Origin of the sequence: Devosia sp. MC532 (assembly GCF_016461625.1) — a bacterium.
Lineage (GTDB): Bacteria > Pseudomonadota > Alphaproteobacteria > Rhizobiales > Devosiaceae > Devosia.
The window spans coordinates 346,030-403,700 of record NZ_JAEMNZ010000001.1 but is presented as its reverse complement, the minus strand read 5'-3'; the positions used below and the strand labels follow the sequence as shown (position 1 = coordinate 403,700).

Below are 57,671 nucleotides of genomic sequence, written 5' to 3'. Positions count from 1 at the left end.
GGACAGAGATGCTTGTGATCGGCGTGGTTGCGCTGATCTTTATCGGTCCCAAAGACCTGCCCGTCATGATGGGCAAGGTTGGCAAGATCATTGGCCAAATTCAGCGCATGGGACGTGATTTCCAGCGCGAAATCAACAAGACTTCGGGTTTGGATGAGGTGCGGAGCCTCCGCAACTCCATCACATCGCCATTGAAGCAGACCGCCGAAGAAATCCGGCGCGAGTTCAACACGATGTCGGCGGACGGTCCTAAGCCAAGCGGAGTAATCAAACCCGCTGATCCGTCCTCAGAAAGTGTCGTCAACGAAATTCGCGAAAAGGCGGGCATGCCGCCTATTGCGAAATCAAACGACGATCTCGCATCCGAGTATGGCTTCAAGTCGAGCGCTAAGCCTGAGGCTTCATCTGCGCAAAGTGCTGATACCGCCACAGCGCCCGTAGCGCAAAAGGCTGCCGCGCCTGCAGCAGAAAAGCCAACGCCTGTTAAGGCCGCCCGCCCAAGGCCGTCCACGAAGACGGCCGCCGCAATCGACACTGCAGAAAAGCCAGTGAAGAAGCCACGCGCCAAGGCCGTTGTGGCCGACGCGGGTGAAAAGGCTCCGGCCAAGCCTCGTGCGCCTCGCAAAAAGGCCACTAGCACGGGTGAAAAGAGCGAATAATGGCCGATACTCAGGCAAAAATCGAAGATAAGTCGCAAGCTGAGCCGGTTGATGAACTCGCCGGTAGCGAAGCGCCGCTTTTGGAGCATTTGATCGAACTGCGTAAGCGGTTGATCCACTGCGCGATTGCGATCGTTGTCCTCTTGATTGTCTGCTTCCTCTTTGCAGGGCAGATTTTCGATATTCTGCTCAACCCATACCGTTCGATTTATCCAAATCCGGGCGATATGGAGTTGATCTATACAGCGCCGCAGGAATTCTTCTTCACCCAGCTTAATCTGGCATTCTTTGGCTCGATCTTCCTCGGGTTCCCTTATCTGGCAACGCAGATCTACGGCTTTGTCGCGCCCGGGCTGTATAAGCACGAGCGTAAGGCTTTAGTGCCCTACCTCGTGGCCACGCCGGTCTTCTTTGTGGCCGGGGCGGCAATGGTCTATTTCGTCGTTTTGCCAATGGCATTGGGTTTCTTTGCAGGAATGCAGACCGACGAGATCAAGCTTCTGGCGAAGGTGTCGGAATACCTCAGTCTCGCCATGACGCTGATTTTGGCGTTTGGTATCTGCTTTCAGTTGCCTGTCGTGCTGACACTGTTGGCACAGATCGACCTCGTGAGCGTTGAGCAGCTCAAGAAGGGCCGTCGCTACGCTATCGTCGGTATTCTGATCGTGGCCGCGTTCATCACGCCGCCTGATCCGATCTCGCAGATTGGGTTGGCGATACCGATGTATCTCCTTTACGAGCTTTCGATTCTGTCGGTGCGTATGATTGAGCGCCGACGAAAAGCAGCGCTCGCCGCACAAGAGAACGAAACAGCCTAGTTTCAACGCCCCATTCGCAAGATTGGGGCGTTGGTTTTTGGCTTTTCGAGAATGCCCACTTGCGGGCTACAGTCTTCAACTTTAGACAAGCCACACACCAATAAAGAGGCGGGCTTTCGCTCGTAACGTACAATGTTCGATATCAAATGGGTCCGAGACAATCCTGATGCCTTCAACCAGGCCATGGAAAGCCGCGGGTCCTCTCAGCGGGCTGATACCCTGATTGAGATCGACGATCGCCGCCGCGCGATCATTGTGCGTCTCAACGAAGCGCAAGAAAAGCGCAACGCGCTGTCCAAGCAGATCGGCCAGGCCAAGGCCCAGAAGGATGAAGCCAAGGCCCAAGAGCTGATGGCGGAGGTCGCCTCGCTCAAAGAATTCATCCCTTCGGGGGAAGCAGACGAACGCGCCGTCGAGAAAGAACTCCGTGACGCGCTCTCGACCATTCCAAACGCTCCGCTAGCGGATGTGCCGTTCGGCAAGGATGAGAGTGATAACGTCGAGTACTTTGGCCTCAACGGCAATGCTGAGACAGCTGCCACTGTGCGTCCTGTAAAGCCTAGCTTTACGTTTGCACCCAAAGAACACTTTGAAATTGGTGTTTCTGAAAAGAACATGGATTTTGAAGTTGCGGCCAAGCTCGCAGGCAGTCGCTTCGTTGTCCTGAAGGGCCAGATTGCGCGACTGGAGCGAGCGCTTGGCCAGTTCATGCTGGATCTCCATTCGACTGAACACGGCTACCTCGAAGTACAGACACCTGTCCTCGTTCGCGACGACGCGTTGTTTGGTACTGGGCAGCTGCCGAAGTTCGAAGAAGATCTGTTCTTCACCCCGCATGGTGAGAGCCGTCTGGCGCTCATTCCGACGGCAGAAGTTCCGATGACCAATTTCGTGCGCGAATCTATTCTCGCCGAAGACGAATTGCCGATGCGCTTCACGGCGTTGACGCCGTGCTTCCGTTCCGAAGCCGGTTCGGCAGGGCGCGATACCCGTGGCATGCTGCGTCAGCATCAGTTCAACAAAGTTGAACTGGTCGCGATCACGACCGCAGAAGAAGCCGAAAACGAACACGAGCGCATGCTCGCCGCCGCTGAAGCTGTTTTGACCAAGCTTGGTCTGCACTATCGCGTCATGAAACTGTGCACCGGCGACATGGGCTTTGGAGCGCGTCGCACCTATGACCTTGAAGTCTGGCTCCCCGGTCAGAACACCTACCGCGAAATCTCCTCGGTATCGGTCTGCGGTGATTTTCAGGCGCGCCGTATGGAGGCGCGTTACCGCCCATCCGGCGAGAAGCAGGCACTGCGTTACGTGCATACGCTCAATGGTTCGGGCACCGCTGTTGGCCGTTGCTTGATTGCGGTGTTGGAAAACTATCAGCAGGAAGACGGCTCGGTGGTTATCCCTGAAGTGCTGCGTCCCTATATGGGCGGCCTCACCAAAATCGGAGGCTAAGGCCCATGTCCCTGCGCATCTTGCTCACCAATGATGATGGTATTGATGCGCCGGGTCTTGCCGTACTCGCTGATATTGCACGCTCTATCTCCGATGACGTTTGGATCGTGGCTCCAGACGGAAATCAATCGGGGGTAGGGCACCGCTTCTCCTTCGGGCGCGAACTCAGCTTTGACCGCAAGGACGACAAAAGCTTTGCTGTGGTGGGTGGCTCACCTGCCGATTGTGTCGTTGCCGCGATGACTCATCTGCTGGGTGACAGGCCTGCTGATTTGGTCTTGTCCGGCGTCAATGCGGGGCAGAACCTTGGCGATATCGTCAATTGCTCAGGCACGGCCGCTGGCGCCCGTGAAGGCGTTCTGCAAGGTGCTATCGGTATCGCGCTCAGCCAAGCGCTCGATTATGAGCTGACGCTGGAGCCAAACTGGGAAAATGCTCGGGCTTTTGGTGTGAGAACCGTTGAAGCTATTCTGCGAAGCCATGCGGGCCATGACGTCTTTTACAACGTCAATTTCCCATATTGCCCGCCGGAGGCTGTGACTGGGATACGCGCGGCAGCTCAGCAGCGTTTCTCCCGATCGCCAATTCGCTACTATCCCAGCGACAATGAGGGCAAATTCTTTATGGCGATTCCCTCAACGCCCACTCCACTTGATCCGAAAGCGGACTTTGAGGTGATGCGCCGCCAGAGCGCCATCACCGTTACTCCGGTTGCGCTGCAACAAACCCATCAGGATGCTCTAGCGAGCCTTGCCAGCTTGTCACTGTAAGTGTGGCAGGTGGTATTTTAGCACTCGACGGCTCGCTCGGTTTTAACCCTAACCAGTGCTGAATCATGTCGATGTGAATTCGCTCAAATCGCATCGGTCTTAAACTCGTCTTTACCTTACCGGCCTAATCTCGGGTCTAGTTGTTTAGTATCTGCGTACGAGTAAGCCGATGAGTATTCGCGTTCCCCGGCGGACCCATAAAGTCTCTGTCGCTATGGCTGGGCTTATGGTTGCAGCAGTCGCATTGTCCGGCTGCTCTAGTCTTGGTAGCCGTACGTTTGGCGACCAGACCGTCACGGGCTCAACAGCCCAACCAGCCCCGTTCTTTGCAAATCAACCCATGCCGCCGAGCCTCGGTGCAGTTCAGGGTGCGCAGAACACTGCCTTCCTGCCTCCTGCGAACGTAGGTGGTGGTGGCGGCGGGATGTTACCCCCTGCGCCAGCGCAGGGCGGTTTCTGGCAAAACAATGCACCGACATCACCAGGTATGATGGGTTCAACGTCGCCAGTAGTCCAAACTCAAGATTTGCCTGCACTGAACTCGTCTCCAATGGGAAATTCGCAAGCCATGCTCGCTCAGCAGAATCTTGCCCCAATGCCGGCTGCGCCTGCGGCCGTTGCCATGGGCAATCCGAACGCTTCGCTTCCGCTTAACTCAAATGTTCCAGTGCAGGTCACGCCTGCTGCGAACACGAACGGTTACACGCACACCATCGCAAGCGGTGAATCGTTGCACACAATTGCACGCCGCTATGATGTCACGACCCAGTCTCTCGTTCATGCCAATGGCATGAGCTCACCAGACAAGATCATCGTGGGTCAGAAAATTATCATTCCTGGTCGTTCTGATCTGAACCCGGCTCCGGGTTCGGAGCAGATCACGAAGGTTGCGACGATTTCCACCGTTCCAACCACGCCGGCTGCTGCGGCACCACAGCCTGTCTTGGCTGCGGCGCCTGTTGCTCAGACTGCCCCTGTCGCCGCGCCCATCCAGCAGGCTGCACTGCCACAGGCTGAACCAGTCGCTTCGGGCAATGACAAGTTCCGTTGGCCGGTGTCTGGTCGGATCATCACCGATTTTGCCGCATCGCGTGGCACAGGTATCAATATCGATGTTCCAGAAGGCTCAGCCGTTAAGGCTGCCGAGAACGGCACCGTCATTTATGTCGGTTCGGGCGTTGAGGGTTACGGTAATCTGATCCTCGTTCGTCATCCGAACGGCTTCGTTTCGGCCTACGCCCATCTCAAGGGCATGAATGTCGACAAGGGCGCAACTGTTACCCGTGGTGACACCATCGGTACTGTCGGCTCCACTGGTTCTGTTTCCAAGCCGCAGCTGCACTTTGAACTGCGCAAGGGCGCGACGCCGGTTGATCCGGTTCCATTGCTCGCGAGCTAAAGCGCCGCGTCGATTGAATTTCGAGGGCCACGGCTGTTGCTGTGGCCCTTTTTCTTTGGTGGAGCGGGGAGGGGGATTAAACCGCTTTGCCTTCTTCGCCTGCTAAAGTGCGAACGAGCTGGATCGCCACGCGGCCCGAGCGAGCGCCACGTGTTGCGGCCCATTCGATGGCGCGTGCGCGCAAGGCTTCCGTTCCGATGCTGAGCCCGTAGTAGTCAGCATAGCCGGAAACCATGGCGAGATAGTTGTCCTGATCCGAATTGTGGAACCCGAGCCACAAGCCAAAGCGATCCGACAGTGAGACTTTTTCTTCGACTGCTTCGTTTGGATTGATCGCGCTCGATCGTTCATTTTCGATCATGTCGCGCGGCATGAGATGGCGTCGATTTGAGGTCGCGTAGAAGAGGACGTTTTCTGGCCGCCCCTCAAGACCGCCATCAAGAATGGTCTTGAGCGATTTGTAGCTGGTCTCGCCTTTGTCGAAACTCAGGTCGTCGCAGAAAACGATGAAACGAGCTGGTTCCTTAGCGATAAGGCGCATGAGTTGGGGGAGGGTCTCTAGGTCTTCGCGCGCGATCTCAATCAGAATTAACCGATCAAACCCACTGCGAGATTCGATGTCTGCGTGAATCGACTTCACTAAAGAGCTCTTGCCCATGCCGCGCGCGCCCCACAGCAGGGCATTGTTTGCACCGTGTCCACGCGCGAATTGCTCGGTATTGCGCAGCAGAATGTCACGGACTGTGTCGATGCCTCTGAGCATGTCGAGGGGCACTCGGCTGACCTTTTGAACAGCGAGTAGAGTGCCTATCTCGCCCTGCCAATGGTAAGCGTTTTCAGGGCCCAACGCCGTGTTCGGCGTGCTGTTGTCGCTATTTGGTAGTTTCTGAGCAATGGCCTCAAGTGCCGCCGCAATTCTGCTCAGATAATCTTCTGTCATCACCAGTCCCGTCCTTGTGTCAGCCCCAATGTTTGGAGCCCTTGATTGGGCTTTGCAATCAGCCAACCCCAATTGTATAGTCCGGCCGATTTTGGCCTGGGCGCAAGTGCGGTTAAGCCCGATAGCGTCCACAGCGCATTCGATCAGCGCATTGCCACCCAATCCTGAGCGTCACAAGAAAAATTAAATGGAGTTTGCTTGATGTTTGTAACCCCTGCCTTTGCACAGGACGGCGGCGTGGCACCAGGAGGCATGGCTGACATTCTCATCCAGCTTATGCCGATTGCTCTGCTCGTTGTAATCTTCTGGTTGCTGATCTTCCGTCCGCAGCAGAAGCGCCTGAAGGCACAGCAGGCCATGCTTTCCGCGATCCGTCGTGGCGACACCGTTGTGACCACTGGTGGTCTGGTCGGTAAGGTTTCCAAGGCTGTCGACGGTGAAGACCTTGAAGTCGAAATCGCGCAGGGCGTGAAGGTCAAGGTTGTTCGTGGCATGATCGCAGACGTTCGTTCGAAGTCTGAACCGGTCAACGACAACAAGCCGGCTTAATCTAGCCGTATCAGCCGGGGCCATCAGGCTCCGGCTTTATCCTTCTCAGGACGTTATTTATGAATCACTCGCCGTTCCGCGTATTCATTATCCTGTTCGTGGCAATCGCTGGCATTCTCATGGCAGCTCCAAACTTCTTGCCCAAGAATGTGCAGGATGCTTTGCCCGACTGGCTCCCAAAACCCGGTCTTGTCCTTGGTTTGGACTTGCAAGGTGGTTCGCACCTTCTGCTTGAGGTCGACCGAAAAGGGATCGTGGATCAGCGCTTGAGTGATGTTCGCCGCGATGCGCGTAACGTCCTCGCGAACCAGAATGGTATCGGCAACCTCATCACAACGGATGCGGATCGCAACGCGATCTTCATCGAATTGACCGATCCGACCCAGAAGGCGCAGGCCGAAACCGCAATTCGCGGGCTTCAGAATACGCTGAGCAACGCTCTCATCGGCGGTGTTGGTGTTGATGAAATGGCCTTTGGCGAAACGCCAGACGGTCGCTTGTCGATTACTCTAACCCCAGATGGCATCACCCAGCGCATGAGCTCGCTGGTTGCTCAGTCCATGGAAGTTATCCGCAGCCGTATCGACGAGATCGGTACCACGGAACCCACCATTCAGCGCCAGGGTGATACCCGCGTTATGGTGCAGGTGCCTGGCTTCGGCGACTCTACCCGCCTTAAGAACCTCATTTCACAAACGGCGCGCTTGACCTTCCACATGGTCTATCCGGGCCTGTCTGCCGATCAGGCCGAAGTGCAGGGCTTGCCTGCTGGCACCATGATCCTGCCAAGCCAGGATGGTGGTCGTGAGCTGCTTTATGAAGACGTCGCTCTGGGCGGTGAATCGCTCGTTGATGCGCAGCCGTCTTATGACCAGCAGCGCGGCATTCCTGTTGTTTCGTTCAAGTTCGACACCCGCGGCGCGATTTCGTTCGGCGAAATCACCAGCAAGGCAGTCGGTCAGCGCTTCGCTATTGTTCTCGACAATCAGGTCATCACGGCTCCGGTTATCCAGCAGCCGATCACGGGTGGTCAGGGCCAGATCTCGGGCACCTTCACCACGGCAACTGCTAACGATCTCGCAGTTCTGCTGCGCGCGGGCGCTTTGCCTGCAAGCTTGAACGTCATCGAAGAACGTACTGTTGACGCGAGCCTTGGTGCTGACTCGATTCAGGCCGGCTTCACCGCTGGTGTGGTCGCGGCAGTGCTTGTTCTGGCCTTTATGGTCATCGCCTACGGCATCTGGGGCGTGTTTGCGAACGTCTCCCTGATCCTCAACATCATTCTGATCTTTGCCGCGCTCTCTACCCTCGGTGCGACGCTGACGCTGCCCGGTATCGCCGGTATCGTCCTGACCATCGGTATGGCCGTGGACGCGAACGTTCTGATCTATGAACGCATGCGTGAAGAACAGCGTGCCGGCAAGACACCAATTCAGGCGATCAACGCGGGTTTCTCGCGCGCTTGGGGTACTATTATCGACTCGCACCTGACTCAGCTCGTTGCGGCTGTGGTGCTTTACTTCATGGGCTCCGGCCCAATCCAAGGCTTTGCGGTCACGCTTGGTCTCGGCATTATTACTTCGCTCTTCACCTCCTACACCGTGACCTCCTATCAGGTTGGTCTGTGGTTCAAGCTGCGTCGCCCTAAGACGCTCAAGATCCAGCACTTCCGCTTCATTCCGGACGGCACGACCATTCCGTTCATGAAGATATCGAAGTATGTGATTGCCTGCTCGATCATCATGACCGGTGTTTCCATCGGCTCGGCTGTGTTCAAGGGCTTCAACCTCGGCATCGACTTTGTTGGTGGTACTGCGATTGAAATCCAGCACGTCGGAGGCCCAGCAGACGTGGGTCGCGTGCGTGAGTTGACCAGTGACTTGGGACTTGGCGAAATCCAGGTTCAGGGCTTTGGTACGCCGCAGGACGTTCTCGTTCGTGTGCAGGCGCAAGAAGGCGGCCAGTCCGCTGACCAGATCGCTGTTGCCAAGGTCACCGAAGTTCTGGCTGCTGAGAACTATGAGGTACGACGTACTGAGGCAGTGAGTGGTACGGTTTCAGGCGAATTGGCTTGGACCGGAACTATCGCGGTCATCATCGCGCTCGCCTGTATCTTGATCTACATCTGGTTCCGCTTCGAATGGCAATTCGCTATGGCGGCGGTGACCACCACCAGCCACGACTTGATCATGACGATCGGGCTCTTCTCGCTGACCGGATTGGAGTTCAATTTGAGCTCTATCGCGGCGGTGCTGACGCTAGTCGGTCTGTCGCTGAACGAAACTGTGGTGGTCTCGGATCGTATTCGTGAAAACCTCACGAAATACCGCAAGATGCCTCTGCCAGAGCTGATCGACCTGTCGATCAACCAGACCATCGTGCGTACCTCGCTCACCCAGTTCACACTTCTGCTGGCGCTGATTCCGCTGGTTCTCTTTGGCGGTGAATCGCTCCGCAGCTTTGTTATCGCGATGACATTCGGCTCTATCGTCGGCATGTACTCGTCGGTCATCGTTAACGGTCCAATTCTCATCAACTTCGGCTTGAAGCAGAAAACTGATGAGCAGCTGGCCGCAGAAGACGCTGAGAAGAAGCGCAATGCTGATGGTGCTGCCGTTTAATCGGTGCACTGCTTTAAACATCTGAAAAGCTGTGATAGCCCCGACCTATTGGCCGGGGCTATTTTTTGCTCCATTTGGATCGGCGAACTGAAAGCACTCTATGACCAGCTCATCGCCCACAGGTTTCTATCCCCAACGCGTTGGCATTGATGCCTATGGCAATGGTGGATTTCGCTTTGCCGATATGTCCCACAAAGGCTCGCTGCTGTGCTTGCCCAGTGGCATGTACGCATGGGAGATCGCTGAGGCGCAGGAGTTGACGTTAGAGTCTTTGCAGCCGGTCCTTGACCACGCCGACGAGATTGAGGTTCTTCTCATCGGACTGGGTGAAAAGGTTGCCGCCATTGACCTTGCCATTCGGACTGCATTACGGGCGCGTGGCATTATCGTAGAAGCGACGCAGACTGGTGGGGCAGTGCGGACCTATAATGTGTTGCTCGCCGAAGACCGTCAGGTTGCAGGCGCTTTCATTGCTGTCGAGAACGCCCGATGACTGCCACGTCCTTCGATCACGCGGCAGACCTGCTCCGCACAGCCGACCCCGATCGCTACCTCTCCACACTCGTCCTGCCCGCAAAGGCTCGTCCCTATATCGCTGCGCTTTATGCGTTCAATGCCGACGTCGCGGGCATACGGGATCGCGTCTCTGGCCCGGCGCCGGGCGAAGTGCGGCTCCAATGGTGGAGCGACGCTCTCGCGGGCGAAGGGCATGGTGAAGTTCGGCAAAATCCCGTCGCCGATGCGCTTCTGCAGACTATAGAAAAATTCAACCTTCCAGCGGGCACCTTCCTCCGTCTTATTGGCGCGCGTCGGTTCGATCTTTACGACGATCCAATGCCGGATCTCGAGACTTTTGAGGGCTATGCCGGGGAGACCGCATCAACGCTGCTCCAGCTCTCGGCAATGGTGCTCAATGAGGGAAATCCGGTCGAGACAGGGGACGCCGCTGGGCATTTGGGCGTCGCACAAGCTCTGATCGGTCACATGAGGGCTCTCGGATACGTTTCCGCACAAGGCCGGATCATGCTGCCTTGGAGCCTTTTGCAGGCCAATGGCGTACAAGAGACTGAGCTCTTCCGTGGGCAAAACTCTGAAGGCCTCCACGCTGCGCTCAGCCAGCTTGGCGAGATCGCGTCAGAACATTTGGTCAAGGCACGAGACGCTATTGTGCTTCTGCCCGCGTCGCTTCGCCCTGCGTTCGCAATCGTGACTCTCCTCGAGAAGCAATTGGCGCAAGTGATGGAAAATACGAATGCCTTTGCTGTGGCTAGTGATAGCGCAGCGTGGCAGAAGATTGCCAAATTGACCTATTGGTCGTTGCGCAACCGCTCGTAAGTCGTCGCGACGAATTCTCCAACAAAGCGGGCCGCAAGCGTTTCGCCACTGAAAAGCTGCGCGCTGACTGTTATCCGGCCGCGGCCACGCTTGGAGAGCATCGTAGCGGTGCGCACCCACGGGCCATCGTCGATGGCGCTATGCGCCGATATGGCTTCACGCGCAGGCGCGATGTACTCCATTTGCGATGTATGGATGACGAGCTCTGTCTCAAACTGATCGCGCTCTAAGCGCAAATGCACAGCGCTCCATGCGGCGAGGAGACAGAGGGTCGCCCCGCTGCCGCCGAACAATGTGCCATGCATATTGATATTGGGCGACAGCGGGGCCTTTAAAACGACATTTGAAGCGCTGGCACGCACTGCACTCACCTCCATGGCCCGCGACAGCGGGATCGTGGTGTGCAGATATTGCGTCAGCGCCTCGGGCGTCATGCCCAGGACTTGAGGTCTTCCAGCGCGCGGCTGGTGATTGCGCGACGCTTGGCAATGGTTTTGTCCGGACCACGCCAGCGAGCGACGCCTTCAGGCTTCGTGATAGTCACTTCTGGGAACAGACCAAAATTGACGTTCATCGGCTGGAAGCTCCGCGCGCCAGAATAGCTCTCTGCTTCAAGGTGACCACCGGTGATGTGGCCGATCAATGCGCCAAGTGCCGTCGTCGGTGGCGGTGTTGGCATCGAGCCACCCAAAACCTCAGCGGCAGTGAGACGCCCAGTGATCAGGCCGCAAGCGGCGCTTTCCACATAGCCTTCAACGCCGGTGACCTGACCAGCGAAACGAATGCGCGGATCGTTCTTGAGCTTCAGATCACCTTGCAGAACCTTCGGGGAGTTGATGAAGGTGTTGCGGTGCAATCCGCCCAGACGGGCGAACTGCGCGTTCTCAAGGCCCGGGATCATGCGGAAGATTTCCGCTTGAATTCCGTAGCGCATCTTGGTCTGGAAGCCGACCATGTTCCACAGCGAGCCCAAGGCATTGTCCTGCCGCAGCTGCACAATGGCATAAGGCTTGACGGTTGGGTTGCGTGGATTGGTGAGGCCAACTGGCTTCATTGGCCCGTGGCGCAGGGTTTCAACACCGCGCTCTGCCATGACTTCAATCGGCAGACAGCCGTCGAAATATGGGACCTTTTCCCAGTCCTTGAATTCGTGCAGTGGCGCGGTCTTTAGCGCCTCGACGAAGGCAAAGTACTGATCCTTGTCCATTGGCAGGTTCAGATAGTCAGCGCCGGTACCGCCCGGGCCTGCCTTATCGTAACGCGACTGTTTCCACGCGATATCGTGATTGATACTGTCGTAGTGGACGATTGGTGCAATGGCGTCAAAGAACGCGAGTGCGTCTTCGCCGGTCTTTTCCAGAATGGCTTCGGCCATAGCAGGCGAGGTGAGGGGCCCCGTCGCAATAATGACGTGCTCCCAGCTCGGGTCAGGCCATCCGGCAACTTCTTCGCGCGCGATGGTGATGTTCGGATGGTTTTCGATCGCCCGCGTGACTTCGGCGGAGAAGGCGTGGCGGTCAACGGCGAGCGCGCCGCCTGCCGGGAGCTTGTGCAGGTCCGCAGCGCGCATGATCAGCGAGTTGCAGCGACGCATCTCTTCATGCAGCAGGCCAACAGCGTTCTGCTCATGATCGTCCGAGCGGAAGCTGTTCGAGCACACGAGCTCGGCGAAGCTATCTGTGCTGTGAGCGTCGGTTTCTTTGACGCCACGCATTTCGTGGAGAATGACGGTTACGCCAGCTTCGGCTGCCTGCCAGGCAGCTTCAGAACCAGCAAGGCCCCCGCCGATGATGTGGATGGTTTTGTTTGACATGATGAGCCAAATACCAAGCCCGTCATGCCGCTGCAACTCGCCTTATAGCGAGCGCCCCACATGAAGGGCTACTTTAGGCTCTTCGATGATCTTTTGCGAGAAGACTTGGGTGTCATCGCGGGGCGGACGGCCGTTTGCGCCCTAACCGGAGACCGCGGACGCGGATAGAAAATAAGATCCAAATAGAAAACGCCCGCATCTCAGAGAGAGGCGGGCGTTCGGTTTGGGTCGACGTATGCGGCAGGCTTAGAGCGTGTTTGCATGATCGCGAGCTACGCGAGTGATATCGGTACGCGAAATGCCAAGGTCGTTGAGCTGACGGTTGTCGAGCGAAGCGAGTTCACGAACGGTCTGCTGATAAGCGGCCCACTTCTTAAAGGTCTTACGGATGTCCATCGGATATCTCCTGTTGTTTACGTAATCATATTTAGTGCGTGGCGTAAAAATGAGCAGTCTGGATTTACTCAGATTAGCTATGCACTTTTTGCAAGGCGGCGGATGACGAAGGCGGAACTATCAATCCAGAATAACTGTGCAGGTGCAGCTTTAGCGATCGAACAGCGATTTCGTCATTTGCGTGAAGTCGGGTGGACAGGTGCCGATTATGCCTGGTTCGCGACTGATGCGAACAATGCTAGGGAATTGACCAGACTTAGGTTCTAGTGCGCGAACCGAGCGCCAGACTGTGCGGACGAACATGGGCAGTACTCCCAAGGTTTCGTGAACTCGTCATCCTAATACATACGCGATCCAGCGGCACTTGCTCAGGGGCGTGTGGTCAGATGACGCATGCGCTGCATGCATGGCATTTTCATCATCTTGTCACAAAGACAAATTCCTCTCCGGAAATCTCCCTGTTGCGATGTAAAACCTTTTTATTAACCATAATTCCGCTTGCCCCTAGGGAGGCGAACACAGACACTCCGGCCGAGTTCAGCGAGGTAATATCCAGTGCGGCAAGGCGCCCATGTCATTGTTGTCGGTAATGAGAAGGGTGGCTCGGGCAAGTCGACCACAGCTTTTCATATCGCCATACTGCTTCTGCATCAGGGATTTAAGGTTGCGACGCTCGACGTCGACAGCCGACAGCAGACCTTTACGCACTATGTCCGAAACCGCCGTGAATGGGCGCGCTTGAACGAGCAAGTCATTCCGCACCCCACTCACTATCACCTGCCTTTATCCCGGGGCGATTCTCTGCGTGAAAATCATCGGATCGAGTTCGATCTCTTCACGCAGGCAATTGGTGAGGTCGAAGACACGGCAGATTTCATTATTATTGATACGCCAGGCTTCGACACCAACCTGACGCGGCTTGCCCATTCATTGGCCGACACTTTGGTGTCTCCGGTCAATGATAGCCTAATCGACCTAGCTGTTATGGCGCAGGTTGACCCTGTGACCGGGGAGCCGCGTGAGCTCAGCCACTATGCCCGACTGGTTCAGCGTGCGCGCTCTGAACGTCTAGCGATTGATGGGCGCAACATTGATTGGGTGCTGGTTCGAAATCGCATCTCGATGCTCTCCTCGCGCAATATGCGTCAGGTGCAGACAATGCTGGACCGCATTGCCGAGCGTCTGGGGTGCCGCGTTGCCGATGGCATTGCCGAACGTGTGATCTTCCGCTCGCTCTTTGCCAGCGGCATGACAGTTTTTGATCCGCTGAGCGAAGAGTTGTTGGGCGGCATGCCATCTGCTTCACATACGAGTGCTCGGCAGGAATACCGCACGCTGGTCAACGCGTTAAACCTGCCATTGTCTCAGCGCGCGGTGCAGAGGATGGAATTGTTGGCGGCCGAAGCTCCAGTGACGATCCGTTTTGAAGAAACCGTACGAAACGACGCTTAGCCTTGAGCGTAAGCAGCCTTGCGCGGTTCCTGATGCGCTACGACGTTTTCGCGCGCGTCATAGGCGGCGCGCGCGTCAATAATGGCCTCATGGTTTTCAGCCGACCAATCCCATAGCGCGCTGATCGGCCCCTGTAATGTCTTGCCCAATTGCGTGAGGCTATACTCTACGCGTGGGGGGACTTCAGGATAGATAGTGCGTGTCACCAGCCCGTCGCGCTCCAGATTGCGCAGGGTCAGCGTCAACATGCGCTGCGATACGCCGTTGATCATGCGCTTGAGTTCGTTGAACCGCAGAGTGCCATTACGCCCCAGCATGCCGACGACCATGACGCTCCATTTGTCGCCGATGCGATTGAGCACGTCCGACATGGCAGAGCAATTTGAGTGCAGCGATGTGTCTGTGAGCGACATGGGACACCTATATAAGAACTAAGGCACAGAATATATGCGAGGTTACTACTTGTGACTAGCCCCCGTCGCAGATGCGCGCGGTTGGTCAAACTCTCGCCGTTTCCTTGAGATTGCTGCTCCTGCCTGATAGTAGGTGTGCTTCCTAATATCGTGCCGTCGGAGTGTTCCTGACTTGTCTTTCGCTCAGCGCATAGCTTTGATCTTTTTCATGATTGCAGCCAGTATCTTGCCTGTTCAGGCAACACCGCTGTTGGTTGTCGATCGATCCAATTTGTCAGTGCTGTATGCGCAAGATGCCGGTCAGCCTTGGCATCCGGCTTCGCTCACCAAACTCATGACGGCCTACGTGGTTTTCGAAGAGCTAGCGCTTGGAACAATTACTCTTGATACCCCTGTCCGGATATCAAAAGGGGCGGTTGCCCTCGCGCCGAGCAAGTCAGGCCTGGCTGTCGATAGTTCAGTGACGATGCGAGACGCGCTCTACCTGCTGATCGTCCGCTCTGCCAATGACGTTGCCTATTCCATCGCGGAAACAATTGCGGGCACAGAAGCCAATTTCGCGGTCAAAATGAATGACGTTGCACGTCGCATGGGGATGACGGGGACCAATTTCATCAATTCCCACGGTCTGCATGTTGTCGGCCAGGTTTCCACGGCGCGCGACCTAGCAATTCTTTCACTTTACATCGAGCAAGCCTATCCCCAGTACATGCCCATATTCCAGACTGGCACTGTGCGATTGAACAAGGCAGTGTATGAGGCCAACAACGCGCTTTTAAAGGGGTTTTCCGGCACCAACGGCATGAAGACAGGGTACACCTGTGCTGCGGGGCTGAACGTCGTTGCGACTGTCAACAGAAATGGTCGCCGCCTATTAGCTGTTGTTCTCGGTGGTTCTTCAGCACGCGAACGCAATGAGCGAGCCGCCGAGCTCTTCACCAATGCCCTGTCGGGTCGTTATCAAGGGAGTGGCCAGTCGCTGCTCAGCCTCGTGAATTCTGGTGGAGCAGCCCAAGACATGCGGCCATTGGTGTGCGGCGCTGGGGCGCCAGAGTACATCAAGGCGCGCGAAGCTGAGTTCCCGATGGGCCTTAAAGGCCAACCCAGCTATCTCAATGATGAGATTCCATTGCGCGAATATACGGTTGTGGATTTGGGCCGCACACGGTCCGTCGCGTTTCCGCGTCCACGCCCGGCGCATGTTTCGCGTTTCGCGGCGCCAGCGGTAGCCGCCACCTCGACGGCTCCGATTGTAGCGGAACGAGCAGTATCCCTGCCAATACCGCGTCCTGCGGACCTCTAGCTCGCTGAGCCAATGCGGACGGCGAGTGAGATAACCTCGCCGTTCGTTTGCACGTCGCATTGATGCCCATTCTGACGGCAAAACAGCGGGATATCGATTTTCGTCATCGCGTCTGTCGCGAGGATGAGGAGCTGATCGCCCGCATTCGCAGTTGCAGCGGCCTTTTCCAGCTTCAAGACGGGAAGGGGGCATTTCAGTCCCCTTGCATCAATGGTCAGGACCTTAGTTTCCAAGAACAAGCACCCAGTGAATGCCATAGGCAGAGGTCGGGTTGAACGCGACGCCTACACCGGCCTTTGAGGCGTTTGCGGCGAGGGCGACGGCATCCGCCGGATTATTGCGCCAGCCTGAGAAGGTCTCAGCGAATGTCGCATAGCCTGCGCTCAACTTCATTTGCACAAGCCCGCCCGGCATGCTCGGCGCGACGCCGGTCTGCGCGTACTGATTGGCCAGCGCCTGTGCGGACCCGTTGAGACCCGCATCAGCGACCAGTGGAGGCATGTTTTGGTTGGCGCGATAGGCGTTTACGAGCCCAATGGCCTGCTGTGAGTCGAGGCGTGCATTGGGCACGTCCATGCGTGCGGTCAGAGCAGGTTGGAGGCCCGCGGGAGAAGATCCGCCGCCGCCACCAAATGAAACGCACCCGGCTATGAGCAACGTCATCGAGCCCATGAGTGCAATGCGGGCCAAACTTCTGTTATCCGACATATCTTTCCTTCTGGCGCGCCGCGGTCCATAAGAGGAGCGAGACTTCGTCCATATATTTACATTAGCTCAGTTGGTTGGCCGTTAGAAACCGGCACTATGACGATTTTCATTAGATATTGGCCACCTTGGTGTTCCTTGTGCACTGAGAACTGGCAAACAAGGCAGCATTGTGGGGGAGGTTGCACTGACTGTGAGTCTGTCTAAATCCGTACAAGAAGTGCGTGCCACGTCGGTGTCGGTGATTTTCCTCGTGCTGTGCCTAGCCGCTTTCGTTGGGGTCTTCACCTATTTTCTCGCAAATGTTGCTGCGCAAACGAAAAGTCAGCTCGAAGATGATGCAGCATCGACCACGCGGGTCATTGCGGCCAACGGGCTTTGGATGAACCAGTTGGCAATCCAAACTTTGCGCCGGATGGATTCAGTCGTTGGCGATGACATTAGTGCCATAGATGCAGAAGCATTTGCTGATCTCACCGCGGAACGCCCGCCGGAGGTCATCATCAGCCTAATCGATGCCGATGGCACCCTCTTGTTCAGCACGGCGCGGTTTATGTCAGGTGCCAATCTGAGCGAGCGTGAGTATTTTCAGTCGATACGCAGCGGAGCAGCGTTTGCGACTTCAGCCAAGGTCGTGACGCAACCGAGGGGACGCGAAGGCTTTGTATTTGCTAAGAGATTGACGCGCAACAATGTCTTTGTTGGTGCGGTTGCAGTCGCTTACCCGAACAGTGTTCTTGAATCTTTCGTGCGTGACGTTGAGCTGGAGGCTGGGGCGTCCATCAGCCTCTTTCGGCGTGACGGGCGGCTTATGGCGCGCTATCCACATACCAATGTGCCTGATCTCGTGGGCGACGTTCTGTTCACCGAACACCTTGAACGAGGTGACAGCGGGACATTTTTTGCCGATCGCTCACCCTCGGACGGCCAGCCAAAAATTATCGGCTATCGCGCGATACAGGGAACCGACATGGTCGCCGTGGTCGCAATCCCTACGGAAGGCGCGTGGGGACGATATCGGGCGGAACTGATGTCCATCTTGGTCATCGTAGCCCCCATTTGCGTTGCGCTGATTATCGTCGGTCTGTGGATATGGCGGCTTTTGCGTCGTGACGCTGCCCATGCTGAAGAGCTCGAAACGGCAAATGAAACCAACATGATGCTGTTTCGCGAAATCCATCACCGCGTCAAAAATAACCTCCAGTCTGTTCAATCTCTCATCCGGCTTCAGGATATCCCTGAAGCGGCCAAGCTTGATTTGCAAAGTCGCTTGGGCGCGATGGCGGCAATGCATGAACATATTTACCGCCGTGATGAGTATGAGGACATTGACGCTCACGACATTGTCCCGGTGGTTATCAATGAAGTGGTTCGCGCCTATGGCAAGCCGGTGGAAATCATCTACGAACTGGATCGGTGTTATGTGGATCGGGATCACATCACGCCCTTGTCACTACTGCTCAGTGAAGTTGTGACCAATGCTCTGAAATACGCTTTCCCTGATGGGCGGGAAGGGCGTATCCGCATCATTATGAACGACTTTTACAACGGGCGATGCCAGCTCATCGTCGCCGATAATGGAGTCGGCATGCCGAAAAATGGTGTGCCAAGCACCAGCATGGGCCTCCGCCTCATTCGCGGCGTGGTCGCGCAGATGGGCGGCACTTATGAGTATTTGCCCAGTGCCGGTACGCGATTTGAAGCGAATATCGCGCTGAGTGCAGTCGGCCACCACGCAGAGCATCGTTAAACTGGCAAATTCGCACTTGCGCCACCGGCCGAGGTCCGGCAAAGCGTAAGTGGAATAGATTGGTCAGGTTATGCTGAAGCGCTTCTTTGCTTACTACGCTCCCTATAAGGGATTGTTTATATTAGACTTTGGATGCGCTGTGCTCGCTGGATTGCTTGAGCTGGCTTTCCCTGTCGCTGTCTCCAAATTTGTCGACGAGTTATTGCCGCAGGGAGATTACAACCTCATCCTCCTTGCGGGGATAACTTTGCTCGTCATCTACTGCTTTGGCGCTGTTCTTAAAGCAGTCGTGAACTATTTTGGTCACGTGCTGGGTGTCTCTATCGAGACCGATATGCGCAGGCAGGTGTTCGATCACTTGCAGAAGCTGAGCTTCCGCTTCTTCGATAATCATAAGACCGGCCATCTAATTACGCACGTTACCAAGGACTTGGAAGACGTGGGTGAGGTTGCGCACCACGGCCCCGAAGATGTGTTCATCGCCATCATGACCTTCATTGGCGCGTTCATTTTGATGTTCCTGACCAATTGGAAATTGGCAGTGATCACCGTGGTGCTCGTGCCGGTGCTGAGCTGGTTGGTCGCGACCCAAGGCAAGAAAATGACCCGCAACTGGCGTGAGCTGTTCCGCCAAGTGGGGGACTTCAATACCCGTGTCGAAGACGCCATTGGCGGCGTTCGAGTGGTCAAGGCCTTCGCCAATGAGGAGCACGAGGCAAAGCTCTTCGCCGGCAACAATCAGGCCTATCGGTCTACCAAACTGCGCGCCTATGCGATTATGACCACCAGTCAGGTCGTAACCTATCTCTCGACCCGAGTGGTCCAGCTGATGGTCATGCTGGTGGGTGCTTGGCTCGTTACGCTGGGTGAGTTGAGCTATGGCGGCTTTGTTAGCTTCTTGCTTTTGGTAACGGTCTTTATGCGCCCAATCGACCAGATCGCAGGCGTTTTGGAGAGCTATCCCAAAGGCATAGCGGGCTTCACGCGATTTACCAAGCTGATCGATACAGCACCAGATATTGCCGATAAGCCCGATGCCGTAACCGTATCGCATCTGCGTGGCGACATTCGTTTTAACGATGTGAGCTTTGCGTATGAAAGCGGCCGAACGATTTTGGCCAATATCAATCTTGACATCAAAGCGGGCGAAACGCTCGCTATTGTTGGACCGTCGGGCGCTGGGAAAACAACTCTTTGCGCGCTCTTGCCGCGCTTCTACGAGATCAATTCGGGCTCCATCTCCGTGGATGGGATCGATATTCGCGATATGACGCAAACCAGTCTGCGCGAGCAAATCGGCATCGTGCAGCAGGACGTCTTCCTCTTTGGCGGTTCATTGCGCGATAATATCGCCTATGGCCGCCTTGGCGCGACAGACGAGGAGATCATGGAAGCGGCGCGTCGGGCGCGGCTTGAAGCTGTCATTGCGCGCATGCCCAATGGGCTCGATACTATGGTCGGCGAACGCGGCGTAAAACTCTCCGGGGGCCAAAAGCAACGTGTAGCAATTGCTCGTATCTTCTTGAAAAACCCACCGATTTTGGTTCTCGATGAGGCGACGTCGGCACTGGATACGGCTACCGAATTGGCGATCCAACGCTCGCTGGCGGAGCTCGCAGTTGGCCGCACTTCACTGATCATCGCGCATCGCCTTGCCACTATTCAACACGCGGACCGGATTGTCGTCGTCGACGAAACTGGCATTGTGGAGCAGGGGCCGCACGCAGAACTCTTGAACTTGGGTGGGGCCTATGCGCGGTTGCACCGGGCCCAGTTTGGCGAGTTGAATTAGCATGCTGGAAACAAAGGGCTTCTAATGGCGTCGCTATCGATGACAAGCCAAAAATTGGCGCAAGGGGAAGCGAAACGCCCCGGTGTTGTCGATAGCAATCGCTCGCGTCTTTTGGGGCTAATTGTCTGTTTCTGCATCCTTATTTTCGCGGTGATGCTCAGTCTTGCTATTGGCGCGCGCTATATCCCTGTTGCCACTGTGGTCGACGCTCTGTTTGCCTATAACGATAGCGACGATCACGCCATTATCGCCGGGCTGCGCGCACCGAGGACAATTATGGGCGTGCTGGTGGGGATAGCGCTTGGCTTGTCTGGTGCATTGATCCAAGCGTTGACGCGTAACCCATTGGCCGATCCTGGTATTTTGGGAATCAACGCCGGAGCGGCATTCTTCGTCGTTATCGGCATCGGCTTCTTCGGGATAAGCGGCATAGGCGGCTATGTCTGGTTCGCACTGGCAGGGGCCATTAGCGCGACAGTGATCGTTTATGTCATCGGCTCGGCTGGTCGGGGCGGGGCAACGCCCTTGCGATTGACCTTATCAGGCGTGGCCTTGGGCGCGGTTCTGGGGGGCGTTACGTCGGGGATATCGCTGCTCGATCCAAGCACGTTTGATCGTATGCGCCAGTGGAGCGCGGGCTCCCTCGTGACGACGGGTTATGAAGCACTATCAACAGTTTGGCCGTTCTTTCTGGTGGGCTTCGGGCTTGCGTTGTTTGTGGCGCGTCCGCTCAATGCTGTGGCATTGGGCAATGATTTGGCGGCCGCTTTAGGCGCGAATTTGTGGCGCACGAGAACCCTGGTCGTTATTGCAACGACGCTTCTTGCCGGGGCTTCAACGGCCGCGGTTGGACCCATCGGCTTTGTGGGATTGATGGTTCCGCATGTGGCACGCTGGTACGTAGGTCCTGACCAGCGTTGGATTTTTTCTTATACGGCGGTGTTGGCGCCGATCCTGCTTTTGGTATCCGATATTGTCGGGCGCGTGGTGTTGGCGCCGGGTGAGCTCCAAGTTGGCATAGTGCTGGCATTTATGGGCGCCCCAGTGGTCATTTTCTTGGCCCGAAGGGGCAAGGTGAGCGGATTATGAAAACGCTCGCGAGTGGTCGGAGGACAGTGGTTTTGCGATCGCGGCGCTGGCCGTTCTCTCAGCGCATAGATGTGCAGTCGTGGCTGGTCATTGGCTCGCTTGTAGCCGTGGCTGCGTTCCTCACAATCCTCTCGCTAGCTTCCGGCGATTTTGCGGTGAGCTTTCCCGATGTGATTGGCGCACTCCTCGGTCAGGCAGACGGTCGGACCCATATGGTTGTGGTCGAATGGCGTCTGCCGAGGGTCTTGCTGGCGCTGATCCTCGGCGCGGCATTGGGCATGGCTGGTGCGATTTTTCAGTCGTTGACGCGAAACCCTCTCGGTAGTCCAGACATCATCGGATTTGACGCGGGAAGCTATACGGGCGCGCTAATCGTCATCACACTGCTTGGCGGGGGCTATATGGCGGTCGCCGGTGGAGCGCTCGTTGGAGGGCTCGTGACGGCACTGCTGGTTTATCTCCTCGCGTATCGTCGCGGCGTGCAGGGGTTTAGATTGATCATCGTCGGCATTGGCGTTTCGGCCATGCTGAACTCTCTCAACACGTGGATGTTGCTGCGCGCTAAGGTTGAAGTGGCAATGATGGCGTCGGTGTGGGGGGCAGGGAGCCTTAATGGCATGACGCTCGAGCGTCTGAGCTATGCTGGCGTGATCCTGCTTGTTCTCATTCCGGCTGCACTGCTACTCAGTCGCCCTTTGGCGCAGCTGGAGTTGGGCGATGATGCGGCGCGCGGTCTCGGTGTCAATGCCGAGAAAAGTCGGGTGCTTTTATTGGTGGTTGGCGTTGGCCTTACGGCTGTGGTCACTGCGACAGCGGGGCCGATTGGTTTTGTAGCTCTGGTCGCGCCGCAATTGGCGCGGCGGCTGACGGGAGAAGCTGGCGTGGCCTTGCTACCAGCGGCGGCGATGGGCGGGGTATTGCTGTTGGCAGCAGATTTCATCGCCCAGCGCGCCTTTGCGCCGACGCAACTGCCAGTGGGCATAGTTACCGTGAGCTTGGGCGGCGTCTATTTCGCCTGGCTCCTTATTCGTGAGGCGCGGCGCTGATGACAAATGACAAGAAGTTGCCGGTGCGGCTCGCCGCCGAGAACGCCACTTTTGGCTATGAGCAGCGGATCATCTCGCGCGAGCTTTCCGTCGCAATTCCGGACAAGTCCTTTACCGTGATCGTCGGAGCGAATGCTTGCGGGAAATCGACCCTCTTGCGGGCGCTTTCACGGCTGCTCAAGCCTAGGCAAGGGCAGGTGATCCTCGATGGTCAGTCGATCCACTCGCTGCCTGCCAAGGAAGTCGCGCGGCGCCTGGGCCTTCTGCCGCAAAGCTCGATTGCACCTGATGGTATTCGGGTGGCCGATCTGATCGCGCGGGGACGATACCCGCATCAAAGGCTATTCCAGCAATGGTCCGAAGCCGATGAAACGGCAGTTCTGGAGGCCATGGACGCGACCAAGGTGACCGAGCTTTCCGATCGGCTGGTGGACGAGCTGTCCGGTGGTCAGCGTCAGCGCGTGTGGGTGGCCATGGTCTTGGCTCAACAGACGCCAATTCTCTTGCTCGATGAGCCGACCACTTTCCTCGACATTACCCATCAGATCGAGCTGATGGAGCTGATGAGTGACCTCAATTCAAAGAATGGTCAGACGGTGGTCGCGGTTTTGCACGACCTCAATCATGCGTGCCGCTATGCCAGCCACATCATCGCGATGCGAGACGGGCAAGTGGTGGCCGAAGGCAGGCCATCTGACATCATCACGGCGGAATTGGTTGAGGCCGTGTTCGGCCTGCCGTGCCTGATTATAGACGACCCGGTGTCCCACACGCCGCTGGTTATTCCCAAAGGCTTTTCAGGGCGCTACGCTGAATAACGAAAAAGCCGCCAGAGGATTCTGGCGACTTCTTGATTCAAAACTTTAATTGCGATCAGCCCTGTTCAAGCCACTTCACCTGTTCTGGCGAAAGCTTGATGTCAAAGGCTTGCAGGCTATCGTCGAGTTCGAGCACGCGACGTGGTCCGATGAGCGGTATGCTCGGGAACTCTTGGGTGAGCACATAGGCGAGTGCAACGTGGATCGGGGACTTTCCGAGTTCCTTTGCCAGTTGCAGGGCGCGGTCACGGCGACCAAAATTCTGGTCATTGTACCAAACCCGGACCAGCTCCTCGTTGTCGGTCTTGTCGCGACCGGCGAGGTCGGTAAAGAAGCCGCGCGCCTGGCTTGACCACGAGAAGTTGGCGACCTGACGGTCAATCAGCCATTGCTTATAAGCGGGCGTCGAAGAGGTGACGCAACCGTCCCAGATCGGATCGAGCATTTCTGCGAGGGCAAAATTGTTCGACAGCGCCTGTGGCTTGGTCTTGCCGGTGCGTTCGGCATAAGCAATCGCTTCGTCCATACGCTCCTTGGTCCAGTTTGAGCCGCCGAACGGACCACGAATGCGACCGGCCTTCACCTCGGCGTCCATAGCGTCGACGAATTCGCCCACTGGGACATCGAGATTGTCGCGGTGCATGAAGTAGACGTCGACATAGTCCGTCTGGAGGCGATCCAGCGACTGGGTCAGCTGCTTGCCGATCACGTCCGGATAGCAGAGCGGGGAGTGCGCGCCCTTGCCGATGAGCACAGCCTGTTCGCGGGTACCGCGGCTGGTGTGCCATTCGCCAAAGAGTTTTTCGGTGTAGCCGCCGCCGTAGACAAAGGCGGTGTCAAAGAGATTGCCGCCACGCTCCCAAAACGCATCAAGCAGAATGGCGCCGGATGCAAAGGTTTTGAAATCTTCAAAGCCGAGCGCAACCGCGGAAGCCTGCTTGGAGAGACCCGGAATGGAGCGCTTGGGAATGATGCCGGTGTTGGCACCAAGCTTGCGGTTGTCGAGCGTGGTGAGGCGGGTCTTGGATTTTTCAATCGAGAACTCGATGCCAGCGTCAGCACGCCATTTGTCGAGCACGCGCAGATTGCCCAGGGTGTCATTCCAGCTCATGCCGGGTTCGGCAAATTCCTGACGACCTTCGAGGATCGCCTTGGAGGCAGCGTCGGCTTCAAAGGAATAGACGTGCCGGGTTTCGTTGACCGAAACGCTCTCGGTCTTGCCGCCCTTCACGATCTCGATCTTGCCAAGACCCTGATCGCGATTGCCGCCAGCGAACCAGAAGTCTGGCACGTCAATGCGGCCTTGCGAGCCGTGGATATGCAGGACGTTGTCGAGATTGGCCATAACGGCGCAAGAAACCTGCGCTACGATGCCATTGCCGAAGGTGAGGATTGCTGCGGCGGTATCGTCGGTGCCTTCAGCGTTGAGCGCAGCCGTGCCAGAGACCTTTACCGGATCGGCGAACGGCTTGCCGTCCACCGCGCCAGCGAGCAAGCGGGCCATGGAAACGGGGTAGCAGCCCACGTCCATAATGCCACCACCGGCCAACTTGGACGCGAACAGGCGGTGCTCGGGCTGGAAGGAGCCCATGTTGAAGCCGAAGCTCGACTGGATCATGCGGACTTCGCCGATGACGCCGGACTTCACCAGCTCAATGATTTTCGCTGTCTGTGGATGCAGGCGATACATGAACGCTTCGCCAGCAAAAGTGCCAGCCTTGCGGTGAGCGTGGAAGACCGCATCGGCCTCATGGGCGCTCAACGCAAATGGCTTTTCCACGAGCACATGCTTGCCCGCCTCGGCAGCCTTGATGGCCCATTCGGCGTGGCCGGTGTGCGGCACGGCGATATAGACCGCGTCAATGTCGGCATCAGCCAGCAGAGCGTCGTAGCCATGCACAACGCGGATGCCGGGGAAGTCGGTGGCGAGGGAGGCGCGGCTTGGATCGCGGGTTGCGATGGCCGCGAGTTCTCCATGCTCGCTATCGAGCAGGCCGCCGCGGAAGGCCTTGGCAATGCTGCCTGGCCCGATGATGCCCCAGCGAATTTTCGTCTTCGTCATAGTCTAAGGTCCTTGGTATGGGACGACACAGCACCGGTCGTCCAAATTTATGTGGCGACTTGGGTCAGCGGATACGCTGGCCGTTGGCGGCAAAAAGGTAAGCCTTGCTCGGATCGATCCCGACGGTGATGCTGGTCGCGCCAACGTCGCTGCGGGCTTCTTCGCGTTCAATGATGATGGGTTCGCCATGCGAATGCGCGTAGACAAAGCTGGTCGAGCCCAGATGTTCGGCAACGTCGATGGCGAAGGTCAGCGATGGTCCCTCTGCCGGGGCCGTGATGAAATGCTCGGGGCGCACGCCGAGCGTAACTTTTTCGCCCTTCTTCGCATTCTGGACCGGCAGGGTGACCGCAACGCCACCATGATCGGCAAGGCGCATAGTGGCTGATTGAGCACTGGCTTCGATAACTTCAGCAGCGAAGAAGTTCATCTTCGGGGAGCCGATAAAGCCGGCGACGAACTGATTGTCTGGATCATCGTAAAGATCGAGCGGACGCCCGACCTGCTCAATCCGACCATCACGCAACACCACGATTTTATCGGCCAAAGTCATGGCCTCCACCTGATCGTGGGTGACGTAGATAATGGTGGTCTGGAGCTCTTTGTGTAGGCGCGCAATCTCGATGCGCATATGCACGCGCAGCTCGGCGTCGAGGTTGGAAAGCGGCTCGTCGAAGAGGAACACTTCCGGCTGACGCACGATGGCACGACCGATAGCGACGCGCTGACGCTGACCACCGGACAGTTCCTTGGGCAGACGGTCCATCAGGGGATCGAGCGCAAGGATTTTAGCGGCAGCATCAACCTGCCGCCGGATTTCGTCCTTGGGGACTTTGGCGAAGCGCAGGGCAAAACCCATATTCTCGCGCACCGTCATGTGCGGATAGAGAGCATAGGTCTGGAACACCATGGCGATGCCGCGCTTGGACGGATCAACATCGTTCATCCGTTTCCCGCCGATCGTGAGATCGCCAGACGAGATGTGTTCCAATCCGGCGATCATCCGAAGAAGGGTCGATTTCCCGCAGCCAGAGGGGCCAACGAAAACGACGAACTCTTTGGACGTGATGTCCAGATTAACGCCCTTGATGACCTCCAAGGCGCCGTAGGATTTGCGGAGTTCTCTGAGATTGAGGCTGCTCATTTGATGTTCCTCACTTTACGGCGCCGAGCATGCCCTGAACGAACTGGCGTTGCAGGACAAAGAAGATGACGAGGGTTGGCAGCGTGGCCAAAACGGTTGTCAGGAGGATCACCCCATAGTCGGGCGTGTACGCTGCGGTGAGCGTCGACAGGACGAGGGTGATGGTTTTGTTCTCATTGGTCTGCAGCACGATCAGCGGCCACAGATAGTTGTTCCACGCACCCATGAAGACGATGATGGTGGCGGCCGCATAGGTGGAGCGCATGGTTGGCAGATAGACGAAAAGGAAGATTTGCCATTCCTTGAGCCCGTCGACACGAGCCGCATCTCGCAACTCGCTGGGGAACGCCTTCGTCGCCTGGCGGAAGTAGAAGATGATAAAGATCGAAGCGATGCTGGGCAGGATCACAGCGGTAAAGCTGTTGCTCAGCTGCGCCCGCGAGATCATCACGAACAGCGGAACCATCAGGGCCGCAAAGGGGATCGACAGAAACAGCAGGAGCAGCTGGAAAATGCGCTCGCGAACACGGGAGCGGAAGATCTCAAAGCCGTAACCCGCCATGGACGAAACGGCTAAGGTCAGAACGGTGGAGACAATGGCAATGTAGAAGGAATTGCCGAAGACCCGCACGAGATCGACCTGAGCCATCAGATTGGCGAAGTTCTCGAACAGGCTGGTGCCAACGCTGAGCCTACCGGTGACGATATCGCTCGACTTGTTGGTGGCGCCAACCACCATCCAGAAGAAGGGGAAGACAGAGAGGAAGGCGGCAAAGGCCAGCAGAGCATAGGTCGCCGTGCGCTTGATCAGATAGCTGCTCATGATGCCCTCCGGCGATCGCGTGCAATGAAGAACTGCATGATGCTGAGAACTGCCACAATCAGAACGATCACCCACGAAACCAGGGCCGAATAGCCAAAGCTTGGCATCATGCGGAAGGTGAGGTTGTAGATGTAGAGTGAGAGGGTCATCGTGCCATTGCCCGGGCCGCCCTGGGTAATGTTGTTTACCTCGTCAAACAGCTGCAGCGTGCCGATGGTGGACAGAATGGTGGTGAACAGGATCACCGGCTTGAGCATCGGAACAGTGATCCTCCAGAAGCGCGCCCATGCGGGCACGCCATCAATGCGCGCAGCTTCATAAATCGACTTGTCGATGTTCTGGAGCGCAGCGAGATAGAAGATCATATTGTAGCCGGTCCATCGCCAGGTGATGGCGGAGATGATGACGATCTTGGCCCAGAAAGGGTCGGTCAGCCACGGGATTGGCGCGCCGATAATATGCAAGCCCATGAGCGCCTGATTGATGACGCCATCAGTCGAGAACATCGATTTGAAAAGGCTCGAATAGGCGATCAGCGAGGTGACGCAAGGCAGGAACAGAAGAGTTCTGAAGAGCCCGCGGAAGCGCAGCGATGGATCGTTCAGCGCCACTGCAAACAGCAGGGCCAAAACGATCATGATCGGTACTTGGATGATGAAGAAGATGATGGTGTTGGTCAGCGCCTGAACGAGCAAGGCGTCATTGGCCAAACGCTGGATATTGGCGAAGCCGCCAAATGAGAAGCTGTTGCCACGCCCGACCTGAAAGCTCATCCAGAGCGACCAGATAATGGGGTAGATCATAAACAGGCCAAGCAGGACCAATGCGGGCATGACAAATGCCCAGCCATTGAACTGCTCATTACGGTCCAAACGCGCTTGCGCCATGTCCGCTCCAATCAAATGCTTGGAATTTCTCGGAAGGGGGCGGGGTGTGACCCGCCCCCCGTCGGGGAGGAATTATTGCATCTGCTGGCGCAGCTGAGCGTCCATAGCCTTCAGCGCTTCGTCGATATTGCCTCCGTTCGCGATGTTCGGGAGCTGGGCACGAACAGCGAGGCGAGCTTCTGGCGTGAAGGTGCCGTAGTCGACCGATGGAACCTGGGCGAGCCAATCGGAGAAGTTCTGCCAAACGGGTTCGCCGCTGAAGAAATCGTCGCTGGCCTTGTAGGCATCGCCTTCACGCGCCGCGAGGAGCGAGCCAACAGCGCCCTGATTGATCAGAATGCCCTGGTAGAAGTCGACGTCTTCAGCCCAGATGGTCTTGAGGAAGTCGATAGCTTCTTCCTGGTTCTGCGAGGACGACAGGACGTACCAGCTCGAGCCACCATTGTTGGAATAGTTGGTTGCGCCTGCAACGTCATTGAGCTTTGGCATTGGGGCAACGCGCCACTTGCCAGCCTGATCTGCTGCCGATTTAACGGTACCGGTGATCCAAACACCCTGCGGAACCATGGCGATTTCGCCCGAGGTGAACGCGCCGGTGTAGCCGGTCCAATCCGACACTGGCTTGATCAGGCCGGCCTGAGCCATTTCCTGGAAGACTTCGAGGGATTCTTTGAGCGCAGGGTTGTCGAGAATGTTCGGCTCGTTCCCTTCCTTGAGGTACCACTGACCAGCGGACAGCATCATCATGATGATCTGACCATCATCATTATAGTCCATGTCGATCAGCTGCTTGCCGGTCTTGGCGAGAATATCCTTGCCGATCTCGATCAGGCGATCCCAGGTGATGTCCTGAACGTCTTCAGGCTTGTAGCCCGCTTCTTCAAGGTAGTCGGCGCGGTAGAAGAGGCCGGTCACGCCGGAGTCAAACGGCAGGGAGTAGGACTTGCCTTCATATGTAGCCGCCGCGACCTTGTAGTCAGCGAACTTGCTCATATCGATATGGTCCGACAGCGGCACGAACGCGCCAGGGAAGGACTGCAGGAAGCGCTGAATATTGTCGTCCTGAATCAAGACGATGTCTGGCAGGCCATCAGAAACGCCAGCGAGAAGCTGGGTCTGTAGCTTCTGGTTGATTTCGTCTTGGGTGACATTGGTCACAACGAATGTGGTGTCGGCATTATTGGCTTGGTAGCGCGCGGTGGCGTCGGCCATGGCGGCGATGTTGAAGTTCGGGTCCCAGGCCCAAACATTCACTTCGCCAGCGGTGGCTGCCGCAAAACCGAGCATGCTCACGCCAGCCATAGCGGTGGCGAGAGTACGTGCAAAACGCGTGCTCACTTTAGTCATAACTATCCTCCCGTTTTCAGTTGCTCTTCCTCTGAGCGGTTCTTAAGCTAGTTGAAGGGAGGAATTGGTCGCTTTGAAACGGTATCCAAAGTTGGCGGATAGTAAGATTGCTCACCAAGCATTCTACGTCGCCTTGCCTAATGGTGTTGAGCGTACGCCAACATCGCTGCATACATTCCACGCACACCCCTTGATTATGACCTCTGCGCACTGGCATGCGCAGGTTGAAATCAATTATATTGTAAGGGGTTGGGCACACTACAAAATGGCGGGCCATGAAGTAACATTCGCGGCGGGCGATCTTGCGATGTTCTGGGGCGGGCAGCCGCACTGGATGTCAGACGGTTCCGACGACCTTGTCTATGCTGGCGCTCATCTTCCGCTGGTACATTTTTTTAGGCTACGGCTCTCGTCCGAGCTTCAATCGCGCCTGATGAAGGGCAATATCCTCATCACACAAGATACGGACGCCTCCGACCCAGTCAGTTTTGCGCGCTGGGACGCCTATGCGCGCTCGGGCGATCCGATGAAGGCGAGCATCGCCGTTGACGAACTGCTGCTGCGCATCGAACGCGTCCGCTTCTCGCCGTTCCGAATGTTACCGGATGATAAGCCCATTGGCACATTAGCCAATGATCAGCACACCTCGCCTCTCGTGGTGCGCATTTGTGAGTTCATCTCGCAGAACTTCCGCGAGGAAATTGATTCTGTAGACATAGCTGTAGCGGCAGATGTTCATCCAAAATATGCGATGACGGTGTTCAAAAAATCGACCGGCATGACGCTGAATGACTACACCAATCTGATGCGGCTCTCTTATGCGCAGGCGCTGTTGATGCGTGACGAGGAGAGCGTTCTCACCATTGCGATGGACAGCGGCTTCGGCTCGCTCAGCGCCTTCAATAAGTCATTCCGCAAAGTTGCAGGCATGTCGCCGAGCGACTTCCGCCGCGAAGTGCGGACACGCCCACCGGTGACACCGGCAGGCGTTGATCATGTTGTCTATGCGTAGCGAAAAAGTCGGCTAGCGCTCAGCGCTGGTCGATCAGCTTCTTGAAAAGCGATTTCTTTTTGATGCCGTCGGTCGAATGGCCTTTGGTCTTGCTCAGATTGATGACCACGACCACATCGCCATCCTGCATATTGGCGCCAGCCATAATGTCTTCTTTCAGGCCAAGCGAATTGCGGGTTGAAGGCACGAGGAAAAAGCTCGAGGTTTCGCCCCAGATGTCACCATCGGCATTGGTCTCGATGGATTTGATCAACGCATTATAGCGTTCCTGATAATCGCCACCGTCTTCAAGCTTAAAACTGACCGCAAACAACGCCACTGGGAATACTCCTAAATCCTGACCCTCAGCTTAGCGGAGATGGGCGAGGGGGGATAGGGTAGGGTGTGCCCAACTGATGGAAGGCGCCCATCGTAGGGGCTCTCCAATGAAGTAGGGCCGAAGCTGTGTGCTCCGGCCCTTGAAAGCTATCGTCGTTGCAGGGTTAGCCCCTTGCTGGTTCGATCCTCAGAACTCGTCCCAATCCGAGTTTACAGCGGTATTGCCGCGGCTGAGATAGGTTTGAGCGGCTGATGGCTGATTGCGGCGCTGGGGACGGGCAGCAGGTGCTGCTGGAGCCACCGGAGTGGCCGCGGTGGTGCGGGCGCGAGCGTCCGTACGGAAAACTGCGACAACGCGATCCAGCTCGTTTGCCTGGGCTTCGGTCTGTTCGATTGCAGCATTAGTTTCTTCAACAAGCGCCGCATTGTGCTGGGTCATCTCATCCATCTGGCGGACGGCGATGGTCACCTCTTCAATGGCCGAGGCCTGTTCGCGGCTGTCGCGCGCAATGCTGTCCATGAGGCGCGAGTTGGACTTGGCGGCTTCAACCATAGAGGCAAGCTTGCCAGCGGCTTCATCGACAAGTCGCGTGCCTACGGTGACTTCATTGGCCGACGCTTCGATCAGTGCCTTGACGTCGGAAGACGCCTGGGCAGCAGACTGAGCCAAACGGCGGACTTCGACAGCCACGACAGCAAAGCCCTTGCCCGCATCGCCAGCACGTGCCGCTTCAACCGAAGCGTTCAGCGCCAGCAGATTGGTCTGGAAGGCGATATCGTCGATGAGCCCGATGATGTTGGAAATCTTGGCCGATGAGGTCGAGATCTGGGTCATGGCCAAGGTTGCCTTGGTCATCACTTCACCGCCTTCTTCGGCCGTGCGTGTGACCAGCTGCGCGTCTTGGTTGGCATCGCGGGCGCGATCAGCACTCTGGACGACCGTATGCGCGAGCTGTTCCATCGCCGCAGACGTCTGCTCGATGGTTGCTGCCTGCTTGGTGGTCCGTTCGGAGAGATCGTTCGCGCCAGAGAGAAGCTCGCCAGTCGCCGTCTTGATCGACTGCGAGGTGTGCTTGAGCTGGCTAACAACGTCGCTCAGCGTTTCGGCGACGGCGTTCGCGTCTTCCTTGAGCTTGGCGAAGGCACCGCGATAATCGCCCGACATGCGGACGGTCAGATCGGTGCGAGCGAGAGCGCCTAGGACGACACCGGTTTCGCCAATGCCACGGTCCACAGTTTCGACCAGCGAATTGATGCTGCCTGCAAGGCCGTTCAATTCAGGATCAGGGAACTGGGAATGTACGCGCTTGGAGAAGTCGCCAGCGATGGCGGCATCCACCACTTCGCCGAAGGCAGCCTGCAGATCGGTCATCATATCGCGACGGCTCTGTTCGTCGGCAATGATGCGCGCGGCTTCGGCTTCGGTCATCTGGCTAATTTTGAGGCCGTTTTCGCGGAAGACTTCTACCGCACGCGCCATGCCGCCAATTTCGTCCCCACCGTCGCGGTATGGAACTTCGATGTCATACTTGCCTTCGGTGAGTTCGCGCATAACCCCGGTCATGCGGACAATCGGCTTGGCAATCATACCAGCACCCAGGCGAACCAGCGCCAGTGTGATGATCAGCAGGACGACCGAGGCGATCAGCGCCAGATTACGCGTCTCATTGATCGAGGCGTAGATGGTCGCCGTTGGAATTTCCATGATCAGTGTCCACTCTTCGGACACGCCCGGAAATTTAACGCGGCTCGCAATGGCAAAGAGCTCGGTGCCTGTCGGGTCGGTATAGCTTTGGCCAGTGGTGACCATGGCTTCGCTCAACATGCCAGCCGCAAATTCCGGCGGCATCATTTGGCCGACTTGCGCTGGGTCCCAATGGGCCACCCACTGGGTGTCATGGCTGACCAGCATGATACGGCCGGTGCCGAACGGCTTCATTTCGCCGATGATGCGACCGATCGTATCGAGGGATAGATCCGCCGTGAGAATGCCGATTGGATTGTCATTCTTGCGAATGATTTCAGTGAAGGTGCTGAGCAGGATGGACTGCCCGTTGACTGGATAGGCGTAGGGCGGGGTCACCAGATCGCGGTTTTCGCGCAGGGGCATATCATACCAGCTCTCTGTGCCGTTCTCCGGCGACATGTCGAGCAGTTCTGTTTGCAAGCCGTTCTCACCGTTCGTAAAATACGGAACGAAGCGGCCAGTCGCATCTGAATAGGCATGGCCGATATGCTGCGCGTCATTCCCGTCGAGCGCGTTGGGCTCGAAGGCGAGCGTCATGCCAGTGAGGGCAGGGTTCGAGGAGACAACGGCTTTGACCATTTCTCCGAGCTGGTCGCGACTAAACTGAGCGTGCTCAATCGTGCCTTCAACTGCAGCGCTCAACCCGCGGGCTGTGCCGATGAGCGAGCTGAATTCGCCTTCGACCATCTCCGTATACGAGCTCATGAGGGCGCGTGCCTGCGCCTCTGCTTCGCTCCGTGCGGCGTTGGACATCAGGGACGTGCCCCCGATCACAATAACTGCCAAGCTGGAGGCGATGATGACACCTGCGCCTGCCATCAGCTTGGTGCGTATAGTTAAATTGGAGAACTTCATCTCTCATGCTTGCCCTGACGTCTCGTTCAAAGACTGAACTTGACGGGCCCTACTGGCCGTTCTTGACCCGATTACGGCCTAAGGTCTTCAGGGGTAGTCATTTAGGCTATTGATACCACCTGAAGCACTTGCGTGTTCTGATCCATTAACTTGCTTCCATGAATCGCGTTAATAGGTGGTAAAGTACTGTGGCTCGTCATCTTCTTTGGCGCTTATTTTTGTTTTGCGACGACTTGCGACGGACTCTGCGGCTCAACCCCGCACAGTCGGCCCTGAACCCAGCGCGGTCGGCGATGCCTCGGTATGTTTTCTATCGAACACGACGCCCACGAGAAACGCCAGGTAGGCTGGAATTCCGGGGGCTACCCAGGCCTCAGATTTGATTGTGCTAACTGCATCTTACAAGGGGAGGGGAGCGGGGAAGCGCATGTGCCAGTGATGGGCCGGTTAGTGCGTTTCTGAGCTCATTTTACTTGGTGGTTGATTTCGCGGCCTCGTCGGCACGCTCCCCTGGTTCAGTCGGCTCAGCTGGTGGCGCGGCAATGGTACTGACAAACTTGGCGCAGCCACGGGCGGCTTGGACATGGGTGATCGGCGTCGTTCCGCCATTCATCGACCAATTCTGGCCGTTGTCGCAGGTCACCCAGTTTTTGCCGTTGACGCTGTGGATGACATAGGCTTGGGCGGCGGTTACGGGAATGATCAGTAAAGTGGAAACAAGAGCGATTTTGGCGATAAAGGTCTTCGTCACTTGAGGTCTCCTCCTCGTTGTCTGGAGGCAATGTGAGCCCAAGCTTATGAACGCAAGCTGAAGGGGCAGTTCAGTTGTGATTGACCAAATTCACCCTCAATGCCTCGCGTTGTATTGGAAGGAGGAGCCCAATTCTTACTTGCGGCGCAACTGTGGGAACATCTTTTCACGCGCAACAGCTGACTAGGATGCTGAAATCACAGCGCTTCCTAAAACGTAGACCCAACACAACTTCGGAGATACGGCGCACGGGCACTCAAACCTGAACAGGCTGAAATGCGCACCGACATGTCATTGAAGCTTTGGTGATCCCGGCGGGATTCGAACCCACGACCCCAGGATTAGGAATCCTGTGCTCTATCCTGCTGAGCTACGGGACCAGCCATATGTCGACCTAGCAGCGTAGGAAACAAGTTTCAAGCTATGCGGTCGAGACGGTTTCGATTAGCAGAGATTTATGACCAAACCTGCGCAAATTCTATTTTATCCAGACCCTCGTTTCGCACAACGCGCGACGCCGCGCCCTGTCGACGCTGCGTTGATCGCGATCGGCGAAGCGTTGAAGGCCACAGCTGCCGAGCATCGCGCCTATGGATTGGCCGCCGTGCATATTGGCGATGTGGCTCCGGTGGTTGTGGTGAGCTTTGGTCCGGTTGAGGGCAGGGACTATCGGCTTCTCTATAATCCGGAGGTGTTGAGCACGTCGGATGAGGCAGAGCTCGGTACCGAGGGTTCGGTGTCGCTGCCGGGTATTGAGGTGGAGGTGGTGCGCTCCATCTCCTGCATCATTGGCTATGACGATGTGGCCGGTTCGCGCCACGAAACGGCACTCTCGGGCTTTGAAGCCCGCGTTGCCATGCATGAGATTGATCAAATGAATGGCATCTTCTTCCTCGATAAGGTCTCGCGGCTCAAGCGGGATGCGGCTTTGCGGCGTTTTAAGAAGCTGCAACGCTGAGGGAAACACCCTCACAAGGTTGATCGATTGGTGCGTGTCCGCTAAACGGAGCGCACGTAATAAAGGAATATCCATGCGCGCGGAAATCGAAAAGACCGTCGCCGAAATCAAGCAGGTCCTAAGCCTGCTGAGGAGGCATCTTTGACTGGGATACAGCAGAACTCCGTCTTGATGCGCTAACAGCGCAAACTGAATCACCAGATTTTTGGAACGACCCCGCTAAGGCGCGCGTTACCATGCGCGAGCGCGATGAGCTCGATGTTGCGGTGAAGGGTGTCAAGGAACTCGAAGCCGGCATTCGCGACAATGTCGAGCTGATCGAAATGGGCGAAATGGAAGGCGATGCGGATATAATCCGTGACGCTGAAAACGCTTTGCTCGAGCTTAAGGTTTCCGCTCGCCGGACGCAGATCGAAACCCTGCTGTCAGGCGAAGTCGACGCCAACGACTGCTATGTGGAAATCCACTCCGGCGCTGGCGGCACGGAAAGCCAGGACTGGGCGAACATCCTGCTGCGCATGTACACGCGCTGGGCTGAACGTCGTAAGTTCAAGGTTGAAGTCATCGAAATGCACGATGGCGAAGAGGCTGGGATCAAATCGGCGACGATTATGATCAAGGGCCACAACGCCTATGGGTGGATGAAGACGGAGTCTGGCGTTCATCGTCTGGTCCGCATCAGCCCTTATGACTCCGCTGCGCGTCGCCATACGAGCTTTTCGAGCTGCTGGGTTTACCCAGTGGTCGACGACAATATCGATATTGAAATTCGTGAAAGCGACCTCAAGGTCGATACCTATCGTGCATCGGGCGCCGGCGGTCAGCACGTTAACACCACGGACTCGGCAATCCGTATTACCCACGTGCCATCCGGCATCATTGTGGCGTGTCAGCAAGAACGGAGCCAGCACAAGAACCGTGCGACGGCGATGAACATGCTCAAGGCGCGTCTTTATGAGCAGGAATTGCAGAAGCGCGAAGAAGCGGCGAACGCTCAGGCGGCCAGCAAGACCGATATCGGTTGGGGTCACCAGATCCGCTCTTACGTGATGCAGCCCTACCAGATGGTCAAGGATCTGCGCACCGGCGTCGAAAGCGGCCAGCCGGACGTGGTTCTGGACGGCGACGTCGACAAGTTCATGGAAGCGGCCTTGGCGCAGCGCGTTGGCGTTGCGACTGACGTGACCTCTGACTAATCTAGATGATGAGAAAGGCCCGGGAGACCGGGCCTTTTTCTATCCCAATTGTGCGCGTAGCCGGTTGCCGACGTCTAAAAAGCGTTTCGGATTTAAGGCTTGGTCGCCTTTCCTCACCTCAAAATGCAAGTGCGGGCCAGTGGAGCGACCGGTAGAGCCAACTTTGGCAATAGGGAGCCCTGTGCTGACATCCTGGCCGATTTCGACCAGATAGGCCGAGAGGTGGGAATAGCGGCTCAGTAGGCCTGAAGGATGTTCTATCTCCACCGTTTTACCATAGCCGGACTTGCTGCCGACAAAAATCACGCGACCCTCTCCCGCGGCGAGCACGGTGGTGCCGGTTGGCGCTGCAAAGTCCAACCCCGAATGGAAGGCGGGTGAGCGCGTGAACGGATCGGAGCGATTGCCGAAGCCAGAACTCTGCCGATAGGAATTTTCGGCGAGAGGCAGGTGAACCGGGGCCTGTTCGAGGCTGGTGCGCGCCGTGTTGTAGCGCAGCAATGCCGACATCACATGATTGGCCGTAATCAACATATCACGGGCTTCAGGCCCTGAAGCCGCCGGAAGGAGCGGTCCGCCAATCGAGAGTTCTGACGAGAGTTGTCCGGGATAAATACCCAATGAATTCAATTCACTCGCGATAGTCTCTGTTCTGCTACTGGCGGTGTCGGCGATTGAGGTCATCACCGCGTCGGTTTCCGTGAGCATGAGATTGAGCGCGTCGGTGGTGGCGAGAAGATCCGTGGGATCGTCAAGCGTCGGCAGGCTTGGCACAGGCAGCGAGGCTATGCCCATTTGTCCAGCCTTGTCGACGAGTGCTCGCACCAATTGCTGCTGCTCCAGCAGCACATCTTGCTGCTGCACGACTTCCTGCAATTGCATGTTGATGTCGCCCGCCTGGGCGTAGACGCGAGAGTGCAGGCGGTCGATCTCGACCCGCATCTGGCTCAGCCGATCCTCGTAAGCAGTAATGACACTGGTGTTTTGCTCGCCCAAGATGCGGGCGAGATCGCCCGACATGTAGAACGCAAGGCCAGTTGCGGCATTGGTCGCAAAGAGCACGGCAAACATGCCGTAGAACAGTTTTGACGATACGCCCTGTCGAGGGGCGGGTCGTGCGCGCAACTCTCGGTGCTTTCCTGCCGTGCTCACGCAAATGCCTCAAGTAAAACGGGTTTTACTCAAGATGAACGATTGTCGTTAAAAAAGACTAACCTATGTTAGTGGGGCTTTATTGGGCGAGTACGGCGTCGAGTTCGGCAAGAACTTTTTCCGCATGGCCCGCGACTTTTGTGGCGCGAATGATGCGTGCAATTTTTCCATTGCCATCAATAATAAAACTCGTTCTGACGAGCCCCATAAACTCTTTGCCATAGAGTTTTTTGAGCTGCCACACGCCAAATGCCTCGATCATCTTGCGTTCAGGGTCAGCGCCCAATGGCAGGTTTAGCTCGTGCTTGGCGCGAAATTTTTGGTGGGTTGCGACGGTGTCTGGCGAAACGCCGAGCAGCACCGCGCCGCGCTGGGCAAACGCATCGGACATGACGCAGAAGTCTTTGTTCTCGGTGGTGCAGCCGGGGGTGTTGTCCTTTGGGTAGAAGTAGACCACCACTGGCTGCCCTTTGAAATCGGCAAGGGAGACGGTGGTGCCGTCATCGCGCTCCACGGCAAAATCTGGTGCCGCGTCTCCGATTTTCAATTCAGTCATAAGGCACTCCTAAGATGTAGCGATTGAGAGGGTGTCGAGGCCACATTGCAGCCGGTATCATCTCCCAATGAAACGCCTTTAGGGCATTGATTCTCCGGGCACGCCAAGGCTGTTCGGGACAATAGTGAGTGACGCGATCATTTCTGCAGAAGCGCCGAAACCATCGCCATCCTCGCCGCCACGAGCCTGGGCTCGACAGGCGACCAAGAGTCTCGTCTGGCTTCTGGGTATTCCCTGCGCGCTATCCCTGATCCTTTATCTGGTGCTGTTGGCGACGCCGATCAGCCTGCCATTCTCCGGACCCGCCGTGCGCTTGTTTGTGCAGAACGCCATGGGCCCCGATACCGATATCGAAATCGGCGACATGGCACTGGGGTTGGAGAACGGAGTTTGGCCCGTCATTCGGTTCGCGCCGGTCCGGCTGACAGACAGGAAATCGGGCACCCATATCGCCGTTGATGCTATTGAAGTGGGGTTCTCACCCGCCCGAGCGCTGTTTGGGCAGCCCGGCGCGTCCATTGGCATCGTCGGGCCAGATATCGAGATGGTGCAGGACCTGCACGGGCCGCGTCTGGTGGAACTCGAATTTCACGGCCTTTCAGAAGACAGCCTGCCGACCATCAGCGTGATGGAGGGCGCCGACCGGTTTCCGGCCATCGAGATCGATGCTGAGGGCGTGCAGACCGAGAAAAGCTCTGCCCCGCCCATGCGTTCGGACAATGATTGGCTGATTTACAACCTGGAAGCGGCGGAAGCCGCGATTTCAGACCTCGTCGAGCAGACGGCGCAAGGCCGCTTTTCGCGTCTCTACATTCGGGGTGGCGAGGTCGCGATGTTGGACCCCGTCAACGGCCTGTTCCGCAGATTAGAAAATGTTGAAGTCGATATCGCGCCGGTCCCTGGCAATGCGCAGCGCACTGAGGGAAAAATTTCCGCGACCATCGCCGGACGGAAAGTGCATGTGGCGCTGACAAGGATGTTGGCAGAAGACGGTACCAGGCATTTGCAGGCCGATGTGACCAACATCGACTACGCCAACATCCTGCCGTTCCTCGATGGACAAGACGCTTTGGTGGCCTTGCGGGGAACTGGGGCGCTCTCGCTCGATGTGACCTTCACGCCCGATGTTGGGGAGCTGATCGGGGGCGAATTCAAGCTCGACCTCACCGGCTTGGACCTTAAGATCGGCACTGACAGCTATCCGATCGTCAGTTCGATCTTCGATGTGGTTTGGAAGCCTAGCGAAGGGCGCTTTGTGCTGCAGGAAGGCACAATTCAGGTAGGTGACACCACGGCCAGCGTTTATGGCGTCATCGCGCTGGGGCTCGATAAGCAGTTCGGTTCGACCACGGGGATCGCGCTTTCAGCGCGCAATGTGTTCATCAACCCCAGTGATCTGCCCAAAATGGAGCAGCCGTTCGATCGCATTGATTTCTATGGCTGGTCTGCGGGGCTCTATGGCGCTGTTGGAATTGATCAACTGACGGTGTCCAAGGGTGAAGGGCAACTCTCCCTCTCGGGGCGCGCCGACATGCTGCAGAGCGGCATGGGCATTGATCTGTCGCTGACAGGGCACGATTTCAGCGTTGAGGACATGACGCGGTTGTGGCCCTACATCACAGCCACTGAGGCGCGGGATTGGGTTTTGCAGAATGTCTCCGCAGGTCAGGTTCTCGATACGCAGATGCGATTCAACTTCCCCGTCGGCACGATTGGCGCGCCGGACGGCAATGCATCACTGCCTGAGGACAGCATTTCGGTCATGCTCAGCGGCACCGGCATGGTCGCCCGACCGCTGCCGAGCATGGAGCCGATCCACATTTCCGGCACGTCTCGCATCTCTATTGACGATGCTGTGGTCTCCTATTCCGGGGGCCTCGCCAGCGTCGCCACTGATGTGGGCAGCATTGAAGTGATCAACCCCGGCTTTGTGCTCGATAACTCGTCGCCCGACCAGACGGTGATGGAACTTTCCGGCGACGTGCTTGGCGCTATTCCCTCCGTTGTGGCTTTTGCCAAGGCGCATCGACCGCAGATTTTGGAGCAGTTGCAACTCCCGCTCGACATTGAAACCCTGTCTGGTGATGTTGATGTCAATGTGCTGACGACGTTGATCACGGCGCCAGATAAGCCCGAACAGGTCGACTACGTAATCAATGGCGGGTTGAGCCGCTTTGGCAGTAGCCGTCCCGTCGAAGGGCGCGTTATTCGGGATGCCGAACTCCAGATCGCGGCGACCCAACACGCCTATCGGTTTAACGGCTCCGCCAATATCGATGGCATGCCGGCCGATATTCTGGTCGAAGGCACGCCCACTTCAGAGCCCAAGCTGCAAGTCGCCTCAACGGTCTCGATAGACGACATTAGCAAACTGGGCATTGATCTATCAGCTTTTCTAGAAGGGACAGTGCGGTTCATCGCCAGCCCGCTCTCGGATGGCGCGATTGACCTCACGGTCGATCTTGAAGGGGCGGGGGTCAATGTCCGCGATCTGGGGATTTATAAGTCCATCGGTCGCGCGGGCACGTTGAGCGCCATTGTTCGGCTGGGCCCGCACGGCACAAGGCTCGAAAACATCGTGCTGGCCTTTGATGATGTGCGCCTCGCCGGGACACTGGAGCTTGACGCACAGCAAGCGCTTAAATCAGCCGAGTTCGGCACCTTCCAGCTCAGCAAGGGCGATAGTGCTAGCGTCCGCCTGACGCCGCTTGAGGATGGGTTTGCCGTCCGCGTACGCGGCGAACAGCTGGATCTGAAACCCGTTCTTGGGCGGTTCTTCAGCCTTGAGCAAGGCTCAGGCGGCGTGGAAGCGACACAGGTGAGCGCGCCAATTTCGATGGATATCGAGCTCGATCGCGCCATTGGCTATTATGCCGTGACGGCGTTCAATCTTGATGTGGACATGCTCTTGCGTGGTTCCGATTTGCGCCGGGCAACACTCGCTGCGCAGTTCTCTGAAGGCAATGCCATTTCCATCACGACCAATCCCGCTCCGAACGGGCGCACGTTGACAGTGGCCTTCAACGACGCCGGGACGATACTGCGATTGCTCGGCATCTACTCCCAGCTCGCCGGGGGCTCGGGTAGCTTGGTGATGACCACTGATAGGCAGCTTGATCAGGAAGTCGGGCAGCTCATTATGCGCAACTTCGCCATCGTCGATGAAGACAAGGTTGTGCAGGTGCTGGGCAATCACTCGGACTCGCGCAGTGCCATCGCCACGCAGAATCGTCTCGACTTTACCGCATCACAGGTCGACTTCGTTCGTAAGCGCGACCGTGTCGAAGTGGGCAATGCGGTCCTGGCGGGCGCGACTGTCGGCGGCACTATGCGGGGCTTTATCTACACCGACCGCCGGCAGTGGGATCTCACAGGCACTTACGTCCCGCTCTTTGGCCTGAACAACGTCTTCCAGCAGTTGCCGATCATCGGCGAGTTCCTCGGTGGTCGTGAGGGGGAAGGGCTCGTGGGCGTCACCTTCGCCGTCAATGGCGCGCTCGATAGCCCGAACTTTGTTATCAACCCGCTGAGCGTTCTGGCACCGGGGTTCTTGCGCGAGTTCTTCGAGTTCCGCTCACGCGAACTGCCACCAGCAAACTGAGCCCAAAAAGAAAGGGCGTCCCGAGAGACGCCCTTCAAACTCGTTGTAAAAGACCGACTTAAACCGGCTTGATCAGTGCGTGCTTTTTCTTGCCGACGGAAAGCTTGATCACGCCTTCTTCAAGCAGGGCATCGTCACCCAGCATCAGCTTTTCGTCGCTGATAACGGCATCGTTGACGCGCACTGCACCAGAGGTGATGTGACGGCGCGCTTCGCCATTGGATGCGGCAAGGCCTGCCTTCACGAGCGCGTTGAGCACGCCGATACCCGCAGCCAATTCAGCCGCTGGCACTTCAGCAGTCGGTAGCGACAGGTCGAGCTTACCGGTTTCGAATGTCGCGCGAGCGGTTTCGGCAGCTTCGTCGGCTGCAGCCTTGCCACGCAGCATGGCAGTAACTTCTGACGCGAGGCGCTTCTTGGCTTCGTTGATGTCGCCAGCAACAATGCCTGCGATCTCGTCGAGCGGCAGGGTGGTGTAGAGCTTGAGGAAGCGTTCGACGTCGGCGTCCTCAGTGTTGCGCCAGTACTGCCAGAAATCATAAGCCGAGAGCATGTCTGGGTTGAGCCAGATCGCGCCGTTCATCGACTTGCCCATCTTCTGACCCGAAGAGGTCGTCAGCAGAGGCGAAGTGAGGGCGTAGAGCTGTGGCGTCCCCATACGGTGACCGAGATCGATCCCGTTGATGATATTGCCCCACTGATCCGAACCACCCATCTGCAAGCGGACGTTGTAGCGCTGGTTGAGCTCCACAAAGTCATAGGCCTGCAGGATCATGTAGTTGAATTCGAGGAACGAAAGCGACTGCTCGCGATCCAAACGCTGCTTGACCGAGTCAAAGCTGAGCATGCGATTGACCGAGAAGTGCTGGCCAACGTCGCGCAGGAATTCGAGGTAGTTGAGCGGCAAGAGCCATTCGCCGTTGTTCACCATCAGCGACTTTTCAGAGAAGTCGAGATAGTTGGAGAACACCTGCTTGATCCCGTCGATGTTCGACTGGATCGTATCCGTGCCCATCAGCTTGCGCGCTTCGTCTTTAAAAGACGGATCGCCGACCATGCCGGTGCCGCCGCCCATCAGGGCAACAGCGCGGTGACCGGTCTTTTCCAGCCAGTGCAGCATCATGATCTGGATCAGGCTGCCGACGTGCAGCGACGACGCGGTTGGGTCAAAGCCGATATAGGCGGTGACCTGTTCGGTGGCGAAGAGCTTATCAAGGCCCTCAGCGTCGGAAATCTGGTGGATGAAGCCGCGCTCATCAAGGGTGCGCAGGAAATCGGAAGTGTACTTGCTCATTTTGCGATCCAAGTGCCGCCAGTGCGGAGTTGTATGGTCTGGCGTCTGGGAATGATGACGGCGTGCCCACTCAGGGCACACCGTGGTGAGGCGATCGCCTCTTTGCGCTACTGAGTTTAGCGCCCGCCGCCGTCCGCGATCTCCTGACGACGACGGTCGAGATACTCGGCGCACCGTTCGGTCAGTTCATCGATCTTGCCTTCGTAGAAGTGGTTAGCCCCTTCCACGATCTGCTGTTCGATGGTGATGCCCTTCTGGGTCTTGAGCTTGTCCACGAGCTTCTGCACCGAAGCAGGCGGAGCCACACGGTCCTTATCACCATGGATGATCAGACCCGAAGATGGGCAGGGGGCGAGGAACGAGAAGTCATAGAGGTTTTCCGGTGGGGACACCGAGATAAAGCCTTCAACTTCTGGGCGACGCATCAGCAACTGCATGCCGATCCACGCACCAAAGGAGAAACCGGCGATCCAGCAACCGCGTGATTCTCTGTTGATGGTCTGCAGCCAGTCGAGAGCGGCCGCGGCATCGCTCAATTCGCCGATACCGTGGTCGAATGCGCCCTGCGACCGACCGACGCCGCGCGAATTGAAGCGGAGCACCGCAAAACCACGCTCTACGAACATGTAGAACAGGTTGTAGATGATCTGGTTGTTCATCGTGCCGCCGAACTGCGGATGCGGATGAAGCAGGATGGCGATTGGAGCGTTTGGCTCCTTACCTGGCTGGTAACGGCCTTCCAAGCGGCCCTCTGGGCCGTTAAAGATCACTTCTGGCATAGGATTAATCCGGCCTTTCCGGCTCTGTCACAGTGACGTTTCGGACGTTTCAAAAGGAGTTCACGCAGCTTGACTAAGCGCGGGGCTCTCCCTAAAACATGGGTCGAAAAATCAGTTTAGAATGGTTCGAAACTCGATTGTGCGCCGCAGAACGGCGCGCTTGAGCGCCCCTTGTAATGAAGTTGGGCCTTCAATTTCAAGACGTGTTTGGCCGCATATGCGTTCTATGCTGCGGTTTGGCTCTATATAAAGGTGTCGGACACTGTGTCCGGTAAGCGTAATGACGAGACCTTCGGTCTATCTTGATCACAATGCAGCCGCGCCGCTTCGCCCCGAAGCGCGTGACGCTTTGTTGTCTGCGCTTGCGCTCACCGGCAATGCCTCATCGGTCCACACTCATGGCCGCGCGCTGCGCGATGTGATGGAGACTGGTCGTCAACAAGTGGCTGCGCGGGCCGGTGCAGAGCGCCGTCAAGTCGTCTTCACAAGTTCCGCTACCGAAGCCATTACGCAGGCTATCGTCGGTGGAACAAAGGTTTTTTCGGCAGGCGCCATAGTCACCAGCATGGGGGAGCACGCTGCTGTCCTCAAGGCAGTTGAGGCCACGGGCCTGCCTGTGTGGACCGTAGGGCTAAAAGAAGACGGCAACATTGATCTCGATCAACTGCAGTCGTTTTTGTCCCGTGCGGATGCAGAAAACATCACGCTCTTCGCGGCGTTTCATTGGGTGAACAATGAAACCGGCGTAGTTCAGCCAATTGGCCGGATTAGTGCTCTGGTGGGGCCAACCCGTCACACGCTTTTTATTGATGCGGTTCAGGCCTACGGCAAGATTGATCTGGATTTTGCCGCATCGGCTCCCGATATGGTTGCTATAAGCGGCCATAAGATTGGCGCACCTGTCGGTATTGGTGCGTTGTTGGTCAAAGGCCATGCCGACACTGTGCGGTTGATTCCGGGTGGTGGTCAGGAGCAGGGGCGTCGTGGTGGTACTGAACCAACGGCGCTGATCGCAGCTTTTGGCGCGGCAGCGGCCGCAAGTGAATATGATGCGCAGAGCATGTTGGCGCTCGTCGACCAGCTTGAGGCCGGACTGAAGGCGCTTGCGCCAGATGTCGTAATCTTCGGGCAAGCTGCTCAGCGCGTCGGTAATACGGTCAACTTCGCTGTACCCGGTCTCGGTAATGCTACAGCGATGATGTCCTTGGACCTTATGGGTCTATCAATTTCGTCCGGCTCTGCCTGCTCGTCAGGCAAGGTCGGCGCTAGCCATGTTCTAGCAGCAATGGGCGTGCCTAAGGCTTTGGCCGAATGTGCCCTGCGCGTCAGCTTTGGCTGGACTTCCACAAGCGAGGACGTGACTGCGTTTCTTGCCGGTTTTGAAAAACTTCTTGCACGCCACAAGCGTTCAGGAACAGCGGCCTAGGCCGCTGAAAGAATAGTTCGTTCGCGGCGGCCTTGACCCGCCGATGGACATAAAGGAGAGCCTAATGGCGGATTTCGATATTCCGACCCTCAAGGAAGAGATCGATCGGGAAACCGTCGAGCAGGTGCTTGCGCTTGACGTCGACAAGTACAAGTACGGCTTCGAAACGGACATTGAATCCGACACGATTGCTGTCGGCCTGAACGAAGACACCGTTCGCTTCATCTCGGCTAAGAAGGAAGAGCCGGAATGGATGCTGGAATGGCGTCTGGAAGCGTTCCGCCGCTGGCAGACCATGGAAGAACCAGCTTGGGGTAAGTTGCACTACCCAAAGATCGACTTCCAAGACATCAGCTATTACTCCGCGCCGAAGAACTTCAAGGGCCCCAAGAGCCTTGATGAAGTCGATCCGGAACTGCTGGCGACTTATGCCAAGCTGGGTATCCCGCTCAAGGAGCAGGCGATCTTGGCTGGCGTTGAAGGCGCAGCGGAATCCGTTGGCACGCCGTTCGGCGCCAATGTTGCGGTCGACGCGGTGTTTGACTCGGTTTCCGTTGTCACCACCTTCCGCGAAGAACTGGCCAAGCAGGGCATTATCTTCTGCTCGATCTCTGAAGCCGTGCGCGAGCACCCAGAGCTCGTAAAGAAGTACCTCGGCTCGGTGGTTCCCGTTTCGGACAACTACTACGCGACGCTGAACTCGGCCGTCTTCACCGACGGTTCCTTCGTCTACATTCCAAAGGGTGTTCGTTGCCCGATGGAACTGTCGACCTACTTCCGTATCAACGAGAAGAAGACCGGCCAGTTCGAACGTACCCTCATCATCGCTGATGATGACAGCTACGTCAGCTACCTCGAAGGCTGTACCGCTCCAATGCGCGACGAAAACCAGCTGCACGCTGCAGTGGTTGAACTCGTTGCGCTTGAAAACGCCGAAATCAAGTACTCGACGGTCCAGAACTGGTACCCGGGCGACAAGGACGGCAAGGGCGGCATCTATAACTTCGTGACCAAGCGCGGCGATTGCCGTGGCAACCACTCGAAGATTTCTTGGACGCAGGTTGAAACCGGCTCGGCGATCACTTGGAAGTACCCAAGCTGCATCCTGCGCGGCGACAATTCGCGCGGTGAATTCTACTCGATCGCGATTTCGAACGGCTACCAGCAGGTCGATAGCGGCACCAAGATGATCCATCTGGGCAAGAACACGTCCAGCCGCATCATCTCCAAGGGTATTGCAGCAGGCTTCTCGGACAACACCTATCGCGGTCAGGTTTCTGCCCACGCTAAGGCCAAGAACGCTCGTAACTTCACCCAGTGTGACTCGCTGCTGATCGGCGACAAGTGTGGCGCACACACTGTTCCTTACATCGAGAGCCGTAACGGCACTGCGGTGTTCGAGCACGAAGCGACCACCTCGAAGATCTCCGACGACCAGATGTTCTACTGCATGCAGCGCGGCCTCAATGAGGAAGAAGCTGTGGCGCTTATCGTCAACGGCTTCGTCCGTGACGTGCTTCAGCACCTGCCAATGGAATTCATGGTCGAAACCCAGAAGCTGATCTCGATCAGCCTCGAAGGCAGCGTCGGCTAAACCGCAAACAGTTGGATACCCGGGTGGCGCTAGCGGCGACCCCGGATTTGGAGACAAACAGATGACCACTCCCGTTCTTGAAATTCGCAACCTGCACGCTCGCATCGAAGATCGCGAGATCCTCAAGGGTGTGAACCTTGTGATCCCACAGGGTGAAGTTCACGCCATCATGGGCCGTAACGGCTCGGGCAAGTCGACCCTGTCCTACGTTCTCGCAGGCAAGGAAGACTATGAAATCACCGAAGGTGAAGTGCTGCTCAACGGCGTCGACATCCTTGGCCTCGAGCCAGATGAACGCGCTGCTGCTGGCCTGTTCCTGGCTTTCCAGTACCCAATCGAAATCCCCGGCGTTTCGACCATGACCTTCCTCAAGGCGGCGATGAACGCGCAGCGTAAGGCTCGTGACGAGGCTGAACTCTCGACCCCAGAGTTCATGCGTCTCGTCAAGGAAGCTGGCGCAGCGCTGAACGTTGACTCAGCCATGCTGAAGCGTCCGCTCAACGTTGGTTTCTCTGGCGGCGAAAAGAAGCGCGCGGAAATCATGCAGATGGCGCTCCTCAAGCCATCGCTGGCCGTTCTCGACGAAACCGACTCGGGCCTCGACATTGACGCGCTGCAGGTTGTTTCGAACGGCGTGAACTCGCTGCGCGACGGCAAACGTTCCATGCTCGTCATCACCCACTACCAGCGCCTCCTGAACCACATCGTTCCAGACGTTGTGCACGTCTTCTCGGACGGCAAGATCGTGGAAAGCGGCGACAAGTCGCTCGCGCTCAAGCTCGAAGCTGAAGGCTATGCCAACTACGGCGGCGAGGCAGCGTAACAATGGCGACTTTTCCAGTTCGTCTCGGCGCTGCCGAGCATACGCTGATTGAGCAGTTGAAGGCCGCTGGCGCTGATCAGGCTGCGGAGCGGATCGAAACTGCGGGTCTGCCGACCCGTCGCGTCGAAGCCTATCACTACACGGATTTGAAGACTCTGCTGCGCGCCGTACCGGATCTCGCAGCGGCTGCAAACGACGCCGTGGCGCCGTCTGTGGCGATTGAGGGCGCTTATGTGATCTCGATCGTCAATGGTGCTGTAAAGGCGTCTACGGACGCTCCTGCAGGCATTATGATCGGCACCGCACGTGGTGGCGTTCTGTCGACCCGCGATGATGTTGTAACCCACATCAACAACGGCCTGACCAAGACCGCTCTCTCGCTCGACATCGCCGCTGGCGACGAGCAGGTGATCCAGATTGATCACACCATCGTTGGCGAAGCTGCACACGTCTCGGACGCTGTGAAGGTCTTCGTGGCGGATGGCGCGAAGGTCACCATCGTCGAAACCTTCGCCGGTTCGGACGCTGCGCACTTGGGCAACCACGCCGTCTACATCGCCCTGGGCGAAGGCGCTGAAGTTGTGCACGTGTCGATCGACCGTTCGCCAGCGCAGTCCTCGCACTTCGCGACCAATGAGTATCACCTTGCAGCCGGCGCGCAGTTGCGCACGCTGGTGGTCCATGGTGGTGCAAATCTGGCTCGCACACAGGTGCTGCCGCGTCTTGAAGGCGCTGAGGCACATGCGGACGTCACTGGGCTTAATCTCGTGGCCGATGGTCAGCATGCTGACATCACCATGATCACTGAGCACGCTGTGGCGCACACCACCTCGCAGCCGCTGTTCAAGTCGATTGCTCGTGGCCGTTCCAAGTCGGTCATTCAGGGCAAGCTGATTGTGGCGCGCGATGCGCAGAAGACCGATGCCAAGTTCATGCATCAGGGCCTGATGCTGTCGGACGAAGCGGAAATCCTCTCCAAGCCAGAACTCGAAATCTACGCCGACGACGTTGTCTGCGGCCATGGTTCGACGTGCGGCAAACTGGATGAAGATAGCCTCTTCTATCTCCTCAGCCGCGGTATTCCCAAGGCTGAAGCAGAAACCATGATGGTTCGCGGCTTTATCGCAGAACTGGTCGACCCGATCGAAAACGAAGCAGTTGCTGGCGTTCTCAACGACGTCATCGACACTTGGCTTCTCGGCAAGTAAGGGCCTCACCCTTCGCCTCTCCCCTCGGGGGAGAGGTCGGCGCCGAGCGCCGGGTGAGGGGGCCTTCAATGCAAATAGGGGTAGGGGAATTTCCCCTCACCCACCCAAAATGCTCCGTTCGTGGACCGGGACGCCACAAGGACCAAAACATGACCTTCGATCTAGCTGCCGTTCGTGCTGATTTTCCGATCCTGTCGGAGCAAATTCACGGTCATCGTCTTGTCTATCTCGATAGCGGCGCATCGGCGCAAAAGCCGAACGCCGTGCTTGAGCGCATGGATTATGCGTTCCGCCACGAATACGCCAACGTCCACCGTGGTCTGCACACGCTCGCCAATCGGGCGACGGAAGGCTACGAAGCCGGGCGGGAAAGCGTAAAGCGCTTCATCAATGCGCCGCGTCTCGAAGAAATCATCTTCACCAAATCGGCCACCGAAGCGATCAACCTGGTCGCCTCCTCCTTTGCTGGCCCGCGCATCAGGGAAGGTGATGAGATCATCATCACCACCATGGAGCACCATTCCAATATCGTGCCGTGGCATTTCCTGCGCGAACGTCAGGGGGCGGTTTTGAAGTGGGTCGACGTCAAGGACGACGGCTCTTTCGATATGGATGCCTTTGAAGCGGCGCTATCGGACAAGACCCGCATGGTCGCCATGACCCACATGTCCAACGTCTTGGGCACGGTCACTCCAATCAAGGGCGTGATCGAACGCGCCCACGCGCGCGGCATTCCTGTGCTCATCGATGGCTCGCAGGGCGCCGTTCACACCACTGTGGACGTGGCTGAACTCGACGTCGATTTCTACATTATGACCGGCCACAAGCTCTACGGCCCGACTGGCATTGGCGTTCTCTACGGCAAATACGATCTTCTCGCCCAGATGCAGCCCTATCAGGGTGGCGGCGAAATGATCGAAACCGTAACCCTTGAAGGCGTCACCTATAACGAGCCGCCCCATCGCTTTGAGGCGGGCACGCCGGCTATCGTTCAGGCCATGGGCCTCGGCGCAGCCCTCGACTACATGCAAAACCTTGGCCGTGAAAACATCATCGCCCATGAGCATGAAGTCGCTGCCTATGCCGCCGAAAAGCTCAAGAGCATCAATTCCCTGCGCATGATCGGCACTGCCGAAGGCAAGGGCGGCATTTTCTCGTTCGAGATTGCCGGTGCGCACGCCCATGACGTCGCCACGGTCCTTGATCGTTACGGCATCGCTGTTCGCGCTGGCACCCATTGTGCCCAGCCGCTGCTGAAACGTTTTGGCGTGACCTCTACCTGCCGTGCCTCTTTGGCCCTATATAACGGCAAAGACGATATTGACGCGCTGGTCGACGGCATTCAGCGCGCCGCGAAATTTTTTGCCTGATTAGGCACGAGAAAGACGACCATGAGCGACGATACCGTAACCGACACGCGCATCACCCCCAGTGTTTCTGCCAGCCTGCCAGAGAATGAAGTCGAGCGGATCACGACGGACCTGATTGGCGCGTTGAAGACCGTCTACGACCCAGAAATTCCGGTCGATATTTATGAGCTTGGCCTGATCTACAAGGTTGATCTGGACGAGGATCGTAACCTCACCATCGACATGACCCTGACCGCGCCCGGTTGCCCCGTGGCTGGTGAAATGCCCGGCTGGGTCGAAAACGCTGCCCGCAGCGTTGAAGGAATTCAGGACGTTAAGGTCAACATGGTGTTTGATCCACCATGGGATGCGACCCGCATGAGCGAAGAAGCTCAGGTTGCGTTGAACTGGTGGTAATGGGACGCGTTTCGTCCTATATATCGTGAAACGCCGATAAAGGTTTCGATCCATGCCGTTCAAGATCATGTCGCTGACAGACGCCGCTGTAGAGCGTATCACCGAGATTATCGAAGACTCGGATACGCCTGTGATCGGTCTGCGCGTTGGCATCAAGAATTCCGGCTGTGCGGGTGTTGCCTACACGATGGACTATGTCAGCGAAGCTGTGGCGGGCGATGACCATGTCGAGGACAAGGGCGTCAACGTCTGGGTTGATCCCAAGGCGACCATGTACCTGCTCGGCACGGTGATGGATTTTGAGGCCGGCAAGCTGGGCTCGACCTTCACCTTCAAAAACCCGAACCAGACCGGTGCCTGCGGTTGCGGCGAAAGCATCACGCTCAAGCCTGCGGACCTCAAAGCACTGGTGGAAGCCCGCGCCGAAGCATAATTGGCGACTTGTCTGAAATTTCAAAATGCCCGGAGCGATCCGGGCGTTTTTGTTTTTTGGGGGGCAGGGACGCTGTGCGGGAAACACCACAAGGACCTCTCCACCCCTCCGTCATTGCCGGGCTTGTCCCGGCAATCCAGTTGGATGCAGGTGCATTCGTCTTGTGCGCGATCCCCCATAAAAATCCCCACGCCCCGTACGCTTTCGCGTTGAAGCGAGATTGCGCGAGTTGCGGCTTTGTCCTAGAGCGAATGCATGCCAAAAACTCTTCCAGCTGCTTACTCCATCACCCCGCCCGGCAAAGCTCTGAACGGTCGCGTTTCGCCTCCGGGGAGCAAGTCCATCACCAATCGCGCTCTGCTGTTGGCAGCGCTGGCGCATGGCACGAGCCGCCTGACGGGGGCGCTCAAGAGCAAGGACACTGTGCTCATGGCCCGCGCCCTGCGCGAAATGGGCGTCACGGTGGAAGAGCCGGATGCGACGACTTTCCTCGTCACCAGCACAGGCAAGCTGGCCGTCCCCGATGCGCCGCTCTTCCTCGGCAATGCCGGGACCGCAACGCGCTTTCTGACCGCCGCAGTGGCAACGATTAACGGCACAGTGGTCGTCGATGGCGACGAGGAAATGCGCGTTCGCCCGATCAAGCCTCTGGTTGATGCCCTCAATGCGCTCGGCATCGGCGCGTCGAGCCCGACCGGCTGCCCGCCTGTGACTGTTGAAGGCAACGGCACTTTTGGGAAGGGGCGCGTTGAAATCGACGCCTATCTCTCGAGCCAATATGTTTCCGCCCTGCTTATGGCAGCGCCATTCGGCGACGGCCCAATTGAAATCGCGCTCGCGGGCAAGGACATTGGCGCCCGCGGCTATGTCGATCTCACGCTTGCGGCTATGCGCGCTTTCGGCGCTGACGTTGAACAGGCCGACGAGGGCACCTGGATTGTGCAGCCAACCGGCTACACCGCAACGGATTTCCACATCGAACCCGATGCGTCTGCCGCAACCTATCTCTGGGGCATTGAGGCACTGACGGGCGGCAGCATCGATCTTGGTGTGTCAGCCGATGCCTTCACGCAGCCGGACGCTTCGGCGCAAGCCATGATTGCGGCTTACCCGAATATGCCAGCGGTGATTGATGGCTCGCAAATGCAAGACGCGGTTCCGACCATGGCCGTCGTCGCTGCCTTTAATAACACGCCTGTGCGATTTGTTGGCATTGCCAATTTGCGCGTCAAAGAAACGGACCGCATTCGGGCCGTCGCCAATGAGCTTAATCGGATCATGCCGGGCCTCGCCACGGAGGAGGGGGACGATCTGCTCATCGCATCCGACCCACAACTCCCTGCCAAGCTTAAGGGGCGCAACTCGCGCGCAAAAATTGAGACCTATCACGATCATCGCATCGCCATGAGCTTTGCTCTGGCGGGCCTACTCGTCGATAACGTGGTTATTCTCGACCCTGCCTGCACAGGCAAGACCTATCCGGAATATTGGGACATGCTGGAAAGCCTCGGCGTTACGCTAACGCCGACGGCTTGAGTTAGGCGACTGACGAGGCAACCGAGCGCGGGGTTTGCAACTCATCTTCACAGATGACGCGATTACGCCCCGCGCGCTTAGCTGCATAAAGACAGGCATCGGCGCGGTCGACGAGGCTGGCGAAGCTATCGGCCTGGCCAAATTTTGCAACCCCGATAGACGCGGTGAGATTGCCCAAGCGCTCGCTCGTGGAAATGCGCAGCAATTGCTTGCTCTGAATGGCTTCGCGAATGATCTCTGCGGTAAGGGACGCCAGGCGCATGTCGGTTTCGGGCAATATTGCCGCGAACTCTTCACCGCCAAACCGGGCAGCAATGCCCTTGCCCTCGAGCGAGGTCTGCAACTGCCCTGCGACGAGGCGCAGCACTTGGTCGCCGGTGAGGTGACCATAGCTGTCGTTAAAGGCCTTGAAATTATCGATATCGACGAGCAGAAGACACAATGGCGTGCCTGCTAGGCGCGCTTCGTGCATGGCGTCTATCAGACAGGTGTCAAAGCGCGCACGATTATAGAGCTTGGTCAGCGGGTCCAGCATCGCTTCGCGACGAACTTCATCCAGATCACGCTGCATATTCGCTATTGCATCGCGTGATGCGGCCAGTTGCGCGCTGAGCAGGGAGTTATCATCCTGCATCCGCTCAGTTTCAACAATGAGCTTCCGCGTGATCTCTTTTACGGAACTTGCATCGCGCGCTGTGTCGAGGTCGTACCATGCGCTGGAGAGCGTGGTGCTGAAATCCTGCGCAGTTTCGAGCGCGCCTTGAATGGCGCCGTTCACGGCATTGATGCGCTCAGCGACGCGGTCTGAAACAACAGACACCCGTTCTGACACCGCCACCTCAAAAAACTCCTTGTGGAGCAGTTCGGCAGTGAGTGGAGTGAGCTGCACGCCAGACATGAAGAGCGCGTTGAGGCGATCGTTCAGGCTCTGGTTGGTGCCTTTGACATAGGTGTAAAGCAGCTCGTAAAAGGCCGGTTCGGCCGGTACGCAATTCTGCTTCAATTGATTTATGGCGATTTTGGCAAAGCCAAAAGAGCGCTCTAGATCCTGATCCGACACTACCACCAGCCCCCCGGTGTGCTGGCCTAATCCAGCATGGTTAAGTGAGTCGTGCGTAAGGATATTCTCACGCGGATGTGAGAAAGTAACGCTCCAAGATGTAGCAATGCTTAATCTTGGAGCGTTTAATGATTATTGGGCAATGCGCGTCGGGCGCAGCAAGAACGCTGGGATTGGTCCGGCGTCGCCAAATGGCCCATTATTGTTCGGCGCTGCCACTGGTGCAGTGTCGTTATTGCGCTTGCGGCGTGCGTTGTCGGCGCGCGTTCTTTGCGGCTTAAGTGGTTCGTCCACGGTATTCGTTTCTACTTCTGTAGGCGACGGAGCCACAACATCGGACTTTTCAGCCTTAGCGACCTTGCGGGTGCGACCGCCACGACGGCCACGCGATGGCTTTGCTTCAGCGTCTTCAGCAGCATCGGGAGCGGCTTCAGTTGTGATTGCCTGGGCAGTCTTACTTGGCGCGAGCCATTCGATCTGCTTCTGGATCAGCTTTACGATCGCATCGAGGTGCTTTTCGTCTGCGGGGGCGACGAATGTGTAGGCAACACCAGAGCGACCAGCGCGACCCGTACGGCCGATACGGTGAACGTAATCCTCGGCATGCACAGGCACGTCGAAGTTGTACACGTGGCTTACCGCTGGAATATCGAGACCACGTGCCGCGACGTCACTGGCAACCAGGAGCGTGAGCTTGTTGGTCTTGAAGGCATCCAGAGTTTCCATGCGGCTCTTCTGGTCCATGTCGCCATGCAGCGAACCAGCGGAGAAACCGTGGCGCTGAAGCGAGCGGGCGAGGGTAGCCACATCACGCTTGCGATTGCAGAAGATGATCGCATTGGTGAGGTTTTCTGCCGCGTTGATCTGTTCGCGCAGAGCCGCGCGTTTCTGATCTGGACGCGAGGATACCTTGACCAGCTTCTGATCAATCGTGTCGGCGGTCGAAGAAGTGCGCGAGACCTGAACGTGGACTGGGTCCTTGAGGAAGCGCTTGGTCAGGCGCTCGATCTGTGGGTCCATCGTTGCCGAGAACAGCATGGTCTGGCGACGCGGCGGTAGGCGCGAACAAATCTTTTCGATATCGTCGATAAAGCCCATGTCGAGCATGCGGTCGGCCTCGTCGATGACGAGAACTTCCACGCCGGTCAGCAGGATCTTGCCGCGATCGAATTGGTCGAGCAGACGGCCAGGAGTAGCGATCAGCACGTCAACGCCGCGATCAAGCTTCTTGTTCTGCTCTTCAAACGATACGCCGCCGATGATCAGAGCCATCGATAGACGGTGGTTTTTTCCGTACTTCTCAAAGTTCTCGGCAACCTGCGCCGCGAGTTCGCGGGTCGGTTCAAGAATGAGTGTGCGGGGCATACGAGCGCGGGCGCGGCCGTTTTCCAGCAGCGTCAGCATGGGTAATACAAAAGAGGCAGTCTTCCCGGTACCCGTCTGCGCGATACCAATAAGATCCTTCTTATTCAGAAGGTGTGGAATTGCCTGAGCCTGGATCTCGGTAGGCTTCGTGTAACCAGCGTCTGTGACAGCTTCGGTTACCTTGCTCGAAAGCCCAAGTCCGGAAAAGTCGTCGGTCAAGTCGGTCGTCCCAATCAGCGGTGCGGAGCGGCGCTATTCAGCCAGTACATGACCTCAGCGTCACCGATGAGCGCGCGCCTGTACCGCTATTGCGGGCGCGCTGCCCTAAAAGTTTCGAATGGAAACAATGTCGCGTGACCATTCGCGTTCAAAAGCAACACACGGCGGATCCAGAGTGTTGCAGGGTGCTGACGTTAGCATTCCCCGGCGATAGAAATGCCGATGCCTAACGTATAGCTAGCGGCGCGGACCATAGCGCAAACCCCTTGACTGTCAACGGGTTTGCCCGATTCACGCCATATTGCAGTAAATCTTTGCTGATCATATGTCCAAATCGGTCACAAATGCAGCGTTCTCCTGAATGAATTCATAGCGCAATTCAGGCTTGTTGCCCATCAATCGATCCACGGCGGTGCGGGTTGCATCGCGATCATCCAGCATTTTCACCTGTAGCAACTGGCGCGATTTTGGGGACATCGTCGTCTCGCGCAGGTGCACATACGGCATCTCACCCAGACCTTTAAATCGGGTGATGTCGATTTTGCTCTTGCCGGTGAACTCGGTCTTCATCAACTCATTCTTATGGGCGTCATCCCGCGCATAGAGCGTCTTATTGCCTTGAGTGATGCGGTAGAGCGGCGGCAGGGCAAGATAGAGGTGACCATTCTCAATGAGTTTGGGCATCTCTTGGAAAAAGAAGGTGATGAGGAGCGCGGCGATGTGCGCGCCGTCGACGTCCGCGTCGGTCATGACGATGATCTTGTCATACCGCAGCTCATCTTCAGAATAGCGGTCGCGGGTGCCGCAACCGAGCGCTTGGATGAGATCGGCAATCAGCTGGTTGGCGGCGAGCTTGTCTCGGCTTGCGCCAGCAACGTTGAGGATCTTGCCGCGCAGCGGCATAACGGCCTGCGTAATGCGGTTACGCGCCTGCTTGGCAGATCCGCCCGCCGAGTCACCTTCCACGATGAACAATTCAGCGCCCTGCGCCGCATTCTGCGTGCAGTCTGCGAGCTTGCCGGGCAGGCGTAGCTTGCGCGTGGCGCTGGCGCGATCGATCTCTTTTTCCTTGCGGCGACGCAAGCGCTCTTCAGCGCGCTCAACGGCCCAGTCGAGCAGCTTGCCTGCCTGGTTGGGCGAGGCCGCCAGCCAATGGTCGAACGCATCGCGCAGCGCTGTTTCAACAATGCGTGTGGCTTCTTGCGAGGCGAGCTTGTCCTTGGTCTGGCCAACGAATTCAGGTTCGCGCACGAACACCGAAAGCATTGCCGAGCAGGAGGTCAGTATGTCCTCCGCGGTCAGATTGGCCGCGCCCTTGTGCTTGATCAGTTCTGCATAGTTCTTGAGGCCCCGCAGTAGCACCATGCGCAGGCCCGCTTCGTGCGTGCCGCCATCGGGCGTCGGGACGGTATTACAATAAGACTGTACGCCGCCGTCACCCAGGGTCCATGCAATCGCCCATTCAACCGAGGCGTGGCTGCCGGGGCGGCCGGTCTTGCCCGCGAAAATTTCGTCGGTAATGCGCGTTTCGCCTTCGATCCGCGCCGTCATGAAGTCCTTGAGGCCGTCCGGATAGTGGAACACAGCCTTGGCCGGAACGTCGTCGCTGGCCAGTTCGTCGTCGCAGCTCCAGCGCAGCTCAACGCCACCAAAGAGGTATGCCTTGGCGCGGGTCATGCGGAAGAGGCGACCGGCATTGAACTTTGCGGTCGGGCCAAAAATTTCCGGGTCGGGATGGAAGCGGGTCGTGGTGCCGCGACGGTTCTGCACGCGGCCAACATTGACCACGTCCTGCACCACCTTACCGCGCGAAAACTGAATGCGATAAAGCTGTTGCTCGCGCGCGACCTCAACGATCAGGTCGTCCGAGAGCGCGTTCACAACCGAAACACCAACGCCGTGAAGGCCGCCGGATGTTTCATAGGCCTTGCCGTCGAACTTGCCGCCGGCGTGCAAAATCGTGTGCACGATCTCTAGCGTGGAGCGACCGGGGAACTTTGGGTGGATTTCGACCGGAATACCGCGGCCGTTATCCGAGATGGTCAAATAGCCATCGGCGCCCAAATGAACTTCGATGCGGGTCGCGTGACCAGCGATCGCTTCGTCCATCGAGTTGTCGATAACTTCGGCGAAGAGGTGGTGATAGGCGTTGATATCCGTGCCGCCGATATACATGCCCGGACGGCGACGGACAGGCTCAAGGCCTTCCAAAACCTCGATGTCGGCAGCACCATAGGCCTCCGGCGAACCGGAGACGCGAGGCGCGACTTCGGCTTTCGGTTTGATCTGTGGTTGGTCTTGCTGAGGAGCGGCTGCTCCGAAGAGATCTGACGACATACATTTTCCATCAGTTCGGCCCGAATCGGGCGAATTGGGTTTTCTACCATATCGCGAGGATTTTTGCCGGTCTGGACCTGCGTGCAATTCCCACAGATGAGCTGTGCTTCATTGCCGTCAAGGTGAACGATATGAGAACTCTGGATGTGCGTGACGGGTGCTTGTTCTCATTCCGGGACAGTGAGTGTCCCAGGATAAGTGGATGAATTTACGTTCTGTTTGTTTCTTGGGAGCACTTTTTTAAGTGCGTGCTGATACTCATGTGGACATACGGTTTTTGTATGGAGTTGCCGTATGAG

The 57,671-nt window shown here is 57.3% G+C and carries 50 protein-coding genes and 1 tRNA gene (1 of these 51 running past the window's edge); 28 read left to right on the top strand and 23 right to left on the bottom strand.

The annotated features are described in order from the left end of the window. The 5 genes from tatB to JHC09_RS01820 form a co-directional block, all read left to right on the top strand. Positions 1 to 659, top strand: the 3' portion of a protein-coding gene (gene tatB, locus JHC09_RS01840) for a Sec-independent protein translocase protein TatB (RefSeq protein ID WP_199530577.1). Its footprint begins 16 nt before the window's first position; the window shows 659 of its 675 coding nt (coding positions 17-675); the start codon falls outside the window, past its left edge; its stop codon occupies positions 657 to 659. Next, complete coding sequence (gene tatC, locus JHC09_RS01835; protein WP_169194112.1) at positions 659 to 1,477, top strand: twin-arginine translocase subunit TatC; 819 nt, start codon at positions 659 to 661, stop codon at positions 1,475 to 1,477. The genes tatB and tatC overlap by 1 nt, the downstream gene beginning before the upstream one ends. A 132-nt stretch (positions 1,478 to 1,609) precedes the next feature. After that, on the top strand, positions 1,610 to 2,932 hold the full coding sequence (serS, locus tag JHC09_RS01830) for a serine--tRNA ligase (RefSeq protein WP_182395527.1): 1,323 nt from the start codon (positions 1,610 to 1,612) through the stop codon (positions 2,930 to 2,932). A gap of 5 nt (positions 2,933 to 2,937) precedes the next feature. After that, entirely contained in the window at positions 2,938 to 3,702 is a 765-nt protein-coding gene (surE, locus tag JHC09_RS01825) for a 5'/3'-nucleotidase SurE (protein ID WP_199530576.1), read from the top strand. A gap of 169 nt (positions 3,703 to 3,871) precedes the next feature. After that, positions 3,872 to 5,101, top strand: a complete 1,230-nt coding sequence (locus JHC09_RS01820) for a M23 family metallopeptidase (RefSeq protein ID WP_199530575.1) — start codon at positions 3,872 to 3,874, stop codon at positions 5,099 to 5,101. Positions 5,102 to 5,177: 76 nt separating this feature from the next. Here the strand turns inward: JHC09_RS01820 and JHC09_RS01815 are convergent, their stop codons facing one another. Continuing rightward, complete coding sequence (locus tag JHC09_RS01815) at positions 5,178 to 6,041, bottom strand: ATP-binding protein (protein ID WP_199530574.1); 864 nt, start codon at positions 6,039 to 6,041, stop codon at positions 5,178 to 5,180. Between the two features lie 201 nt (positions 6,042 to 6,242). Here JHC09_RS01815 and yajC point away from each other — a divergent pair, with 201 nt between their 5' ends. From yajC to JHC09_RS01795, 4 genes are all read left to right on the top strand, one after another. Continuing rightward, positions 6,243 to 6,590: a preprotein translocase subunit YajC gene (gene yajC / locus JHC09_RS01810; RefSeq protein WP_169194107.1), complete on the top strand. Its 348-nt coding sequence runs from the start codon at positions 6,243 to 6,245 to the stop codon at positions 6,588 to 6,590. 59 nt (positions 6,591 to 6,649) lie between these two features. Next, the gene (secD, locus tag JHC09_RS01805; RefSeq protein WP_199530573.1) at positions 6,650 to 9,211 is read left to right on the top strand and encodes a protein translocase subunit SecD; all 2,562 of its coding nucleotides are present in this window, start codon (positions 6,650 to 6,652) and stop codon (positions 9,209 to 9,211) included. Positions 9,212 to 9,311: 100 nt separating this feature from the next. Then, positions 9,312 to 9,704: an MTH938/NDUFAF3 family protein gene (locus JHC09_RS01800; protein WP_169194105.1), complete on the top strand. Its 393-nt coding sequence runs from the start codon at positions 9,312 to 9,314 to the stop codon at positions 9,702 to 9,704. Continuing rightward, a complete protein-coding gene (locus JHC09_RS01795; RefSeq protein WP_199530572.1) occupies positions 9,701 to 10,546 on the top strand; it encodes a phytoene/squalene synthase family protein in 846 nt (281 codons plus the stop codon). The genes JHC09_RS01800 and JHC09_RS01795 overlap by 4 nt, the downstream gene beginning before the upstream one ends. On the opposite strand, the gene JHC09_RS01790 is transcribed toward JHC09_RS01795, so the two are convergent. From JHC09_RS01790 to JHC09_RS01780, 3 genes are all read right to left on the bottom strand, one after another. Further along, positions 10,519 to 10,980: a YiiD C-terminal domain-containing protein gene (locus JHC09_RS01790; protein WP_199530571.1), complete on the bottom strand. Its 462-nt coding sequence runs from the start codon at positions 10,978 to 10,980 to the stop codon at positions 10,519 to 10,521. The two genes, JHC09_RS01795 and JHC09_RS01790, sit on opposite strands and share 28 nt — an antisense overlap. Further along, a complete protein-coding gene (gene trmFO, locus JHC09_RS01785) occupies positions 10,977 to 12,359 on the bottom strand; it encodes a methylenetetrahydrofolate--tRNA-(uracil(54)-C(5))-methyltransferase (FADH(2)-oxidizing) TrmFO (RefSeq protein ID WP_199530570.1) in 1,383 nt (460 codons plus the stop codon). The genes JHC09_RS01790 and trmFO overlap by 4 nt, the downstream gene beginning before the upstream one ends. A 246-nt stretch (positions 12,360 to 12,605) precedes the next feature. Next, entirely contained in the window at positions 12,606 to 12,755 is a 150-nt protein-coding gene (locus JHC09_RS01780) for a DUF1127 domain-containing protein (RefSeq protein ID WP_169194101.1), read from the bottom strand. A gap of 555 nt (positions 12,756 to 13,310) precedes the next feature. Between JHC09_RS01780 and JHC09_RS01775 the strand changes: the two genes are divergently transcribed. Then, positions 13,311 to 14,207, top strand: coding sequence for a division plane positioning ATPase MipZ (locus JHC09_RS01775; protein ID WP_199530569.1), 897 nt, complete (start codon positions 13,311 to 13,313; stop codon positions 14,205 to 14,207). On the opposite strand, the gene JHC09_RS01770 is transcribed toward JHC09_RS01775, so the two are convergent. Then, positions 14,204 to 14,620 (bottom strand): helix-turn-helix domain-containing protein, encoded by a 417-nt coding sequence (locus tag JHC09_RS01770; protein ID WP_199530568.1) that lies wholly within the window; start codon positions 14,618 to 14,620, stop codon positions 14,204 to 14,206. The two genes, JHC09_RS01775 and JHC09_RS01770, sit on opposite strands and share 4 nt — an antisense overlap. 208 nt (positions 14,621 to 14,828) lie before the next feature. On the opposite strand from JHC09_RS01770, the gene JHC09_RS01765 reads away from it, so the two are divergent. Continuing rightward, a complete protein-coding gene (locus JHC09_RS01765) occupies positions 14,829 to 15,923 on the top strand; it encodes a D-alanyl-D-alanine carboxypeptidase family protein (RefSeq protein ID WP_199530567.1) in 1,095 nt (364 codons plus the stop codon). On the opposite strand, the gene JHC09_RS01760 is transcribed toward JHC09_RS01765, so the two are convergent. Both JHC09_RS01760 and JHC09_RS01755 read right to left on the bottom strand, forming a co-directional pair. Further along, complete coding sequence (locus JHC09_RS01760; protein ID WP_248308831.1) at positions 15,920 to 16,156, bottom strand: sulfurtransferase TusA family protein; 237 nt, start codon at positions 16,154 to 16,156, stop codon at positions 15,920 to 15,922. The genes JHC09_RS01765 and JHC09_RS01760 overlap by 4 nt on opposite strands. After that, positions 16,146 to 16,631 (bottom strand): CAP domain-containing protein, encoded by a 486-nt coding sequence (locus JHC09_RS01755; protein WP_199530565.1) that lies wholly within the window; start codon positions 16,629 to 16,631, stop codon positions 16,146 to 16,148. The genes JHC09_RS01760 and JHC09_RS01755 overlap by 11 nt, the downstream gene beginning before the upstream one ends. A gap of 190 nt (positions 16,632 to 16,821) precedes the next feature. Here JHC09_RS01755 and JHC09_RS01750 point away from each other — a divergent pair, with 190 nt between their 5' ends. From JHC09_RS01750 to JHC09_RS01730, 5 genes are all read left to right on the top strand, one after another. After that, positions 16,822 to 18,378, top strand: a complete 1,557-nt coding sequence (locus JHC09_RS01750; RefSeq protein WP_199530564.1) for a histidine kinase dimerization/phosphoacceptor domain -containing protein — start codon at positions 16,822 to 16,824, stop codon at positions 18,376 to 18,378. A 70-nt stretch (positions 18,379 to 18,448) separates the two neighbouring features. After that, positions 18,449 to 20,170, top strand: coding sequence for an ABC transporter ATP-binding protein (locus tag JHC09_RS01745; protein ID WP_199530563.1), 1,722 nt, complete (start codon positions 18,449 to 18,451; stop codon positions 20,168 to 20,170). 24 nt (positions 20,171 to 20,194) lie between these two features. Then, a complete protein-coding gene (locus tag JHC09_RS01740; protein WP_248308830.1) occupies positions 20,195 to 21,259 on the top strand; it encodes an iron chelate uptake ABC transporter family permease subunit in 1,065 nt (354 codons plus the stop codon). Continuing rightward, positions 21,256 to 22,305 (top strand): iron chelate uptake ABC transporter family permease subunit, encoded by a 1,050-nt coding sequence (locus JHC09_RS01735; RefSeq protein ID WP_199530562.1) that lies wholly within the window; start codon positions 21,256 to 21,258, stop codon positions 22,303 to 22,305. The genes JHC09_RS01740 and JHC09_RS01735 overlap by 4 nt, the downstream gene beginning before the upstream one ends. Continuing rightward, positions 22,305 to 23,123, top strand: a complete 819-nt coding sequence (locus tag JHC09_RS01730; RefSeq protein WP_199530561.1) for an ABC transporter ATP-binding protein — start codon at positions 22,305 to 22,307, stop codon at positions 23,121 to 23,123. The genes JHC09_RS01735 and JHC09_RS01730 overlap by 1 nt, the downstream gene beginning before the upstream one ends. 55 nt (positions 23,124 to 23,178) lie before the next feature. Here JHC09_RS01730 and JHC09_RS01725 read toward each other — a convergent pair whose 3' ends face one another. The 5 genes from JHC09_RS01725 to JHC09_RS01705 all read right to left on the bottom strand — a co-directional run bounded on the left by JHC09_RS01725 (position 23,179) and on the right by JHC09_RS01705 (position 29,386). Then, positions 23,179 to 25,185 (bottom strand): aldo/keto reductase, encoded by a 2,007-nt coding sequence (locus tag JHC09_RS01725; protein WP_199530560.1) that lies wholly within the window; start codon positions 25,183 to 25,185, stop codon positions 23,179 to 23,181. 64 nt (positions 25,186 to 25,249) lie between these two features. Next, a complete protein-coding gene (gene ugpC, locus JHC09_RS01720) occupies positions 25,250 to 26,329 on the bottom strand; it encodes a sn-glycerol-3-phosphate ABC transporter ATP-binding protein UgpC (protein WP_199530559.1) in 1,080 nt (359 codons plus the stop codon). 10 nt (positions 26,330 to 26,339) lie between these two features. Further along, positions 26,340 to 27,152: a carbohydrate ABC transporter permease gene (locus tag JHC09_RS01715; protein ID WP_169194088.1), complete on the bottom strand. Its 813-nt coding sequence runs from the start codon at positions 27,150 to 27,152 to the stop codon at positions 26,340 to 26,342. Beyond that, the gene (locus JHC09_RS01710) at positions 27,149 to 28,039 is read right to left on the bottom strand and encodes a sugar ABC transporter permease (protein ID WP_169194087.1); all 891 of its coding nucleotides are present in this window, start codon (positions 28,037 to 28,039) and stop codon (positions 27,149 to 27,151) included. Before JHC09_RS01710 ends, JHC09_RS01715 begins: the two co-directional genes overlap by 4 nt. A 72-nt stretch (positions 28,040 to 28,111) precedes the next feature. Beyond that, positions 28,112 to 29,386, bottom strand: a complete 1,275-nt coding sequence (locus JHC09_RS01705; protein WP_199530558.1) for a sugar ABC transporter substrate-binding protein — start codon at positions 29,384 to 29,386, stop codon at positions 28,112 to 28,114. 133 nt (positions 29,387 to 29,519) lie between these two features. On the opposite strand from JHC09_RS01705, the gene JHC09_RS01700 reads away from it, so the two are divergent. After that, complete coding sequence (locus JHC09_RS01700) at positions 29,520 to 30,398, top strand: helix-turn-helix domain-containing protein (RefSeq protein ID WP_248308858.1); 879 nt, start codon at positions 29,520 to 29,522, stop codon at positions 30,396 to 30,398. 19 nt (positions 30,399 to 30,417) lie between these two features. Here JHC09_RS01700 and JHC09_RS01695 read toward each other — a convergent pair whose 3' ends face one another. The 4 genes from JHC09_RS01695 to JHC09_RS01680 all read right to left on the bottom strand — a co-directional run bounded on the left by JHC09_RS01695 (position 30,418) and on the right by JHC09_RS01680 (position 34,449). Beyond that, the gene (locus JHC09_RS01695; RefSeq protein WP_169194085.1) at positions 30,418 to 30,717 is read right to left on the bottom strand and encodes a hypothetical protein; all 300 of its coding nucleotides are present in this window, start codon (positions 30,715 to 30,717) and stop codon (positions 30,418 to 30,420) included. 186 nt (positions 30,718 to 30,903) lie between these two features. After that, a complete protein-coding gene (locus JHC09_RS01690) occupies positions 30,904 to 33,318 on the bottom strand; it encodes a methyl-accepting chemotaxis protein (RefSeq protein WP_248308829.1) in 2,415 nt (804 codons plus the stop codon). A 469-nt stretch (positions 33,319 to 33,787) separates the two neighbouring features. After that, the gene (locus tag JHC09_RS01685; protein WP_169194084.1) at positions 33,788 to 34,069 is read right to left on the bottom strand and encodes a hypothetical protein; all 282 of its coding nucleotides are present in this window, start codon (positions 34,067 to 34,069) and stop codon (positions 33,788 to 33,790) included. A gap of 303 nt (positions 34,070 to 34,372) precedes the next feature. Further along, a tRNA-Arg gene (locus JHC09_RS01680) sits at positions 34,373 to 34,449 on the bottom strand. Between the two features lie 77 nt (positions 34,450 to 34,526). Here JHC09_RS01680 and JHC09_RS01675 point away from each other — a divergent pair. After that, entirely contained in the window at positions 34,527 to 35,027 is a 501-nt protein-coding gene (locus JHC09_RS01675) for a peptide deformylase (protein ID WP_199530557.1), read from the top strand. 73 nt (positions 35,028 to 35,100) lie between these two features. After that, positions 35,101 to 36,223 (top strand): peptide chain release factor 2 gene (gene prfB / locus JHC09_RS01670; RefSeq protein WP_199530556.1). Its coding sequence is split into 2 segments (ribosomal slippage): positions 35,101 to 35,169 and positions 35,171 to 36,223, totalling 1,122 coding nucleotides; the frame shifts between segments, so codons are not numbered across the junction. A gap of 39 nt (positions 36,224 to 36,262) precedes the next feature. On the opposite strand, the gene JHC09_RS17140 is transcribed toward prfB, so the two are convergent. Then, entirely contained in the window at positions 36,263 to 37,375 is a 1,113-nt protein-coding gene (locus tag JHC09_RS17140; RefSeq protein WP_199530555.1) for a M23 family metallopeptidase, read from the bottom strand. A 79-nt stretch (positions 37,376 to 37,454) separates the two neighbouring features. Next, positions 37,455 to 37,931 (bottom strand): thioredoxin-dependent thiol peroxidase, encoded by a 477-nt coding sequence (gene bcp, locus JHC09_RS01660; RefSeq protein WP_199530554.1) that lies wholly within the window; start codon positions 37,929 to 37,931, stop codon positions 37,455 to 37,457. 124 nt (positions 37,932 to 38,055) lie between these two features. On the opposite strand from bcp, the gene JHC09_RS01655 reads away from it, so the two are divergent. Beyond that, positions 38,056 to 41,532 carry a hypothetical protein gene (locus tag JHC09_RS01655; RefSeq protein ID WP_199530553.1) on the top strand — a complete coding sequence of 1,159 codons (3,477 nt, stop codon included), beginning with the start codon at positions 38,056 to 38,058 and terminating at the stop codon, positions 41,530 to 41,532. Positions 41,533 to 41,590: 58 nt separating this feature from the next. On the opposite strand, the gene tyrS is transcribed toward JHC09_RS01655, so the two are convergent. Beyond that, complete coding sequence (tyrS, locus tag JHC09_RS01650; protein ID WP_199530552.1) at positions 41,591 to 42,826, bottom strand: tyrosine--tRNA ligase; 1,236 nt, start codon at positions 42,824 to 42,826, stop codon at positions 41,591 to 41,593. Between the two features lie 116 nt (positions 42,827 to 42,942). After that, positions 42,943 to 43,605, bottom strand: coding sequence for an alpha/beta hydrolase (locus JHC09_RS01645; protein ID WP_169194077.1), 663 nt, complete (start codon positions 43,603 to 43,605; stop codon positions 42,943 to 42,945). A 280-nt stretch (positions 43,606 to 43,885) separates the two neighbouring features. Here JHC09_RS01645 and JHC09_RS01640 point away from each other — a divergent pair, with 280 nt between their 5' ends. The 8 genes from JHC09_RS01640 (at position 43,886) to aroA (ending at position 52,391) form a co-directional block, all read left to right on the top strand. Beyond that, positions 43,886 to 45,031 carry an aminotransferase class V-fold PLP-dependent enzyme gene (locus JHC09_RS01640; protein WP_199530551.1) on the top strand — a complete coding sequence of 382 codons (1,146 nt, stop codon included), beginning with the start codon at positions 43,886 to 43,888 and terminating at the stop codon, positions 45,029 to 45,031. Between the two features lie 64 nt (positions 45,032 to 45,095). Beyond that, entirely contained in the window at positions 45,096 to 46,625 is a 1,530-nt protein-coding gene (sufB, locus tag JHC09_RS01635; RefSeq protein ID WP_169194075.1) for a Fe-S cluster assembly protein SufB, read from the top strand. Between the two features lie 61 nt (positions 46,626 to 46,686). After that, the gene (gene sufC / locus JHC09_RS01630; RefSeq protein WP_199530550.1) at positions 46,687 to 47,448 is read left to right on the top strand and encodes a Fe-S cluster assembly ATPase SufC; all 762 of its coding nucleotides are present in this window, start codon (positions 46,687 to 46,689) and stop codon (positions 47,446 to 47,448) included. A gap of 2 nt (positions 47,449 to 47,450) precedes the next feature. Beyond that, entirely contained in the window at positions 47,451 to 48,656 is a 1,206-nt protein-coding gene (gene sufD, locus JHC09_RS01625; RefSeq protein ID WP_199530549.1) for a Fe-S cluster assembly protein SufD, read from the top strand. Positions 48,657 to 48,805: 149 nt separating this feature from the next. Next, positions 48,806 to 50,026, top strand: a complete 1,221-nt coding sequence (locus tag JHC09_RS01620) for a cysteine desulfurase (protein ID WP_199530548.1) — start codon at positions 48,806 to 48,808, stop codon at positions 50,024 to 50,026. 21 nt (positions 50,027 to 50,047) lie between these two features. Continuing rightward, the gene (locus JHC09_RS01615) at positions 50,048 to 50,422 is read left to right on the top strand and encodes an SUF system Fe-S cluster assembly protein (RefSeq protein WP_169194071.1); all 375 of its coding nucleotides are present in this window, start codon (positions 50,048 to 50,050) and stop codon (positions 50,420 to 50,422) included. Between the two features lie 52 nt (positions 50,423 to 50,474). Then, entirely contained in the window at positions 50,475 to 50,855 is a 381-nt protein-coding gene (locus JHC09_RS01610) for an iron-sulfur cluster assembly accessory protein (protein WP_169194070.1), read from the top strand. 255 nt (positions 50,856 to 51,110) lie between these two features. Further along, the gene (aroA, locus tag JHC09_RS01605; protein WP_199530547.1) at positions 51,111 to 52,391 is read left to right on the top strand and encodes a 3-phosphoshikimate 1-carboxyvinyltransferase; all 1,281 of its coding nucleotides are present in this window, start codon (positions 51,111 to 51,113) and stop codon (positions 52,389 to 52,391) included. A 1-nt stretch (position 52,392) separates the two neighbouring features. On the opposite strand, the gene JHC09_RS17135 is transcribed toward aroA, so the two are convergent. The 3 genes from JHC09_RS17135 to parE all read right to left on the bottom strand — a co-directional run bounded on the left by JHC09_RS17135 (position 52,393) and on the right by parE (position 57,372). Further along, positions 52,393 to 53,451 (bottom strand): GGDEF domain-containing protein, encoded by a 1,059-nt coding sequence (locus JHC09_RS17135; RefSeq protein WP_169194068.1) that lies wholly within the window; start codon positions 53,449 to 53,451, stop codon positions 52,393 to 52,395. A 132-nt stretch (positions 53,452 to 53,583) separates the two neighbouring features. Continuing rightward, a complete protein-coding gene (locus JHC09_RS01595) occupies positions 53,584 to 55,035 on the bottom strand; it encodes a DEAD/DEAH box helicase (RefSeq protein ID WP_169194067.1) in 1,452 nt (483 codons plus the stop codon). Between the two features lie 321 nt (positions 55,036 to 55,356). Continuing rightward, on the bottom strand, positions 55,357 to 57,372 hold the full coding sequence (gene parE, locus JHC09_RS01590; protein WP_199530546.1) for a DNA topoisomerase IV subunit B: 2,016 nt from the start codon (positions 57,370 to 57,372) through the stop codon (positions 55,357 to 55,359). Positions 57,373 to 57,671: the final 299 nt, after the last annotated feature.

What these genes read in the sequence shown, in the direction of transcription:
- tatC (WP_169194112.1), top strand. Translation starts at nt 659, where the DNA reads ATGGCCGATACTCAGGCAAAAATCGAAGATAAGTCGCAAGCTGAGCCG.
- serS (WP_182395527.1), top strand. Translation starts at nt 1,610, where the DNA reads ATGTTCGATATCAAATGGGTCCGAGACAATCCTGATGCCTTCAACCAG.
- surE (WP_199530576.1), top strand. Translation starts at nt 2,938, where the DNA reads ATGTCCCTGCGCATCTTGCTCACCAATGATGATGGTATTGATGCGCCG.
- JHC09_RS01820 (WP_199530575.1), top strand. Translation starts at nt 3,872, where the DNA reads ATGAGTATTCGCGTTCCCCGGCGGACCCATAAAGTCTCTGTCGCTATG.
- JHC09_RS01815 (WP_199530574.1), bottom strand. Translation starts at nt 6,041, where the DNA reads ATGACAGAAGATTATCTGAGCAGAATTGCGGCGGCACTTGAGGCCATT.
- yajC (WP_169194107.1), top strand. Translation starts at nt 6,243, where the DNA reads ATGTTTGTAACCCCTGCCTTTGCACAGGACGGCGGCGTGGCACCAGGA.
- secD (WP_199530573.1), top strand. Translation starts at nt 6,650, where the DNA reads ATGAATCACTCGCCGTTCCGCGTATTCATTATCCTGTTCGTGGCAATC.
- JHC09_RS01800 (WP_169194105.1), top strand. Translation starts at nt 9,312, where the DNA reads ATGACCAGCTCATCGCCCACAGGTTTCTATCCCCAACGCGTTGGCATT.
- JHC09_RS01795 (WP_199530572.1), top strand. Translation starts at nt 9,701, where the DNA reads ATGACTGCCACGTCCTTCGATCACGCGGCAGACCTGCTCCGCACAGCC.
- JHC09_RS01790 (WP_199530571.1), bottom strand. Translation starts at nt 10,980, where the DNA reads ATGACGCCCGAGGCGCTGACGCAATATCTGCACACCACGATCCCGCTG.
- trmFO (WP_199530570.1), bottom strand. Translation starts at nt 12,359, where the DNA reads ATGTCAAACAAAACCATCCACATCATCGGCGGGGGCCTTGCTGGTTCT.
- JHC09_RS01780 (WP_169194101.1), bottom strand. Translation starts at nt 12,755, where the DNA reads ATGGACATCCGTAAGACCTTTAAGAAGTGGGCCGCTTATCAGCAGACC.
- JHC09_RS01770 (WP_199530568.1), bottom strand. Translation starts at nt 14,620, where the DNA reads ATGTCGCTCACAGACACATCGCTGCACTCAAATTGCTCTGCCATGTCG.
- JHC09_RS01765 (WP_199530567.1), top strand. Translation starts at nt 14,829, where the DNA reads ATGATTGCAGCCAGTATCTTGCCTGTTCAGGCAACACCGCTGTTGGTT.
- JHC09_RS01755 (WP_199530565.1), bottom strand. Translation starts at nt 16,631, where the DNA reads ATGTCGGATAACAGAAGTTTGGCCCGCATTGCACTCATGGGCTCGATG.
- JHC09_RS01745 (WP_199530563.1), top strand. Translation starts at nt 18,449, where the DNA reads ATGCTGAAGCGCTTCTTTGCTTACTACGCTCCCTATAAGGGATTGTTT.
- JHC09_RS01740 (WP_248308830.1), top strand. Translation starts at nt 20,195, where the DNA reads ATGGCGTCGCTATCGATGACAAGCCAAAAATTGGCGCAAGGGGAAGCG.
- JHC09_RS01735 (WP_199530562.1), top strand. Translation starts at nt 21,256, where the DNA reads ATGAAAACGCTCGCGAGTGGTCGGAGGACAGTGGTTTTGCGATCGCGG.
- JHC09_RS01730 (WP_199530561.1), top strand. Translation starts at nt 22,305, where the DNA reads ATGACAAATGACAAGAAGTTGCCGGTGCGGCTCGCCGCCGAGAACGCC.
- JHC09_RS01725 (WP_199530560.1), bottom strand. Translation starts at nt 25,185, where the DNA reads ATGACGAAGACGAAAATTCGCTGGGGCATCATCGGGCCAGGCAGCATT.
- ugpC (WP_199530559.1), bottom strand. Translation starts at nt 26,329, where the DNA reads ATGAGCAGCCTCAATCTCAGAGAACTCCGCAAATCCTACGGCGCCTTG.
- JHC09_RS01715 (WP_169194088.1), bottom strand. Translation starts at nt 27,152, where the DNA reads ATGAGCAGCTATCTGATCAAGCGCACGGCGACCTATGCTCTGCTGGCC.
- JHC09_RS01710 (WP_169194087.1), bottom strand. Translation starts at nt 28,039, where the DNA reads ATGGCGCAAGCGCGTTTGGACCGTAATGAGCAGTTCAATGGCTGGGCA.
- JHC09_RS01705 (WP_199530558.1), bottom strand. Translation starts at nt 29,386, where the DNA reads ATGACTAAAGTGAGCACGCGTTTTGCACGTACTCTCGCCACCGCTATG.
- JHC09_RS01690 (WP_248308829.1), bottom strand. Translation starts at nt 33,318, where the DNA reads ATGAAGTTCTCCAATTTAACTATACGCACCAAGCTGATGGCAGGCGCA.
- JHC09_RS01675 (WP_199530557.1), top strand. Translation starts at nt 34,527, where the DNA reads ATGACCAAACCTGCGCAAATTCTATTTTATCCAGACCCTCGTTTCGCA.
- bcp (WP_199530554.1), bottom strand. Translation starts at nt 37,931, where the DNA reads ATGACTGAATTGAAAATCGGAGACGCGGCACCAGATTTTGCCGTGGAG.
- tyrS (WP_199530552.1), bottom strand. Translation starts at nt 42,826, where the DNA reads ATGAGCAAGTACACTTCCGATTTCCTGCGCACCCTTGATGAGCGCGGC.
- JHC09_RS01645 (WP_169194077.1), bottom strand. Translation starts at nt 43,605, where the DNA reads ATGCCAGAAGTGATCTTTAACGGCCCAGAGGGCCGCTTGGAAGGCCGT.
- JHC09_RS01640 (WP_199530551.1), top strand. Translation starts at nt 43,886, where the DNA reads ATGACGAGACCTTCGGTCTATCTTGATCACAATGCAGCCGCGCCGCTT.
- sufB (WP_169194075.1), top strand. Translation starts at nt 45,096, where the DNA reads ATGGCGGATTTCGATATTCCGACCCTCAAGGAAGAGATCGATCGGGAA.
- sufC (WP_199530550.1), top strand. Translation starts at nt 46,687, where the DNA reads ATGACCACTCCCGTTCTTGAAATTCGCAACCTGCACGCTCGCATCGAA.
- sufD (WP_199530549.1), top strand. Translation starts at nt 47,451, where the DNA reads ATGGCGACTTTTCCAGTTCGTCTCGGCGCTGCCGAGCATACGCTGATT.
- JHC09_RS01620 (WP_199530548.1), top strand. Translation starts at nt 48,806, where the DNA reads ATGACCTTCGATCTAGCTGCCGTTCGTGCTGATTTTCCGATCCTGTCG.
- JHC09_RS01615 (WP_169194071.1), top strand. Translation starts at nt 50,048, where the DNA reads ATGAGCGACGATACCGTAACCGACACGCGCATCACCCCCAGTGTTTCT.
- JHC09_RS01610 (WP_169194070.1), top strand. Translation starts at nt 50,475, where the DNA reads ATGCCGTTCAAGATCATGTCGCTGACAGACGCCGCTGTAGAGCGTATC.
- aroA (WP_199530547.1), top strand. Translation starts at nt 51,111, where the DNA reads ATGCCAAAAACTCTTCCAGCTGCTTACTCCATCACCCCGCCCGGCAAA.
- parE (WP_199530546.1), bottom strand. Translation starts at nt 57,372, where the DNA reads ATGTCGTCAGATCTCTTCGGAGCAGCCGCTCCTCAGCAAGACCAACCA.